Origin of the sequence: Vibrio fluminensis (genome assembly GCF_015278125.1) — a bacterium.
Taxonomy (GTDB): Bacteria; Pseudomonadota; Gammaproteobacteria; order Enterobacterales; family Vibrionaceae; genus Vibrio; species Vibrio fluminensis.
Genome location: NZ_JADILO010000001.1, coordinates 288,357 through 346,027 on the forward strand (window position 1 = coordinate 288,357; position 57,671 = coordinate 346,027).

Below are 57,671 nucleotides of genomic sequence, written 5' to 3' on the forward strand. Positions count from 1 at the left end.
TATGTTTGTCGACCCAATCGTGGTCATTTTGGTGCTTACGCCTATCTTTGCCCCTGCAATTGAAGCGACTAACCTCGATCCGGTGCATGTTGGGATTATTATCACCCTGCAGGTGGCGATAGGGTCAGCTACCCCACCCTTTGGTTGTGACATCTTTACCGCGATTGCCATTTTTAAAAAGCCTTACTGGGAGGTGATCCGCGGCACTGGTCCATTTATCGCGATCTTGTTGCTTTCGGCAGCGCTGTTGGTTTTCTTCCCGCAAATTGCCCTATTCTTGCGCGATATCGCTTTTGATTAACTGGCAGCCTTAGGAGATAACATGTTTAAAAGAATATTGGTTGCAGTCGATGGTTCTTTTTCTGCGCTCAATGCGTTAGATAAAGCAATTGAGCTACAACGCCTAACAGGCTGCGAACTGTTTTTACTGAGCGTATACAAACACCATAGCTTATTCGAAAGCTCTCTTTCGATGGTACGTCCTGATGATTTACAGATCCCCGACCAAGCGCTGAGTGAGTACGCAAAATGCATTGTTGAGCAAGCAAAACAACATGCGAAAGACCAAGGCGTTGAGCAAATACGTGGCTTCGTCAAAGGTGGCAGACCTTCGCAAACCATCATTAAGTTCAGCAAAGAGAAAGAAGTAGATTTGATAGTTATGGGAGCAAGCGGTACCCACACTGGTAAAGATGGTATGTTTTTAGGCAGTGTTTCCCACCGAGTTGCCGGACACGCTTCATGCCCTACGATGGTCGTTTAAAATAAAGATACATTACCTACTCAAAAAAGAGAGCTACCCAACACTGACATAAAGGTAGCTCTCAAGCACAATGCTATTGGCTTAAAATTTATTGGAGCAGTAGAAATAACTTATATTCGCTTATTCGTTAACACGTCCGCGTAATACGTACTTTTGTACTTTACCCGTCGATGTTTTTGGTAATGCGGTAAAGATAAACTTCTTCGGTACTTTAAAATGCGCCATCTGGCTGCGACAAAACTCAATCAGCTCATCTTGAGTCAAGTCGATATCATTTTTAGTTTTGACAAACGCACAAGGTACTTCGCCCCACTTTTCATCCGCCATTGCGATTACCGCAACCTCTTCGATATCTTGGTGACGATACAAGACATCTTCGATCTCAATACTCGAGATATTTTCACCACCTGAAATGATGATATCTTTAGAGCGGTCTTTGATTTCAATGTAGTTGTTTTGGTGCCATACCGCTAAGTCACCGGTATGGAACCAACCTTCTGCTAATGCTTCATCGGATGTACTTGGGTTTTTCAAATAACCTTTCATCACGATGTTACCGCGCAAGAAGATCTCACCCATCTCTTGACCATTTTTCGCTACGGGCTCCATGGTGATCGGGTTGGCAACCATTAACTCACCTTGCATAGGGGCACGCACCCCCTGACGGGCTTTCATACGGGCACGTTCCGTATTGTTGAGGCTATCCCAATCACGTTGCCAATCACATACTACACATGGTCCAAAGGTTTCCGTTAAGCCATAAACGTGAGTCACTTCGATGCCTAATGCTTCCATACCTTCGATAACCGAGGCCGGTGGCGCTGCGCCAGCGGTCATTGCTTTAATCTGATGGTGAATATCCGATTTTAAGTCCACATCGGCATTATTCATCATATTAAGCACTATGGGTGCGGCGCAAAAATGGGTCACTTTATTTTGTTTGATCGAATCAAAAATCGCATCAGCACGCACGTGGCGCAAACTCACACTCACACCTGCCGCCGCTGCAATCGACCAAGGGAAGCACCAGCCGTTACAGTGAAACATAGGTAAGGTCCAAAGATAAACTGGGTGTGAACCCATATCCCATGACATGATGTTACTCACCGCATTTAAGTGAGCCCCACGATGGTGGTAAACCACCCCTTTAGGATTGCCCGTTGTACCGGAGGTGTAATTTAGTGAGATCGCTTGCCACTCATCGCTTGGTGGGTAGTACGGATACTCTGGATCACCATCAAGAATAAACTCTTCATAGGTCAGTTCGCTGATCAGGCTGCCTTCGGTATACAGAGGGTCATCAATTGAGATAACCAATGGTCGATGGGCGATCATTTTTAACGCCTTCTTAACCACCTCGGTAAACTCTTTATCAACAATGACTACTTTGCTTTCCGCATGCTGGAAAATAAAGGCAATCGCATCCGCATCCAGACGGGTATTGATGGCGTTAAGCACCGCTCCAGACATCGGCACACCAAAGTGCATCTCAAACAGTTCAGGGAGATTGGGGGCAATCACAGATACCGTATCCCCTTCACCAATCCCTTGCTTTTGCAAAGCAGAAGCAAGCTTGCGACAACGAGTTTCTGTCTCTTGCCAAGTTTTATGGATATTCCCATGCACCGTGGCGGTGTAATTCGGATAAACACTCGCTGCCCTTTCTAAAAAACTTAGCGGACTGAGGCTTTCGTAGTTTGCTGGCGTTTTTTCCAAACCAATGTGATAGATATTATGTTTACTCATAGCAATTCTTCCTTAGCGCACGGCGTAAACCGGGCGAAAATATTCCTTACTTGATCAATCTTCGAGAACTTCAATCGGCTCTTCGGCTTCCATTGGCTCCGCATTTTTACGGCGGTACTCAATTAGGAAATAAAGCGCTACACCCGCCAATAACCCGTAGCCTGCGCCATAAACGGCAAGCACTACACCCATGGTGCCTGCAACGCCCATTTGAGTCGCATTACGAACTTGCTCGACACCCACAGAGATACACAGATAACCGGTGATGAGCAGCGTGATAGACAACGCGATCGGCAATACTGGTTTAAATAGCGTGATCAGAGGAAGTGCAAACAGGGCGATAAAACCAACAATCCAGAACACACCCGCGCCACTATAAATACTGTCCATCGCACTACGACCATGACGGTATCGCTCCGCGATTGTCGCCATCGCACCAGTAAATAGTGGCCCCGCCAAACCTGGGTAAGGAGCAAAGAAAGAGTGAATTAAGTTACGTAGTGCGGTGACTAAGTGAACTCGGTCAACGTTGACTTCAATTTCTTCATCTGGACGCAAATGATCAACACGGTCCAGCAGGCTTTTCCCGACAATGATGTCGCCAAACGCGATAACGTAAGCAATCAAAGCAGTAGGGATCGCCATCCAAAGCATTTCCAAACTTGGTAGACCTACCGTGAATGGCAGGTAGTTAATCATCTCGCCAAATGCTGGCGTAGAGACACCAAATTGAATATCTGGCAATGGATACTCACTGACTGCCCAACCGACACCCATTGCGACCAACGTGCCCGGAACCATGCCATAACCAGCAATGACTTTTGCCCATTTATGACTATTGACGTAATCGCGAAAGTTAAGAGAGAAAAGTACATAGGCGGTAACGAGAAAACCAATGATTAGCGAAATCGGCGTATTGGCTAATCGCCCACCTTCACTGATTTCACCACTCAAAGCCGCAATGCCCGCACCAATCAAAATACCGGCTTTGATGGAGTCTGGGAAAAGATCAACTAACTTACTGCCTAAACGGGTGATACCAAGGATGAAAAAGATAGCAGTAACGATCAATTGCAGCCCAACCAAAGCGCGAATCGCTTCTGGTCCTGGCTCAAAATTACCCAAAAACAGCAGTACAACCGGAATCGCGGGCGTTATCCAACCGGGGACCATAGGCACGCCTAATAGATTTGGAAGCATAAAGCCAATGCCGCACACGACAACGTAAGCCAATGCGACGTCATAGGGAAGACCGAGGTATTTTTCAAGTAACGGAATCATCGCCATCCCGACCACGAACATGATCATTCCTTGGATGGTTTCCGCCATTTCCCAGCGGTAGTGAATAAATGGCAAGCGAATCTTAAAAGGTCCAGCGGGCCAGTATGGTTGCTCTTTTCCATGAGAGCGTTTAATGACTGACATGCGTACTCCTATTTTTAGTTAGTATTACTTGTAGGTATCTTTGAGTAAGTTTTTCTATTGCAACTCAACCTTGTAATAGCAACCACGATGCCAGTGTTAATATTTTGTATAAAACAATTAAGCCTAAACATTTACAGTGAAAACAACTGCGTTTCAATTAACCGATAAATAATTGAAATAGTTAAAACAAAAGAGCACACTCCGTTTTACTTAAACCTGGTACGACCAGTGCGATAATGTTAAACAAAGGTAAATATGGACAACATTTTATCTATCGAGGGATTGCTATGAGCGCCAATCGCTCACTAACTTGAGCGGTTAGCGCTCAGAGCGCTCAAAGTATCTAGTCAGGCAAAGAAGATGGTGGGTAGGCATACCAGTCGCCGAGCATCCGCGTGGCAGGGAAAAAGCCGTCAACTTGTTGGGTTGTACCAATCGCTTGATACTGCATTATTTTGTGTGTCACAGGGTCAATATACGACTGAAAACCTTGAGGGTCTTCGGGCAGAGAAACTTTCAGACCGGGCAATGCTTGATGCAAACCAACTAAACTTTTTCGATCAGCCTGATACCAAGCCGCTTCTAGTACTTTCATTACCGTGTAAGCATCTTGGGCAATAAAGGTGGGAAAGCGTTTGGTTCGCTGGAAAAATGCCTCAATATAAGCTCGATTCTGCTTGGTATCAGGCCAGTTCACATGTGAGCGCCCAGATAAAACGACGCCTTCGGGTAAAATATCGCCCAGCCGCGAAAGGACAAAATAACCACCGCCGGTATCAAAATTAACGAAGTGAGTGTTATCAAGCAGTCCTGAGCGCGCGGCTTGCTCTAAAAAACTGACTAAATCGCGTGTCCAATGCCCACTGATCAACACATCGGGTGGGTCTGCCAATAACGCTTCAATGTATAACCGGTAGTCGGTCTCCCCTAGCAGGCTGTAGAACTCATCTTTAATTTGATACTCAACATTATAAGCGTTAAGACTGGTCATCATCGTCTGCCAAATCTGATGGCCATATTCGTAATCTGGACCAATATAAGAAACGGTCTGCCACTCCAATGTTGGCTTCACATCACGCAGATAGCGCGCACCCGCGTCACTCGACTGAGAAGCATCATTGTTCAAGTGAAAATACCAAGCATGGCGCTCATCTTCGGTTAATCTTGCAGAGCTATGTCCGGCTCCCAAAAACAAGATTTGGTGCTGCTTGGCAAGTTGTGAAACCTCTAAAGCAATATTGGAGTTCACCACTCCACACAACACATCGACCTCTTGGTTGACAAAGCCCGTGGCGATTTCACGTGAGCGAAACTGCTTACCCATAGTATCGGCTACATACACCCTCATCTTTGGCGAGTCAGGTAACGCATGGATCTCTTCCAGTGCCATAGCCAACGCCACTACAGCGTCGTTTCCCCACAGCGCAGAAGGCCCCGTTAAAGGGTACATACACCCTACTTCGAAATCCGCTTGTTGCTTACTCACACCCAGTATGATTTGACTGTGAGCCATTGTGCTCACCAGTAAGCCAACGACCAATAGTGTAAGAGAAGTCAATCGCTTACTCATGCTTCGATTCCTAGTTTCTGCAAGCGCCGTTTAAGTGCATGACGGGAAATATTAAGCAGCTTTGCAGCATTGCCCTTGTGTCCGTCACTTTGCTCTAAAGCATTCAGAATCACTTGTTTCTCTTCATCAGCTAGACGAGATGAGATAGCTTCTAAACGTTCGTCATGACAGGGCTCATTATGAACGCCTGCACCTTGGGATAATCCCGCTGTTAAAACTGGCTGCGATGATGCCAACTCGCCAAACTCAACGGGTAATTTATCCGTGTCTATCGATACTCCGCTATACAAAACCGACAAGCGCTCTACAAGGTTTTTTAACTCTCGAATATTACCCGGCCAAGAGTAATCAATAAGTCGTTGCAGCGTTGCGGGCTGGAAACCAATCGGCGCACTCTTACCCGCATATTGCTTGGCAAAATGCGCCAATAGCAAAGGAATGTCATCCGCTCTTTGGGCGAGCGATGGCAAGGTTAATGGCATAACATTGAGGCGATAGTACAAATCGGCACGAAAGCTCCCCTCTTCCACTGCGGTCGCTAAATCACGATTAGTCGCGGTGATGACTCTGACATTCGCTTGTTTCTCCTTCGTCGAGCCTACGGGGCGATACCGTTGGCTCTCAAGAAATGAGAGCAGTTTCGCTTGTAAAGCTATGGTTAATTCACCCACTTCATCCAAAAACAGAGTGCCCCCATCTGCACTGTCAATTAACCCCGAACGTGAGGTATTCGCCCCAGTAAACGCGCCTTTCTCTACACCAAATAGCTCCGACTCAAGCAAACTTTCTGGCAATGCTGCACAGTTCACCTCAACGAATGCCTTATCCGCGAGTTCACTCTGGCGATGCAATTCATTTGCCGCTGCGGTTTTACCCGTCCCAGAATCACCAAGCAGTAACACGGTTCGCGCTTGGCTTCTGGCCACTAATGCAAGATCACTGACTAACTTAGCCATAATCGATGTTTGTCCTATCAAACCTTGTTTGGTCGGCTCTGGTCGAGAGAGATAAGGACTCAACTGTGTTTTCAGTTCGGTCACATCAAAGGGTTTGGTGATAAAATCCTTCGCCCCTTGTTTGACGGCTTCAACGGCCGTTTTAATATCCCCATGCGCTGACATCATAAATACCGCACTATCGGGCAGCATCGTATTGAGCCTTTGCAGAGGCTTAAGATCTTCACAATCTGGTAATCGTAAATCGAGCAAAATTGCACTCGGCCGTAGCGCATTCGCTTTACTCAAACCCTCTTGCGCATTGTGTGCGATTTCGACGTGAAACTCTGGGTCACGTAACGCTATTTGCAGTGAACGAGTTAGCGCGACTTCATCGTCAATGATCAATAACGTGGGTTTTATTTCAGCAAGAGAATGATCAGCTGTTTGATTCACAAAAAGACTCCCTATCAAACCTCAATATTGCCTGAGTGCCCATCCCGGGCTGGCTGTAGAATTCCAAAACGGCGTGGTTCATCTCCGCAAGACGCTGTGAAACCGAGAGACCTAAACCTGTTCCGGTGGTTTTTGTTGTATAAAATGGCTGGCTAATCGTCGCGATTTGCTGCTCTGACATACCACAACCTTGGTCAGTGACCACTAAAGAGATACTGTGGTTTGTCACTACAATGCTTAATTCAATCTCACTGCCAGACTCAGATGCCTCTAGCGCGTTAATCAGCAAGTTCATCACTATCTGTTGCAGTTGATTTTCATCCGCTTCGACAGAGGCCTGATTTTGCAAACAAGCGTCATCTAGCTTAACCATCACCCCACGCTCTTTTGCCATTGGGGCAATTAACGAAGATAGCCGTTGAATCAAATTCGCCAATTGCACTTGTTTCGTTTCTGGATCCGGTGGGCGAGCATAATTGAGCAAACTGGAAATCAATTGATTGATACGATCAATCTCACCCACCATCAAACTCTGTAGCTCTCGGTCTTCTTCTTTGCCCTGTGATAAAGTTTGCACGCACACTTTAATCGTTGCCAAGGGATTACGAATTTCGTGGGCAATACCAGTTGCAAATTCACCCCATACCGCTTTGCGCTCTGCTTCCCCCCGAGCCAGCATTAACGAGTCTAAGTGAGTAGTCATACGATTGAATGCGCCAGCCAGTAGAGAGATCTCATCATTGCCAGAAACTGGAATTTTCACCGCCCAGTTGCCTGCTGATACGGCATTGGCAACGTCGATCAAAGGGACGACCCGACGCCGCACTCTTTTAACTAAGAAATAAAAAAAGGTTGTCACTAAAGAGAGCACCAACACCGCCATTAGCAATACCAGCAAACGTTCATGCTCTCTCGCGAGCAGCGGTTCGCTGTGCGTAAAGCTAACCAGTTGCCAATCGGCTACTATCGCTTCTGCTTCTCCAATGACCGTTGGTTTATCAACCACTCTGGCCAACGCATCAAAGCAAGATTCATTGGTGCTAGAAAATGGACAAAGCATGGTGTCATCATAATCACCAACGGACAGATAATAGGTTAAGCTGGCAAGACGTAACTGAAAGGCCAGATAGCCAACCAACTGCTGGCGGTTACCTGATGCATAGACAGGCTGCGCCATTAAGTACCAAGCCGACTTCCCTGGCGTAGCCACTTGTGGACCGATTAAATAAGCGGAAGCAAACGTCTGCTTACTCAAGGCGGAAATATCAAACTCACCACGTCCCCAATAGGGATAACCGCTGGCGCTTTGCCCAGGCAGCGCATTAATTAATTGCCAATTAGAATCGAAAAACAGCGCCCCATAGATTTCCGGTCGATCAATATCAAAATGAATCAGACTTAATGTGGTTGAGGAGTGGTAAGAGCGCTCTGTTGGTTGGAATAACCCTGTGATTTCAGGTAGTTCAGACAGTGCTTCTAAGGCATGCAGATGCTGACGACTGTAGTGATAAATACTGTTTTTGACCTGCAAAAGATCTTGCTGTGATCGCTCTCTTGCCATTTCCGCGACTAACCCGGCGGTTAATCGATCATACACCACTATCGTAATTAATAATGGTAGGCTCGCCACCAAGAGCGATAAGAGAAAAAAGCGTCTAACGAGGCTATTTTTCCAAAACCGGATCGATTGTCTACTGGTGTAAGCCATAGCGCCGCCTAGCAAGCTTAAGTTAGGGTTCTCTCCTGCTTAATTATTATTTGATAAATGTTCTATGCAGGTTCATGGTTTACATTAGCATATTGTAAACATACCGTTAACAAGACTTATGTCGAACATCTAACTGGGTCACTCGTCACGTCGTCTGCCTAAATAAACAACTAAGTGAATTGCGAAATGAATGGTCGTATATTGAAAAAGCAGTGTATTCTCAAACCGTTATTCTCGAAGTCACAAAGGAACACTCCATGGCAAACCCTGAATACCAAGAAAAGCTCGATAACCTCGATAAGTTAAGTGTTTGCCTTTATCGAACCGGGATCAGTTTGTTTGCTATCGCACTGTTCGCAATGGCAGTGGCTTTGACAGGCGTAATTCAACATGCCGATTTATGGTCAGGCATACTCGTATTGACCTGTATCGCGACGGCTCTCTCCGCCGCAAACCTTCACGTTTACAACAAAATGGTGCGCACCATCATTGTATGGTCGGCATGGATTGGCATTATTTTAATGCTGAGTGATGGGCAGCAAAGCCGTGTATGGCTATCTCTTGGCTTTCTGTTTATTACGTTCTCTGGCATTGCACTCAAAGAGTCATTTTGTTTTAAAGTGGTTGGATTAAAACTCGTCCCGCTGTTACTTGCCAGTACGGTACTACTGCTTTGGCTAAACTTAGCCTTGTATGCGGCACTCGTAATGATTGTTGCTAGTTTAATTATTGGTTATTTGTCATATCAAAAATGGCGCATGCCACTGCACTTCGATATCGGCATTAAAGCTAATTACGAAGTGTAATACCAATCAGCATAAGTCTTTGATCATTCTTGCTGATTAAAATCGCTGATAACGTTGTTGCAGATTTTGCAATTAGAATAACTAGTTAGCTACAATCTGCGCCTAGTTCTAAGCGATTTTCCTTGCGCAATTTTCTGACCACTTTCTTATCCTGATTGGTATAATTGCATCTTTCTACAAGCACTAAATAGCAAAAAGCCCACTAAAAAGTGGGCTTTGAATTCTGAGTATATCAGTATAATCTTACAGCGCGATAAATAGACCCGCTAGTGCTGCACTCATCATGTTTGCCAGTGTCGCGGCAGTAACTGCGCGTACACCCAGTTTCGCTACGTCATGGCGACGTTCTGGCGCCATAGCACCAATCGAACCTAGTTGGATTGCGATAGAACCGATGTTAGCAAAACCACACAGAGCAAAAGTGATGATGATTTGGCTGTGAGCAGATAGCGTCTCTTTCACTGCAACGAAATCTAGGAATGCCACGAACTCGTTCAGTACCGTCTTTTGACCGATAAGTGCTGCAGCCGCGAATACTTCATCCATTGGGATACCAGCAAATAGCGCTAACGGTGCAAATAGGTAACCGAAAATGGTTTGCAGAGTTAGGTTTTGCACGCCAACAAGTTCACCTACCATTTCAAAACCAGCGTTCACCATAGCAATCACACTGACAAACGCGATCAACATCGTACCCACCGCAACAGCAACACGCACGCCGTTCATTGCACCTGAAGCAAGCGCATCAATAATGTTACTATCGGTGCTCTTTTCTAGCTCAATTTCATCTTGTGCTGCTGAAGCTTCACGTTCCGGAACCATCATTTTAGCCATTAGTAAACCGCCTGGAGCCGCCATGAAGCTTGCTGCAATTAGGTATTTTAGTTCTACACCTAGAGCGGCATAACCACCAAGTACCGAACCCGCTACTGATGCCATACCACCCACGATAACCGCGAACAGTTCCGAGCGAGTCATCTTAGCTAAGAAAGGACGGACAATAAGCGATGCTTCGCTCATTGATAGGAAAATGTTACTTGTTGCAGCCAATGACTCTACTTTTGATGTACCCAGCGCGCGAGCAATCGCACCACCAATCACTAAGATTAGTTTTTGCATGATACCTAGGTAGTAAAGTAGAGAAATAATCGCAGAAAGGAAGATAATCAGAGGAAGAACGCGAATTGCGAAAATAAAGCTGCCAGTTGCTAGCTCACCAAACACAAAGCCAATGCCTTCGTCAGCGAATGCCAGAATGCCCGATACACCATTACTGATTGAGCCAAGTAGAGATTGACCAAGAGGGAAATAAAGAACCAGTGCGGCAAAACCTGCCTGAAGTGCGAATGCGCCTAAAACAGTACGCCAATTGATGTTTTTGCGACTTTCTGAAAGTGCGAATGCGCACGCTAAAATCGCGAAAATGCCAGCCAAGCTGTAGATGATTTGCATTTTGTTACCTTGCTATGTATCTGTGCTAAATATCTGTATTAAGGCGGAACCAAAAATCAGACGCGCACACGCGCAGGTAACATCGAAAACATGTTATCTTGCCCGGTGGCGGATTTATGGCCCGTAAACGCTCACAGTTACGCTGGGCCCTGTTCCTTGGGGCAAGTTTCCATTTTTCAGCTGATTGAAAGCCGACCAGGTAAACGTTTTCGTTCCCAGTCGAGCGCGGAGTATAGTGACTCGATTTCTCTGTGACAATGATCACTTTTGTTAAATTTATCACTTGGAGAATCGTTTAGTCAAAAAACAACCAATTATTCTAAATAATGCATGCAAACTTAATGTTTGATTTTGATCGCTGGCTCTAACCGAATATCAGACCGTATACTAGTAGCACATTAATCCTGCTTATTTTGCACACAAAAGCGGATTTACCTGACATTATGGAGAAACCGGAATGTCCTCATTATCACTTTCTCGCTTTACAACATTTAGCCTTCTGACACTGCTCTCTGTTTCGGCTCATGCCGCAACATCTTTACCTCTTTCTCCTGAGCAGATTGCGCACCCTTACCCAACTGAGCAAGTCACTGAACTCAGCTCAGCCAAGCAACTGATCACTAATTTTGAGCACAACCATTATCAACTCGATCAAGTCGCGACAAGCAATAAACTGCCAAGCTATTTCATCGAAAACTTACCTAAAGACTTAAATACCCTCTCGGTTGAACAGAAAACGTCAGGGTTTATTCGTCTGCTGCTACCAACCATTAAAGCCGTTAACGATCAAATCCTTGAAGTGCGCTCTGAGATAAAACAGTTAGCGCAAAAGCCTCGTACCCACAGGACAGCACAGGAGCAAGCTTGGCTTAAACAACTCATGATCTCCTATGATGTGAAATCCAACGATATCCATGATCTTCTACTGCACGTTGATATCATTCCGGTGGGTATGGTGCTGGCTCAAGGTATTGATGAAAGTGGTTGGGGAACCAGCCATTTTGCGGTTCAAGGCAACAGTTTGTACGGTGAACATCTCCCTGCCCATGGCGGTAAATACCTCACCACACCAGGTGGTCATGTCAAAGTTGCTGCGTTTGATAATCTTTATGCTGGTACCGCAAGTTATATGCACAACCTGAACACCACGCGCGCATACCAAGAGTTGTGGCACATGCGCCAAAACCTTCGCATGCAAAATAACCTTAATGGTTATGAGTTAGTCGCTGCGCTTGCCCATTACTCAACCCGCGGTGAAGCCTATGTCGACAACTTGCGTTCGCTGATTAAACGCCATCACTTAGACAGTTTCGACCATGTAACACTAGAGACGGCTAACTCAGAAATCATCCGCTTTCGCCATTAATGATTTCATCTCTCTAAAACAATCACCACCGCCCTAGGCGGTAGTTTAGAGCTGACAATAAAATAAGGGGCGTATCTCAAATAGATACGCCCCTTTTAAATTAAACAGGATAAAAGCCAGTGACTTTTACTACGCTATTTCTACTTGTAACACCTCAATACGAACCGCGGCTACTTTGAACTCAGGGATCTTAGCGTGCGGATCGGTTGCCGTGGTCGTCAAACGGTTAACTGGCGACTCAACAAAGTGGAATGGAATAAATACAACCCCTTGCTGAATACGCTTAGTCACGAATGCATCAATCTCTATCGAGCCACGGCGCGTTGAGACTCGTAGACGCTGACCATTACCAATACCCATAGCTTCGGCATCGTGAACGCTAATCATCGCCCTAGGCCCAGCCAAATTGTCTAACCCTTTGGTTTTACGTGTCATCGTACCGGTATGGAACTGCTCAAGTATGCGACCAGTCGTTAATACCAGAGGATACTCTTCGTCAGGCAACTCTGCTGCATAACGGAACGGTACGCCCACCATCTGCCCTTTACCCCGAGTAAACTGCGTTTGGTGCATAATACGTGTGCCATGTGGGTTATTTTTACAACTTGGCCACTGCACACCGTTTGGCGTGATACTTTCCCATTGAAGACCCGCGTATTGTGGTGTTACACGCGCTATCTCACTGGTGATGTCAGCCACACTTTGATAGTGCCAATCAGAGCCCATCGCATTGGCGATTTCTTGAATGATCCACCAATCCTCTTTTGCCTCACCCGGCGCTTTTAACGCTGCATTAACCCGTTGAACTCGACGCTCAGTATTCGTGAAGTGTCCTGATTTTTCAGCAAATGAATAAGCTGGCAATACCACATCCGCATACTGCGCCGTTTCCGTCAGGAAGATATCCTGCACCACTAAGAAATCTAACGCTTCCAAACCTTCAATGACGTGCTGCTGGTTAGGATCGCTCAGAACTGGGTTTTCCCCCATGACATACAATCCGCGCACTTCTCTATGGCAAGCGGCGTGAATAATTTCCGTCAAGGTTAAACCCGGTTCAATTGGCAGATCTGGCGCGTCCCACTCAATGGCAAACTTTTGGCGTACCATCGGGTTATACACTTTCTGATAACCTGGATAGCTATTTGGTAGCGCACCCATATCACATGCCCCTTGCACATTCGATTGACCACGCAGTGGGTTAATACCACCGCCTTCAATACCAATGTTGCCGCACAGCAGCTGTAAGTTCGCGATCGAGCGAACATTATCATGCCCCGTGGTGTGCTGAGTGATACCCATCGAGTAGTAAACGGCAGTACGTTTAGCGGTACCAATGGTACGTGCCATCGCGAAGATATCGCTCGCACTGACCCCGGTGACCAGTTCTACTTTATCCAACGCATAAGCCGGTGACATTACCTCTTGCAAGAAGGTATCGAAGCCATCAACGCGCTCTTCAATATACTCTTCGTCATACCAGCCATTTTTGATGATTTGTTGCATCACACCGTTTAGCAGCATCACATCTGTACCCGGACGATGCGCAAGATACAGCTCTGCATGATCAACCATATCAATGCGTTTCGGGTCTGCCACGATCAAACGGGCGCCGTGATGACGTATTGCTTGCTTAATATGTGAAGCAATAATCGGGTGTGCCGAGGTCGTGTCTGAACCGATGATAAAAATCACATCCGAGTGCTGGATACTTGGAATATCATTGGTCATTGCCCCACTGCCTAACGACGCTTCTAAGCCAGTCACCGTCGATGCGTGACAAAGGCGCGCACAGTGATCAACGTTATTAGTGCCAAGCTCTCGGCGAATGAATTTTTGGAAGGCGTAGTTATCTTCATTGGTGGTTTTAGCCGATGAAAAACCCGCCAGTGCATTGCTGCCAAAGTCCTGCTTAATCGCAGTGAACTTTTTGGCGATCAGCGTAATCGCTTCTTGCCAACTTGCTGGCTGCAACACGCCATCTTTACGAATCAGCGGCGTGGTTAAGCGCCCTTCATCACCGATAAAGTCAAAACCAAAACGACCTTTCACGCACAGCATGCCTTGGTTAACCGGTGAGTTAGCTCCCGTTACATATTGAATGCGGTTTTTCGCTTCATCAACATGCATGGTCAACTTACAACCCACACCACAATAGGTACAAATGGTATCCACTTTCTTTAAGTGCTCTACTCGCCCTTGAGAGCGGTCTCGCTTATCAACCATTGCTCCGGTCGGACAAGCTTGCACACATGCACCGCACTGCACGCAGTTAGAGTCACCCATCAACAATTTGCCATCACAGCTCTTGCCGAAATGAGGGCGATCATCAGGACGCAACGCCGGTCGACCATTTTGGTCATGCACAAAATTGAGAATGCCATGGACTGCTTGCTCGCTACAGGCTTGAATACATTGACCGCAACTAATACAGCGGTTGGCATCAAACTCAATAAACTCTGAACTGCGGTCGACGCTGAACTTATGGCGAGGATCTTTTGCTCGCAGATTAAGCCAGTCATGATGAGACTGAACATTGAGCGAATAATCAAACTTTTGCTCAGCTTGGTACTCAGTCGAATAATCTCGCAGATCACAACTGGTATTCGCTTGGCAGCCACACTCTAAGCAACGCGCCGCTTCTTTGATTGCCTCATCATTATCAAATCCGAGTTCCACTTCCGCGAAGCTTTGCTCGCGTTGCGCAGGCGTAAGCTCTGGCATAATGGTGCGCGCGACTTTTTGTAAAGTTTCAAAATGAACCGGATCCACTTGTTTCAGCGCAGGCTCTTTGCGTGAGTTGAATGCCGGTTTTGGCATATCAGCCATATCACCATTTAAAAACAGATCGATCGCTTTTGCTGCAACTCGCCCATCGCCTACCGCTTCAACGGCAGTCGCCGGTCCACGGCGAAAATCGCCAATACTGAAAATATTGCCGGTGCCTGTATGCATGGTGAGCGGGTTCGATTCCGATGTATTCCAACGCGTTAGTGGCAGAGTCAGCTCATCGTTTTCTAAGAAACTTAAATCTGGCTTTTGTGATACAGCAGCAATCACCGTATCAAACTCTTCGGTGAAAAACTCGCCCGTTGCCTTTGGACTGCGACGCCCTGAAGCATCGGGAGCGCCCAGCGCCATTCGCTCTAGGCGAACAGATTGCACGCGACCACTTTCATCGGCGATATTTTCTACAGGGTTGGTTAAGAATAAAAATTTAACCCCTTCATGCTCTGCTTCAACAATCTCATAGTCTTCTGCTGGCATCTCTTCGCGAGTACGGCGGTAGATGATTGTGGTATCAGCGCCGGCGCGTCGAGCAGTGCGCGCGCAATCTATCGCGGTATTACCGCCACCGATAACCGCCACTTTTTCACCGGTAGTGTAAGTGCGCTCAGTAACATAGTCTTTGAGATAATCAACACCCAAATAGCAACCAGCTAAATCACTGCCGGTATAATTCATCTCAACCGCCAGTGAAGCGCCAACGGCGAGACAAACGGCATCGTACTGCTCGCTCAGTTGGGAAAGCGTAAAATCGTTTCCAAGCTTTTGCCCGGTTTTTATCTGCATGCCGTTACGACACATCAGCTCGATTTCTTTGTCGAGGATAGCTTTCGGTAAACGATATTCAGGAATGCCATAACGAAGCCAGCCGCCCGCTTTAGGCATCGCTTCAAATACCGTGACATCATAACCTTCATTCGATAGATAATAACCAGCGGTTAAGCCACCCGGTCCACTACCGACAATCGCAATCGACAGATCCTTGTTTGGTTTTTTCTCAGGGACATACGCCTCTTGCGCAGCAAGATCCGCGTCAGCAGCGTGACGTTTTAGCTGACGGATCGCTATCGAGTCATCAACTAAAGAACGGCGACATTCGCTTTCACAAAACGCAGGGCAAACTCGACCAATAGAGAGTGGCATCGGTAACGTGCGTTTAATCACTTCAATCGCTTTTTGATGATCATTCTGTGCAATGAAGTACAAATAAGATTGGATATCCACACCCGCTGGACAAGCAGTTTTACACGGCGCTTCACAATCCGCATAGTGGTCTTGCATGATGCGATTGAGCGCTTTTCTCCGATGTTCTGTTAGTTGTTCAGATTGGGTGATCACATTGAGACCAGAGTAGACTTTGGTTTCACACGCACGCACAGTGCCGCCACTTTCTACTTCAACCACACACAGATCACAGGGCACTTTTTGGTTTGATTTATTTAGCCCACATAGAGATGGAATCTCTACTCCACACACTTTGGCCGCTTCCAGAAGCGTCGCGCCTTCCTCTACAAAGCGATACTTGCCATTAATTACGATTTCAATCATAGGGTACCTGCAGCGAAGCCTAAATAGCCTTACAAAAGTTAAGGATACCCTCTAGCTTATAAAATTCGTACTACAAATCTCACACTAACTTAATTTCCATTTCATCAAAACTAACCATTTTGTCCATATTGTTCGCATAAAAATCCACAAACTATTGATAATTTAGACATTTAAAAAGCTTAAACAAGAACTAGACCATTAACTTAGGTGCTGGTCTTATCAGTTCCCTCTATTACTGAGGTAGGCCAATAACGAACAGTTGTTACACAATTCAACGCTAATCTAACCGTCATTCCTTAATAACATCATCCATACTTGATCGTAAAACAACTCAATACGTAGGTAACTGTATGATTAAAAAGCTTGGTTACTTTGGACTGGTGCCCTTCTTGGTACTGCCACTTTTACTGCTAACACCAAACTTAGTGACACCGTCACTTACTGTAAAGCTATTTACCGCATACAGCGTCTGTATCGCTGCGTTTATGGCGGGTACACTGTGGGGACGAGAGGTTGATAAGCCGTGTGCTAAACCTTACATGCTGATGGTTTCTAATGGTATTGTGCTTTGCACCATTGCTTTTGCACTGATAGCGGAAGTTAAGATTGTCGGTGCTATTCTTGGATTAATGCTGACCCATTTAATGAACTTCATTAGCGAACGTAAACGACGTAACCAACGCTATTATCATTTACGTAAAGTGCTGACCATTGTCGTCATAGCGTGTCACGCTTTAATGATTTTATTGCTTTCTTGGAGTGTAAGCGTTGAATAATATTGCTGTATTTTATGATGCGAGCTGCCCACTGTGTGTCAGGGAGATGACTGCCCTAAGTAAACACCTCACCAAGCGTATCACTTTTGTGAATGTGCTCGATAGCGATCTGATGTCAAGTTATCCAGAGATTTCCATTGCCGAAAGCAAACGGGTTTTGCACGTGCTTGATGAGAACGGCACATTAAGACTTGGTGTAGACGCTAATGTGTATCTTTGGGAGCTTACAGGAACCAAACGCTACCTAACACTACTGAGACTCCCTATCATCCGCAACGTCGCCAATGTTGGCTACTGGTTATTTGCTCGAAATCGCTACCGATTGTCACGTTTACTGACTGGAAAATCTAAATGCGAGCAGTGTGAGCTCTAGATATTTTCGTCAGTTAGCTCACCAATCGAAAATAATTCTGTCATCAGGTTGTCCAATCCCTTGATATACTTTCGCTACTAACAAATGAATCATGGACGAGTTATGAGAAAGGTTTTCCATTTATTAGCATTATCCTTGTGTTTAAGTCTATCAGCCCTCTCGGTGCACGCATCAGAACGCGCTCAAGTGGGGTGGGAAAAGATCCAGCAAGGTGCAATGATCGTCGATGTGAGAACACCACAAGAGTTTTCCGCCGGTCATTTAGATAATGCAGTGAATTTCCCTTTGTCTGAACTAGACAAACATTTCTCAAACATCGATAAAGATCAACCTATCGTCGTATACTGTCGTAGTGGTCACCGCTCTGGTATTGCTTACGATTACTTAGTGGAGCAAGGCTTTACTCAAGTACATAACGGTGGTGGCTTAGTAGAAATGCAGTCCGCCAAATAGCCAAATCTGAATGCAAAAAATCGCCCTCGATGGGCGATTTTTCTATTTAAAACCTTGATGCAATGCGCTTTTGCGCCAGCTCGACTAGTTCTTTTCTTTACCGTAAACTCGTACGCCTGCTTTTGAGCCTTCTGAGTTACCGTAAACATCAATACTCTTCACACAGCGACGCTTACCGAAATAACGCCAATCGCTCTTTTCATCTTTATCAAAGCCACGGTAGAAGTTAAACGTTTTGCTTTCACCATTTTGGAACTTTACTACCGCTTTACGCAGGTCAAGCTCCTTTTCAGCTTTAACCTGAATCGCATTGGTGTAACGACAAACCAATAGCGGAATCTTCGCAGCATGCTTGCCATGCTCAAGTAAAATTGTACGACCTAAAGTAAATTTGTCGTCTGCATGTACGTTCGCGCTAAGTAATAGTGAACCTAACAGCGCACCAAGGATTAAAGATTTCTTCGCCATTCTAACTCAATCAATAATTGTTAAATCGGCGCGCATTCTATGGTTTCGTTGCTAAAGGTGTTAGTTCTTTTTTGTCCAAGTGAGTAAATTTAGCAAGCCGCTGACAGTAACCTTGCAAAGCATCAGCTGCTGCTATGAAATGATCAAAATAACTTGCCTAGTTTTTACTTGATTAAATTCAATTAATTAGGGCGTGTTTATCTTTCGAGATGATTTTAATATCAGTTTGTGGATTCTTCATACAAGATAAAGGCTTCGAAGTGCAGATAGCCTAGACTAGAAGCCGATAACACAGTAAAAGAAGCCAAGTATGCATTGGCCTGAAACAAAATTTAACCACGCAAGATAAACACGCCCTCAAAAGACACGAATTCTATTGGCCAGCGAGTACTTTCGCAGCCTGACGCATTAATGCAGGGGCTTTGCTTTCACCAAAGCCCGAGTGATAAGGGTTGGTTGAAAACGCTACACCAACAAAATCTCGATCAGGGTCAATATAGATAAATTGACCAAGATTACCACTTTTTGCCATTGCACCATCACTAAATACATAGTCGAATTGGTAGGCGTGATAGTCTGCTTTTTCATTGAACGCATGCATCGAACTCGCCTGTTTGGCGGAGCCTTCAAATGCCTTAGGGTTTCCTTTTACACGGATATGGTCAATCAGTGCCGGGCTAATCACAGGCTTGTCGGCTACAGCCTGCCAACTCGGAGTAAATAGTGCTCCCCATCTTGCCATGTCCTCTAACGTTGAAGAGACTAAACCCAGCGCAATCGCACTACCTTCCGGGGTGAGATTAAATAGCATCGGCTGACGCGCATTAACGTGCGACCATACTCGCTCTTCGAATACTTTCGTCCAAGTCGTTCCTTCTATATTTTCTACTATTTGTGTCAATAGCATTGTATTCATTGAAGCATAACGAAATCTTTCTCCAGCCTTTTCTCCTTCAATTTTTTGCGTATCGCGAGCAACATCCATCCAACTATCTTGCGATTGAGTATCGTGGTTCTCTGAACCTATAGCTGAAGCAAAAAATCGTACTACTGGCGAATTAGGCTTCATAATTGACTGAGCGGTTTCTTCATTAGCTAGGCCAGTCGTATGATTGAGAAGATCCATTACGGTTACACTATCCCAAACGGTATTTCGTAACTGAGGAATATAATCCGTGACACTCACTGCCTCACTAATTTTACCCTCTTCCACAAGCATAGCGACGACCACACCGACCATCGTTTTAGAAGAAGAAGCCCAAATATGGCGATCTGTTGGCTTCATTCCTGGATAGGCTTGATAAACGATCTTACCTTTATGGAGTAACAGAAAACCTTGGGTGCGAAATTGAGGATCGGTGAGGTATTCTTGCATTGTGATCTCACCTCTTGCTGAGGTTTTAACCAGCATGTTATCCAAGCGATTGTCTATCTCTTTCACTAATGGTTTATACGTGTGACTCGGTGAAGCCAAAGCAGTTTGCATAAACTCATTCATATGCATATTGTAGTAAAGAGAATGATCACCCCCCATCTGCCAATGGAAGTTATTAAAGTTCTGACGAGCTTCGGCAATGAATTCATTGCTATAAGGCAACTTTGCTGCCTCTATTGGCAAAGTAACAAGAGCACCATCGACTTTCAGTGCCTTCGATACAAGGTTTTCATCATTTGCTATCGATGCATTGCTCATAACAACACAGCCAGCAATCAGTACAGTTGAGTATAAATTCATAAATAATCTCCTCGATTGTTTGAGGAAAATTATAGTGATAGGCTTATGATTAAATTAGGTCATTTCGCGCCAAAAATTCGAGAGTAAAAATGGACAAAATTCATCTATCTAGTTCTAACAATTTGCTCCCTTTTATTAACTACTTTACTCGCTACGATCTAGATTGGCGTAAAGTCGCTCTTCAACACGCGATTCCTGAAGACATCCAAACCAACACTTATTGGCTCCCATCAGACCAATGCATCAGTTTTATTGCGTCCATGGTACAGCTGAGCAAACGCAAAATAGGAATCGAAGTTGGTCATTTAATTAACATCAAACAAATATCTCCCGAGTTGGATACCGCGTTAAGCCAATGCCATAATCTTGAGCAAGCATTGCACGAGTTGAACGACCTGATGCCAACGCTGAACAACCATGTCATGTTATGGGTTTCAAAAATCGACGATCGTTGGTTTCTCTGCCACCGGAGTGCATTTCCGCCCACCACGAGAGGTTATGAACAAGCAGAGTGGTTCCGCTCATTGGCTTTGATTTCTTTGTGCAAGACATTTCTCGGCAACCATTGGCTCCCCAAAAATATAAAGATGCGCTCACCCGCTCACCTATCTCGCCAGTTGGTGAGTTCTTTTCAACAATCAAATTTGAGTTTTGACCATGAATATGGCGCAATAGAAATTGAACTAGCTGAAGAGTTTATCGCCATAGAGATGGCTGACAATGAGCCTAAATGGCTAGAAAAAATTGAACAACTAATGGATACCTATGCCGCATTACCTCACTTAACTTTAGAGTGGTTTTGTCCACTGATTGGCACCTCAACGCGGACTTTTCAACGTAAACTCAATCAGCACCAAACCAGCTTCAAAGCGCTTCGAGACAATGCTCGATATCAACGAGCAAGGAAATGTTTAGAGAGTGGTACAACACCATTTGAAACAGCTTGGCGGTGTGGCTTCAATGATTTGTCTAACTTTAATCGAGCATTTAAGAGCTGGAGTCATGTCACTCCAGCCCAATATAAAAAAAGTAAAACCAAACGCTAACCTAAGCTGCTCGATTACGCTGATTCGGCTTATTGTAAACCACGCAGAAGTTACCGCGCTTGGTACGACACTTTGAACAGCGTTCACAATCAACTGGTTTGCGATCGGCTTCTAACCAGCGCTTAACTAGCAATGGTTCAGCCATCAAAGGACGCGACAAAGCAAAGTATTGGATATTAGTGCGCTCAGCGATCTCTTCAATCGCGCAGATATCACCTAATCCACCAACGGTAATCACTGGCACATTCACGTCTTGACTGATCACATCGCCATATTCGTGGAAATAGCCTTCAGCTTGTAGCGTGTAGCCATCAAATTGTTCGCCAATCATAGTGCTAGCATTTCCGTGAATGTTGCCGGAAATAATGATCGCATCAACACCTAACTCTTCTAGCTTCTTACATACAACGCGTGTTTCATCAAAGGTGGCGCCACCCTCAAAAAACTCGGTAGCAGTAAGCTTAACCAAGATTGGGAAATTATCACCGACAAGTTTACGCGTTGCTTGATAAATCTCGACTAAGAAACGCATGCGGTTTTCTAAGCTACCGCCATATTCGTCTTCACGCTGGTTGTAGTATGGGCTTAAGAATTGGTTGATCAAGTAAGTGTGCGCCGCATGGATTTCAACGCCATCAAAACCTGAGTCTTGCGCACGCTTGCTTGCCAATGCAAAAGCTTCAACTATGTAGTCGATTTCTGCTTTTGTCATCGCCTTACCTTGCGTTTTGGTACCGCGTTCAGGCACTTCACTTGGTGCAAAGATTACGCGTTCACCCACGTTAAACGTGGTTTTAGTGCCGCCATAAGCAAGCTGCATAACAATTTTCGAGTCGTATTGGTGCACCAGATCCGTCAATTTTTGGTATTCAGGGATAAATGAATCGTTGTACATCCCCATCATACCTGCGTTCGGCTTCTCTTCTTCAACAATGTTGGCATAACCCGTCACGATCAAGCCAACTTCACCTTGTGCCAGCTCCTCATAGATCTCATAGAGACGATCTGTCATGTGGCCATCTTCTGTAGCAAGGTTTTCCCACGTTGCGCTGCGCACAAAGCGGTTTTTTAAAGTCATGTTGCCAATACGGCTTGGGGAAAATAGGAAACTCACATCCAATCCTCTAAGTGTTTATTATTTTTATTGTCTCAATATTCGCGATTTTTCATCGCTTGAGAGCAAGAACAAAAAAGAGAACAGCCATGCATCACTGCATAGCTGTTCTCTTTTGTGCACTTTAAACCACAAAGTTTATGAGCTAATGATACGCTCTAGCGACAGCAAAACCTTAATCTAGATTAACTATTTGTAGTAAATTTAAAAAAAAGTGAGGGTTTTTACGCTTAATACTACTAAAGCCTTGCTTTCGTCGCCTCTAAACAATAACGAAATACGCACGAAAATAGCCGATATAACCCTTCCCACTAAGGTTGAGATAGCTTAATCATTGAAATAAGGGACGGAGATAAATTGATACGAGTTATTTTATAAAATAAAGGTCGAAACAATCGGCTTAAATTTATAAATTAACCCGCAAGCCTCACCCTATATAGGATTGTAAAAAAGCACATACAAATCAATTAGAAAAGCTAATGTAAAGATCAAAAAATAATTGTAATTTTATTGCAGTTTTTATTTGACGCATGTCACATTTTGAGTAATATTTACCGTGTCTTTTGAAACTTGATTACATAAGGTGGAGACTATGAACTCAGCACTACTATCAATGTTGGACACTGATAAGGCTACTCAAACAGAAACTAAAAGCACTCAACAAGTATCGACTCTAGAAGAAGTCCTAACACTTGCAGTAATGTTCGTTTCTACTTCAGCAGTAGTTCTGTTACTAAGCCTATCTTGGGTACTGTAACCAGCCTTTCACGGAATTGAAAAAGCGATACTCTCAGCAAATATTTGTGAGAGTATCGCCTTAAATCATTAGTTTATCTAACTAAAATCACTTTCTAAAGTGAACTTATTTCAGCGATCCCCTCCCAGATGGGGTTGTCTACTATCAGCCATCCCGACACGACAAACAGACAAGACGCATAAAATAGGTTCATCGCCTTTTGATATGAAGGACTGTTAGATACTTTCGCCAACAATTGCCCCATCTTGATCCAAACTAAGTGTATTGAGATATTGAGTATTGCCAGCCATAGAACTAAAACTAAGGTTCCTTGCTCACCGAATAACAAATAGGCTTGATCGGTAAAGAGTGTAAACATCAAAAAGACCATCAACCAACCTTTGCTATTCAATAACTGAATAACTAATCCATCGACAAAACCCAAAGTCTTCTGTACCGAGATCTCAGACTTAGCATCGGTTTGGATAAATTTAGCCCCCAAGTAGAGTAAGTATAACGCGCCCAGAATCTGCATAGCATTCATGACATGGGGATAATTTTCGACAAACTTACCCAACCCGAAGCCAATCACCAATGACTTCACTATAAAAACACTGTCAACTCCAGTAAGAAGCGGAATAGAGCGCTTAACACCAACTTTTGCTCCCGATGCTGCAAATACAATGTTTGCTGGGCCAGGACTAAAAACCAGTGGAAACATCACACTAAACCACAAGAAAAATAAACTCATAAGCCACCTCTCAAAATCGATGACATAAGATTATTTCAATATCTTTCGCCTCTCTTGTACAAAATTGAACCATATCTTATTTAAGGGGATCTCGGAGAGTAATTCATAGGAGTGACGCCAAAAACTCGTTTGAAATTACGCGATAAGTGGCTCTGATCATAGAAACCACATGCGAGCGAAATATCTACACAACTTTTGCCCTCAGCTAAAAGCTGTTTAGCTTTACGGGTTTTGACTAACAACATAAATTGATGAGGGGTAACACCAAACTGTGCTTTGAAACTTCTAATAATTTGAAACTTAGTCTTCCCCGTAACTTCCTCTAGTTGTTCAAGAGTCAAGTTTTCATGCCAGTTATCAATAATGTAATCCCGTGCCGTATATGCACCGAACATATCAATGGCCCGACTACTATCAATGGATTTCAGCGTGCTATGGTGAGTAAACAATCTATCTAAAGCACTCGCCAATAGCGATTGCTTGGTAAGGTCAAAACTCGTCAATTCAAGGCTTAAATGCAATTGATGTAGTTGATTAAACAAAAGCGGGTCATCAATAACAGGTCTTGTAACGATCGGATCTAACGAAACATCATGGTCAGAAAATTGCTTCGCCAGCATTTCAAGATCAAAATAGAACATCCGATATCGCCAGCCTGTAGAAGTGGCTGCAAATCCAGTATGAATTTCTGAAGGATTTATCGCAACAATCTGATTTTCAGGGATAACCACATTATTGCCTCGGTAGTATAGCCCCTCGGCCCCTGCTTCAATTAAACCGATTGCCAGTTCATCATGCCAGTGCTTTGAAAACTCAAATGTAGTGTAACTTGCAGAGAGTAACTCAATACCCGGCAAGGAGTCATTGGTCCAAATCGTCGATTTTTCCATCCGCGCTCCGTATCAAAAATCAGACGCTAGTTAAATCAGTCTAACGATAGAAAGTAGTGATAAGTCCCCAATTCTCTCTGATAACCAAGTGACTCATACAGCTTTTGAGCATTGAGATTATCTTCCGCCGTTTCTAAAGCTAAACCTTTGACCTTATCGCACTCAGCTAATTCTCTGGCGGCATTCATCAATCGTTTTGCAACCCCAAGACCTCGGGCCGTTGGAATGACATAAAGATCATTTAAAATCCATGTTCTTGCGGCCGATACTGAAGAAAATCCACGAAAAAGCTGCGTAAAACCTACTGCATTATTATCCGCGTCAATCGCTAGAAAGATTATTGATTCATTATTAGATAATCGCTCTTGAAGAAAATCACGAGCTTTCTCTACATCACTAGTTTGCGAATAGAAAACACGGTAAGCGTCAAATAACGGTACGATACTCTCAAGGTCGTTAATAGTGGCGGTTATTACTTTCATATTTAAATCCATTTATCTGAGTTGGCCTCACAGCCCAACTTTCTTAATTACTAAGCTTTCTTAGTTACCATGTTGAGAGAGTTTGGTTCTAACGCTAAATTTCCACGACAGAATAAGTATGCCAATGCTTCATTACTCCCAGAGACGTTGACGCTCGTTCGTCTCGCTCAAAAAATCGGACAATTTCGAAGTTATCAAATAACACGAGATTGCATCCACTTGCATCATAGTTAATGATCCTTACTTATGTGTTTAGTTCCATTACCTCACGTAAGTTTGCAACCCTAACATAAGCACTGAACACATCTCTTTACTCTTGACGAAAAATAGAAATTGGTCGCATCAATAGAACGTATCGAACAAACTAGTGGCTTGAAGTATTAGAAAACAGATTGATCACCACCACTCCGCTCACAATCAATACCATCCCAATCACAGCCGCTAAATCCAGTTTCTGCTTAAACACAACTGCAGCGACTAAGGAGATCAGTACCACACCTAAACCGGACCAAATTGCATAAGCAATACCAACCGGAATCGTACGCAGCACCAAAGAAAGAAAATAGAAAGCGACGCTATAGCCAATCACGACGACAACACTTGGCACCAATTGAGTAAAGCCTTGGGAAGATTTTAACGCTCCGGTAGCGATAACTTCAGCGACAATAGCAATCGTCAAATAAATGTATCCCATCATTCAACCTCAATAGTGATAAACGGCTTAACTTAACGTTAAAGGCCGATGTCAGGCAAGTATGCTACCCACGAGCATAATGACGCCAGCAGAAACCAACTTAGTAAATAACACCACCCAGATGCAGTCGCCAAAACTGGCGTTAGCGGCTTTACTCAGTAAGTAGATAAAGAGAACTAAGCCACCAACCCAACCAACAACAGGGATTAGTGACACCAATGAAACAATCACAGCGATTATCAATAATGCTCGAAACTCTACCGAGACAAATGAAAGCCGAGAGGCGATAAACATACAGCAAGTAGTGGTAAACACATCCGTGGCAAAGATGAGAGCTTCCAAACCCATAGCGACCTCAACAACATTATAGATTTACGCAAACCCTACTCACTTTTTGCCATGGTGTCAGTGAGCTTTGATTGAATTTTAGACTGGCAGAGAAATCGACCTCGATAAAACATGCACCACGCGAGCGAGATCGTTAACACGCTTTACACGCAACATATTGCTTTATCATTCGCTAATGATACGTATAATCCCCTGCTCTTTTATTCCACACTCAAACAAGAGTTAAACATGTCAAAACTGTTTTTTAAGGGTCGCATTGACGCTCGACAAAGCCACGTAATTTCTGGTTACAACGTAAACCGCGATGTGAAACCTGGCAGTGAAGAAGCCCCTATCTCTGTTACTGTTGCTAGCGAAGCTCGCAAGACAGAGATTGAAGCAATTGTTGAACAGCACGCTCTATTTGCCAACATCGTGGTTGATGCCAGTAAAGAAGAAAATACCATTGAATTGGACACAGTAATCAACAAGCCGACTACGACTGTTTTTGAAAAAACACCAAACAGAAACGATCCATGTAGCTGTGGTAGTGGCAAGAAATACAAGAAGTGCTGCGCTTAAATAAGCAATAGTGGGTGATTAGTTCACCCACTTATCTTTCCTCAGCGATGACGCTAAAATGCCTTTTCCACCCAAGATTCAATGCTGATGGCATCATGACGCCACGACTCAATCACGCAGTCAATCAATTCACCGTGACGATCATAATTCACACGCTCAACTACAATTGCTGGAGTGCCTACAGTCGCTCTCAATGCTTGTGCCGGTTCACCCAATAAAGACGTGGTCGCGATTCGAAAACTCGACTTATGGTAACTCACTGCGAAAGCGTCACGATAAACATCGCTCAGAGGTTGGCTAAGATCATTCTTCAACAAATTAGGGAAACGCTCTGAACGGATGTATTTCGTCACATACGCCACTGGACGGTCTTCTAAATAACGTACCTGTTCGACACGATAAACATCAGTAAAAGGGGCTAAGTTGAGCAGACGAGTGGCAACCTTGTCGGCTAAAATACCTTTGGCTACTATCAACTCGGTTTTGGCAACTCGATTCTGTGCTTGCGCCATATCAGAAAAATTGGGCGCTTGAGTGAGATCGTAGCGCAATGGTAGCGGTGAGATAAACCAACCACGGCGGTCTTCACGATAAATTCGACCTTCGGCTTCAAGCAGCGACAACGCTTCACGCAAAGTAACACGAGTCGTATCAAATGATTCAGCAAGCTTACGCTCTGCAGGCAACTTTTGCCTTGGCGACAACATACCCGCTTCTATTTGCTCTACTATCGAATCTTTAATCTTTACGTATTGCACTCGATGCCCTTTTCTATTTCCATCGCTCTTTGCTTTAACGCATATTACCTGAGAAAAATTCGCTAATACATTGAAAAATAGAAAAGAGAGCATTCGCTCTCTTTGAACTAATTCAGACTTGGATGATCTCAACTTTTAGCGGCTACCCGGTTCGCGCTTTCTGTATTCATAGCGCACATCAAGTACAGGTTGGTAAGCCACTTTACCATCACCACGTAAAAACTCATCAACCGTGACTCTCGTATCAGTAATGGAGAATGAGTTGCGGTCTACATAATCAAACGCTGACGAAAACTCGTTGCGCAGTTCTCGTGATGACTTATTGCGATAGTCATTGATCATATTTAAACCTGCGTCATAAGCCGCTTGTTTAGAATGGACAACATCGCCCTCAATAGTGGTGACTTTGCTTTGCCAATGGTAACCACCAGCAAATACACTTGATGCTGCGGTAAGCGCTAGTAGACCTGCAATAGTTGTTAAGCTTTTCATATCTCTTCCCTTCCTAGTGATTTAACTTAATGCATTAGGATATGGCTGACTGCTTGCTCTTATCCTTGCTCAAAACTCGTGTCTAACAAGTTTGTTGCCGATAGAGACCTTGCCAGTTTGTAAGGAATTTCATCGTATTCTATGAATTAAATCTAACTCTTTTCGGAACTTTTTTTGGAGAGAAAATTGCTTAAACTCATCGCCATTGCAAGCCACTGTTTAATCTAATTGATTCTCGAGCAATAGCCATGAAAGAGTTTGGCCGACCAAATATGAGCTTAAGGTTTTTATATTGAACCGTTCTTAATAAGATCTCATTGCGATATAGATCGGTGAACTAGACTGAGACTAAATAGAATCTTCTGCTTGTCGAGGTCGAAGACAACACATCACTTTTCCTTTTACGATACGAATCCTTTTTCCACTTAAAACTGTCGTTTTTTTTAAGCTTTGTCACTATTAATTGGCTTCAATGCACAATATTTCATCCGTTCATCACTCTTTGATAATTTACTGATTAGTAACACTTTAGTACCAGTAAATATACAACTAAACTAATAAAGATATTCGCTTGCTATCGTGTCAGGGAGACAATAATAATGCAGTCAATTCTACGTCGGTTCCCACTCTACGTTATCGTGAGCTTTGCTGTGGCAATACCTGTTGTTATCGCCATCGCTCTTGCCGCTCTCGATATTTTTGCCCTCAACAACAAATCACAAGCCACAATCAAAGACGAACAACTGGTTAATCTCGTGATTCATTATGACGATCTCGCTCATAACTTAGCGGTTGAACGGGGATTAACTGCCGGAGTACTTGGAAGTAAAGGTAATCGAGAAATCGTCGACAATCTAAGAAATCAAAGAGCCAAGGTCGATGCAGCAATTAACCAGCTAGAACAATTCAAATCGCAAGCCATTGATAGCCAATTGACGGGCTCGCTACTAAAAGATATCAACTCACAGCTGGCTAAGCTCAATGAAGTTCGCCAAGGGGTCGATAAACTCAAGCCACAAATCGCACCGTTTGGTTACTACTCAAACCTCAATCAACTCATCATCGACAATATTGATTTGTTGATCAGCGAAACTCGTAGCCATGAGCTGAGTGCATTAGGTAAATCTCTCATTTCTGTTGTCGTGATGAAAGAGCGTGCCGGACAAGTTCGCGGCGCGTTAAACGGTGTCTTCGCAAAAGGCAGCGCGACTCCCGTTGTCTATAACGACATCAAAGGCTATATCCAATCCGGTGAATACGCACTACGTAGCGCTAAAATCATCATGCCTGTCGAATTTGCTAGCCAACTCGATCGACTGCAAAGCAACCGTGCTTGGTTAGATGTAGAACAAGTACAACAGCAATTTCTAGCACAGAGTCGCTCGCTTGATGCCATTCAGGGACCCAAAGCCACTGAGTGGTTTCCAATGGCGACCCAACGAATTGGTTTGCTCAATCAGCTTCGTAATGCAATTCAAGCAAACATGCAATCCTATGCCTCTAACGTGTCAGCCCAATCCATTTTCGATCGTAACTTACTCGCTGGGATAACCATTGTTAGCACGCTAATTATCGCATTTGTCTTGCTATCAATCGTCTCGGGACTTAGAAATCGCGTGGGTAACATTAAACGCTCACTTAACGCCATGTCGGATCAAAATGACTTAACGTGCCAATTAAAAGTAAGTGGCAACGATGAGATCTCCTCCATAGCCAAAAACACCAACAAACTTATCGGCAACCTAAAGCACCTATTGCTCGATGTCACCAAAACCAATAATCACAATACCGAGCGTTTGGTTCGTATCGTGAAATCTTCAAAGCAGTTAGAGCAAAGCAGCCACTCTACGATTGCCAAATGTGACAACATCGCCACTGCGATGACTCAACTGGCACAATCCAGTGTGGGTATTGCTGAATCGGCAGAACGAGCAATGGACGACACGACAGCCATGAATAACCAAGTTCATGAATGCCAACAACAGAGTGCACGTTCATTTAAATCGGTAGAAAGCCTCATTGATCAAATCAATGCAACCGAGCAGTGCATGGCTGAACTGGCTGCTGACACCCAAAGCATTGGGCAAATTGTCGAGACGATCAATGGCGTCTCAGAGCAAACCAACCTACTCGCACTCAACGCTGCGATTGAGGCAGCAAGAGCTGGTGAGCATGGACGTGGCTTCGCTGTCGTGTCGTCAGAAGTTCGCGATTTAGCGCAGCGCAGCCAAGAAGCCACTGAAAACATCGAGAAACTATTAGCCAAGATCAGTGAGAAAACCCGCTTCTCGGTTGAAAGTATGGCGAGCAGTAAAAAAGCCAGTGATGCCACTTTCGAGTCAGTAAAACACGTTAACGAGAGCGTCGCTATGCTTGAAACCAGCATTGAGCACGTCAATAGCCATATTAGTTCAATTGCCCAATCAACGATTGAACAGTCAAAAGCGTGTGAAGCGATTGATAAGGACGTCGATATTCTTAACGAGATTGCTCACCAAACCAGCAGCCAAGCGGATGATCTCAACCATATCGTTAATGGTTACCAAGCCGAAGCGGATGAACTTAAAGAGCAACTAGATCGCTTCAAACTCAGTTAATTTGTGTTAATAGGCTAGACTTGGATAAAAAAAGCCCGATATCAAACTAGGATTATCGGGCTTTTTGGGGATACTAGAATCCAGACTCAATTAGGTCATCAATAAACACTGAGTGAACGCATCACCTTGTTGCGACTCACCACCAATCAAAGCCAAACCGTATGGTGTTGTCAGAGCCACACCATACGCAGCGCCTTGAGGTAATTTGCCTGCTAATTGCCATTCACAGCCATCAAAACACCATAAATTGTCAGTGAATGTCTTGGTCAAACCTTGGTGACTGTAGTATTGCTCTGAGCGGTAGTTATTTTGACTGCCAACAAAATATGCCCCACCCGCTACAACCCATAAATCACCAATCTCACCGCAAAATGCGCCTGCAAGTCCTTCGTGAGAAGGGTCCGCTTCAAAGATAGAAGGCAGATAACCACTTTCAACCAATTTGCCGTCACTGAATTGAAACTGTTTGGTCTGCAAACTACGTAGCCCAGGCTTCACTTCACCTTCGACCAGTACTAAGCCTTGTTCTGAGCGAAATACACCGGCACCACAGTTCGCTTGGAACGGGTTTGCCGCCACTCGGCTCCACTGTTTCGTCACACAATCAAAGCGGTAAATTTGGTCATTCCATTGATAGGCTTCAATCGGACGTGACATAAATTCAACCAAGGTTGCTTGTTTTAGCTCGGGCTGCTGCGCTAACTCCGGAGAGCTCAACTGAGCCATCAATCCATCAAATTGGCTCTTGTTATAGCCACCGACAAAGTAAAGGCTTCCTTCGCTAGCCAAACCGGCTGCCCCAAGCAAACCCACTGGGATTTGCTCGGTAACTAAACTCCAGCTATCTTGCTCGCAATCATAGTAATAGCCATCATCTAAGACCGTGGTATAGCCGAGTTCTTCGGTTGTCCCTGCGCCAGAAAACACATAGCAGCCACCATCAACAGGTACACATACTGAGTCATTACGCGCCACACCAGGAAAAGCGGCTTTTTCTTGCCAAACCTTCTGATCGTCGAGATCAAGCATCCACCATTGATTGCCTAGACTTCCTAGACCGACATAGATGGTTTGATGATGAGAAAATCCCACACCGTTCTTTAACCCCACAGGCAAAGAAGGCAACGGTGAAAACTGCATTTTCATGTTTAATCCTGTTGTTCGATTTGTTTGCCGTTCCATGTCAGCATCGCGACTTTGGTACTTGCTGATTTATCGGCTTTCTCGCCACCAACTATCAACACACCTTGAGGAACGGTGAACGAAAGTCCATATGCAACGCCTTCTGCAAGGTCGTTACCCTGCTTCCACGCACCATCTTTAAATACATAAGTTTCAGCATTAAAGGCTTTCGCTAAACCGTTATGAGCAAACATATTGCCGTGGTCAAAAGCTTGTTTAGCACCATGGAAGTTTGCACCACCAGCGACCAGCACTGCACCGTTACTCATCCCTGCAAATGCCCCCGCGACACCTTCTTGCAATGGTTGAGATTCAGGCGTTGGTAATGGATGCTCGCTTATCCATGGTTGTGCTTGACCAAATTGATAAGTTTTCACTTCAGCAGTGCGTAACCCTGGCTTAATTTCACCGCTAATCAGCAGTGCATTTTGTTTATCGGTGACTAACGCCGCGCCGCAATTAGGTAGATAAGGAGATGAACCTAAATCTTGCCATTGATTAGTGCTTGGATTAAAGCTCAATACTTGTCTATTCCATTGGTAATCAACCGGTTTTAGCCCCATGTAATCATCAACAATTTTCTGCCATTTTTCAGGCTGTGCTTTTTGATCTGTGGTTAAAATGTCAGATAAATACTTGTCGAAAAGAGGTTTGTTATAACCGCCAAAGAACACCACTTGTTGATTATCTGGAGAATAAGAAGCCGCACCTAACAAACCAACAGGCGCTGTGGTTTGCATTTGCGACCAGCTGTTATTCTGTGAATCGAAGCGATAAACGGTATCGAAAATGACCGGTGATTTTGCTTTGGCATCCGCTTTACCCGAGCCACCAAAGATATAGATATCCTCACCAATCACTGACGCTGTCGCGCCATCTCGAGCAGGACCAGTAAATTGGGCTTGTTTTTGCCAACCCTTTTCAAGGTTGTCCAAATCCAACATATAAAAGTCCTGACCAAGTGAGCCTAAACCAACATAAATCTTGGAGTCGACTTGCGCGCCAACGCCATTTTTTACGCCTTGCGGTAAGTCAGGCCAAGCTTGATTTGCAGATACAGAGAAGGCAGCAAGCAAAGGTGCCGTCAACAGTACAGGGTACAACGTTTTGAGGTAACAGTTCATGTTCATTATTTCCTTATTAAACATGGAGATTGGTCTCTATCGGACTTTATCTTCCACAAAATAAAACAAAAATATTTTCCACTACCACATCTAAATAAAAATATTTCCTTTATACAAATTGCAAAATAAAGCCCGCACATTGCAGGCTCATAAAATAAACCACTTATTTCAGTAACGGCATTACCACCTGTGCGGTATCCAATACTGACTCTGAGTACTCTGGGTAACTCTCAATCAAGTTGTTCACTAGCACATCAACCAATAGCAATGCACCCACTTTTGATGCAAACGCCCCCCCGGTTAATGGACCTTCTGGTCTCGCTGCCACCAACATCTCTGAGCAGATAGTGCTAAGTGGACTGTGGCTAATGTTGGTTAACGCAATCACGGGAATATCGCGATCATGAGCTTGCGTCACCGCATGGATCACTTCACGAGTTGATCCCGAACTTGAAATCGCAAACCACAAATCGCCCTGTTCACTACGCACCGCATTCATAGCGGCTAAGTGAGTGTCTTCAAACATGGTCACTTTCTTACCAATTCGCAGTAAACGATAAGCCAAGTAACGACCAACAATACTAGAAGCGCCAACACCAACACAGTTAATGAACTTGGCTTCATGCACACGTTCACTGATCTTCGCTAAGGATTTACGATCAATCAGTTTCGCGGTATCTAGCAGACCTGCTGCGGCATTTTGTGCCGACACATCACAAATATCTCCTTCGATATCCTGTGCGCTTCGAGCCTGAGTTTGAGAAAGCTCAACCGCCAAAGCCATACGAAAGTCTGAATAACCTTTGTAACCCATGTCGCGGCATAAGCGAACCACGGTCGCTTCACTGGTCGCGGTATTACGCGCCAAGTCAGTAATAGTTTGATACTGAACCTCATTGGCGTTTTCTGAAATGTATTCCGCTACCACTCGCAATTTCTTGCTTAACGGCTCGATATTCGAACGTAGTCGAACTAGTAAATTTTTAGGTGAGCCCATACGTTGCCTCATGTCGACATCATCATTTTTGCTGCGGCAAAAATATCAAAAACGGCGTATTATTGACACTGTTGACCAGCAAAACGCCTTACAATTCATGTTACTTGAAGTAAATATCGTCTATTACGCGAGCGAGTAGACCTTTTTGCTGATTCGATAGCGGCAAAAATGGCTCGCGGCAATGTCCGCAATCTACACCTTTCTCGTGCATTAGGAATTTAATCGACTGATACACGCCGTGTTTTAACAGCTCCGCGGTAACGCTATTCACTTTACGTTGCAGCGCCATCGCCGTTTCAGTGTCACCACCTTGCATCGCGTCGAACATCGCGACATAGTCAGCCGACATTAGGTTATAGGTGCTACCGATACCGCCACTTGCCCCCATCTGCAAGCCATTCACCAACATGGTATCTTCACCGTGGAAAATCACGCTGTCGGCAAAGCGTTGACGCAGTTGCTCGATAAAGAACATATCGCTGGTGGTATGTTTTAGCCCAATCACATTCGGCAGCTCTGATAACTCAAATAGCTCTTGATGAGTAAAATTCACCCCTGTCGTACCTGGGATGTTATACAAGAGCAGCGGCACTAACGAATACTCTGCAATACTACGATAAAAATGCCCTACTTCAGCTTTACTAAAGCCGTAGTAAAATGGTGGCGTGGCAGAAATCACGCTGTACTCGGCAGCAACCGCACTGTCGATTAACTGCTTTACCTCAAACAGAGAGATAGCCCCAACATGGGCAATAAGCGGCACTCTACCGCGATTGATTTTAGCAATCTCGCCCAGTAACCATTGGCGCTCTTTTATTGACATCATAAAACATTCAGAAGAGCTACCACCGACATAAAATCCGTGTACGCCTTGACGTATATGATGTTCAAACATTGCTTCTAAACAACTAAAATCAATCTCACCATTTAATTTAAATGGTGTCATTAACGGCAGGTAAATCCCTTGCATATCGCACTCCAGCGTTCGATTCTCAGGCTAGTTGATATCTAAAACCCGCAACAAAGAGTCTTGCCCTTTGTTGCGGCTTAGACGGATTACATGTTGATCCGATTACATATTGAGAAAACCTGCATCACGCATTTTCGCAACAACATCTGCTTTTTGTGCTTCAGTTAGAGAGCGAATCGGTGTGCGTGGGTTACCCGCGTCGATACCGTGCAGTTGCATTGCTGCTTTGCCAGCCGCCACACCGCCGTATTCCACCAGTACGCGAATAATCGCAATAACATTATCCATTAGCGACGTAACCGTTGCTTGGTCGCCTTTGTTAAACGCTTCAATGATTTTTAGGTAAAGTGGCGCTGCGTAGTTGTATGTACTGCCCACCGCACCTACCGCGCCTACCGCAAGACCAGCAGGTAAGAACTCATCCACGCCAAATGGTACGTCAAACTTACCACCACAAGCGCGCACCGCACGTTGGTATTCGTAAAGATCTGAGTTGTTGAATTTCGCACCGGTTAGGTTTGGAATGCGCTGTTCACCTTTGATCAGGAACTGCTCTAGGTCTAGGTTTACGCCAGACATGCCTGAGTGGTAGTAGTAGAAACCTTTTGAAGGTGCTGCGGCGGCAATTTGTGCGCAGTATTCAACTAGGTCATCAACACTTCCAGGTTTAAAGAAGCAAGGGCCAATCGCAGACGTCGCAAGAATATCTAGCGTTTCTGCATGTTGAGTAAGGTCGATTGAGTCCGCAATACTCAATGCGCCAGTGTGAAGCACGATGTCTAGCTTACCATCCGCCGCTTTAACCCAACGCTCTGCAATTGCTTTACGCTCTTCAACTGAACAGTGGATGCCTTCGCCTGTGGTGCCACAAACATAAGCACCAGTCACGCCCTGTGCAATTAGCAGTTCAGCAATTTGATCGATCGCGGCAAAGTTAACTTTGTTGTTTACATCAAACGGAGTATGTGGAGCAGCAATCAAACCAGTCAATTTGTTCATTTTTACATCCTACTTAATCGGAGCCACCGCAGTGGCTCACTTGTTGTTTTAATCTAAATTTTATTGTCCGTAACCAAGGAATAGCTCAGGTAAGAACAGAGTGAACTGAGGGAAAATCGCCACTAGCGCAAGTACGATAAACAGTGGCACTAGTAGTGGAATTACACCGCGAGTCAGCACGTGGAAAGGAATGTCACCAACCCTTGCCACCACGAACAGCGCCATGCCCATAGGCGGAGTCAAGATACCAATCATCAGGTTCAAGATAGCCATTACGCCAAAGTGAACAGGGTCAATACCAACCGACACAGCCACTGGCACTAGGAATGGGACAAGCAGTAATAACAGCGCTAGTGATTCAATAAAGGTACCTAGGAACAACAGCAGTAAGTTGATCAAAAGTAGCAGTACTAGTGGGTTGTCACTGATGCTTAGGAAGAAATCAGCCAGCATTTGCGGCAACTGTTCGCGAGCAACAATCCAACCAAATACGGTCACACCCATTACCATTAGTGCTACAACAGCGGTGTTGTTAACGGTCTCTTTTAAGATCTCAACAAAACCGGCTAGCGTTAGCTGTTTGTAAACCACAGTGCCTAAGAACAGAGCGTACAGTGACGATACTGCAGCCGCTTCAGTCGGAGTAAACTTGCCCGAGAAAATACCGCCGATGATGATGATTGGCGTCAGTAGTGACAAGAAAGCTTCTTTAAACGCAAGGAGACGTTCACGACCGCTCGCTTTTGGCAGCACCATGTAGCCGCGTTTTTTACAGATGAAGTAACTCATGATCATCAAAGCAAGACAGCAAAGAATACCTGGTACTGCACCAGCTAAGAATAGTGCGCCGATCGACGTGCCTGATACCACACCGTAAATAACCAGAGGAACTGACGGTGGTACAAGTGGACCAATGATACAAGACGCTGCAGTAAGACCGCCTGAGAAGTCGTCATCGTATTTCGCATCACGCATTGATTTGATTTCAAGCTGACCAAGACCGCCCGCATCTGCCAACGCAGAACCAGACATGCCCGAAAACAGCAAACTAGCCATGATGTTTACGTGACCCAAACTACCGGTAATGTGCCCCACCATCGCTTTAGCAAAGTTAAAGATACGTTCTGTAATACCCGCACTATTCATTAAGTGACCGGTTAAAACGAAGAATGGTACAGATAACAAGGTAAAGTTATCGACACCGGTGATCATTTGTTGCGCAGCAAAGTTAATGCCCGTACTACCCGTTAGAAGAAGAAACAGCAGCGCGACGAAAATTAGGGAAAATCCCACTGGCATACCTGCAAACAGCAGACCTAGCCAACCAAAAATAGAAGTTGCCATAATTTACTACCTCTCAGCCATCTGCGAATCAGATGCCACTAACTCTTTATCGCTATTGGAAAATTGCTTAGCAATACCCACCATTTTCTGAACTTGACGGAACACCATGAAACAGCCACCAATTGGTAATGCGTAGGTTTGCCACTTACTAGAAATGCCGAGTGTAATCAGTTCAAAAAACGCGGTACGTTGAACGTGCTGATAACCAAGATAAATAATGGCGAAAATCGATAGAAGAACAGCAAACTCAAGCGAAAGAATTAAAGCAATACGTGCTTTTTCAGGTAACTTGTCAGAGAAAAACGTAATGTTGACGTGAGCACCGCGTTTGATTGCCATTGAACAGCCAATCATACACATGTACATAAATAGAACCCTTGCGAGCTCCTCACTCCATAATGATGGTGAGTTGAGAAACCAACGGGTAAAAATTTGCCATGTAAGAACCGCTAACAAAGAAGCCATTAGCGGTACGGTGATGATCTCTTCTATATTATCGATAATCTTGCGTAACATTTTGAGCTCCATGGCTGGCCGCAAGTGGCCAGCCTAGATATTGATACTTAAAATCGAGCCTTATTAGGCTCAGGATGCTTACATTGCTGCAAGTTTCTTCACTACAGGTTCGCCTAGTTTCTCTTCAAACTCAGTGTATAGCGGCTGCATCGCTTCACGGAATGGCGCTAGGTCTGGGTAAGTTACGGTTACACCTTCAGCTTCGAAGAATTCAATTAGCTCTGCTTCTTGTTTCTTAACGAATGACGTGTGCGATTCACCCGCTTTCGCTACCGCTTTGTTAACGATTTCACGTTGCTCTTCGCTTAGACCTTGCCAAGTCGTTTCAGAGATGATCACCATTTGGTCATTTACGATGTGGTTAGTCATCGCCAAGTTCGCCTGAACTTCATAGAACTTCATGGTTTTGATCGCTGGCAATGGGTTTTCTTGACCGTCTACCGCATTGGTTTGTAGCGCTAGGTAAACTTCAGAGAACGCCATTGGTGTTGGTGACGCGCCAGACAGACGAGCAAAGTTCAAGTTTGCTTTTGCATTTGGTACACGCAGTTTCAGACCTTTAAAGTCTTCGATGCTGTTTAGAGGACGGTTAGAAGAAGTTTCACGAGTACCGTTGTACCAAGTATCAAGCGCACGCCAGTTAAACTTGGTTAGCATCTCTTCACGTACACCTTTACCAAAGTCTGAGTTAAAAATGGTTTGTAGGTGTTCAAAATCGCGCGCTACGTAAGGAAGCATGACAGCTTCTGCACGTGGAATCCAAAGACCCATGCGGCCAAACTCTGCATAAGTAATATCTAGGTCACCCATTGATAGTTGTTGCAGCATTGCACGGTCATCACCGAGTTGTGCACTTGGGTAGATCGCAACTTTCATCTCACCGTTACTAAGTTCTTCAATGGTGTCTGCCAATAGTTTTGCAGAGTTGTATTCCACTGAGCCTACTGATGGTTGCATACCCATTTTCAACGTAGTCGCAGCCTGAGCGGATACTGATAGTCCTAAAGCAAGCATAGCGAAGGTAATCTTGTTCATGGCTTTCATAGTGTTCCCTTTTTGTTGTTCTCTACCTAGTTTCACGGATTTCAAAAAAATTTTTATTTTGTTTGAAAATTATTTTCGTTATGAATTATTATGGTGGTGAAGATTATTTTCAAACCAACTTTTTTTGAAATGTGATCGCGGACAAAAATTCGCCAGAGATATGATTTCTACCTGCTTACTCTACGAATTGTGTAAGGCATAAAACTGCCCTCACTCCGCTATAGAAAGTCTTTTTTGAGAGGCCAAGCGTGAGAACAAATAATTTAAATATCAAACAGTTAAAAGAGTCACTCCACGGTCAAACGGTAGTGTCAATCCAGCCTGTTCCAGATAGCCCATTAGAGAAAACTGAGTTTATCGTGGCGATGGCACAAGCAGCAGAGCAAGCAGGTGCAAAAGCGTTGCGTATCGAAGGTGTCGATAACGTAAAAGCGGTGTCTCAGGCGGTAAATATACCAATTATCGCCATTGTGAAACGTGATTTAACGGACAGTCCTGTGCGCATTACCCCTTATCTTTGTGACGTTGCTTCCTTAGCCGAAGCTGGCGCAACCATCATCGCCTTTGATGCAACAAATCGCCCTCGCCCAGAAAGCCGTGATGCGATAGCACAAGCGATTCAGGCGACAGGTTGTTTCGCTATGGCCGATTGTTCAAACTTTGAAGATGGTTTGTGGGCCAATGAAGTTGGCGTTGAAATCATTGGCTCCACTCTGTCTGGATACGTTGGCGGTGAAGAGCCGACTGAGCCAGATTTGCAACTGGTCGAACAGTTTTCTAAAGCGGGTTTCTTTACTATGGCCGAAGGACGCTACAACACACCGGAACTTGCCGCACAAGCCATTGCTCACGGTGCAACCGCAGTGACTGTTGGCTCAGCATTGACTCGACTTGAAGTCATGATCGGTTGGTTTAACGCACAAACTCAAAAGGCAGGAGCACACTAATGGCAACATTGGCGATTGATATCGGCGGTACAAAAATCGCAATCGGGTTGGTAAAGAACGATGCTATTGTCGAGCGTCGCCAATTCCCAACACCAATCGTGCAACAAGCAGAGCACTTTGCTGGCACGATATTGGAACACGCAACTGACTGGATTGGTCAATTCAGCCGCATCGGTATTTCCACCACAGGCTTAGTCACAGAGCAAGGGATCTCAGCAATCAACCCAGATACCCTTGCCTTTCCAGCACCTTTCCCGCTGGCTCAAGCACTAGAAACATTAACCAAATTGCCGGTAGCCATGCTTAATGATGCTCAAGCTGCGGCCTGGTATGAATACACTCAACTCGATAACGACGCCAAGAATATGGCATTTATCACCGTGTCGACGGGTGTTGGCGGTGGGATCATTATCGATAGTCAGTTACACAGTGGCGCAACAGGTTTGGCAGGTCATGTCGGACATTTTTCCATTGACCCCAATGGTCCTCATTGCGGTTGTGGCCAGATTGGCTGCGTCGAGGCGATTGCCTCTGGCACTGCTATCAAACGTTTCAGTGATGCGCAATTCACCCCGAACATCAGTAATATTGAACTGTTTAGCCTAGCGCAAAGCAACCCTATTGCCGATGCAATCATTGAACAAAGCGCCAAAGCGATTGCGACTCTTTGCTGCAATTTGAAGGCTACGCTTGATTTAGATATTGTAGTGCTAGGCGGTGGGGTTGGATTAGCCAACACCTACCTCGAGCGCGTACAACAACACATTATTGCTCGCCCTAAAGCTTTTCAAGTAACAGTCATGCCCGCTAAAGGTGACTATGATGCTTGTCTGTTGGGCGCGGCATTTCAGTTCAACAAGGAAGAAATATGGTAATGAAAGCCATCTCAGCTCCACGAATATTCGATGGAGACAATTATCACCAAGATGCTGCGCTGGTGTGGGAAGGTGAGCGTATCCATGCCATTATGCCAATTAACGAACTGCCGGCGGATATCGATCACCAGCATTATGCGGGTAGTTTAATCGCGCCCGGTTTTATCGATATTCAAGTCAATGGTGGCGGCGATGTGATGCTCAATAACAACATCACACCAGCGGCTATGGACACGATTTGCAAGGCGCACCGAACCCACGGTACAGCTTACCTATTGCCAACGTTAATTAGTTCGACACCAAGTGAAATCGCGCAGGCACTGACCGCTGCAGAAATCGCCGTTGAGCAACGTATCCCCGGAGTACTTGGGGTGCATATCGAAGGTCCGTGGATCAATACCGCTAAGAAAGGCGCGCACAATGCTGAGCTGTTCTATTCACCGACTATTACCGACCTTGAAAACTTTCCTTGGCCAAACAATGCCAAAGTGCTCGTCACAGCAGCGACTGAAAAAATGTCTCTTGAAGCGCTTAATTACCTACAACAGAAAGATGTGATTGTCTCTTGCGGGCACAGTAATGCCACAGCCAATGAACTTAGCGATGAAAAGCTTTCACAGGTGAACGGTTTTACCCATTTGTTTAATGCCATGTCTCCTTTCGAAGGGCGTGAACCTGGTGTAGTGGGCACTGCTCTCAATAGTGACCACGCTTGGTGCTCGATCATCACAGATGGGATACATGTGCATCCGCAAAGCTTTTTACTCGCACACAAAGCCAAACCGCAAGGCAAACTGCTGATTATCACCGATGCAATGGCGACCGTTGGCAGCAAAACCAATCGTTTCGAGCTAGACGGGCAAATCATCGAAGTTATCGATAACAAACTGGTTAATGCTGAAGGGAGTCTCGCTGGGGCACATATTGGTATGGACGAGTCTGTTGCCAATGTGATTGAGTGGGGTATTGCAGAGCAAGAGGCACTTAGAATGGCTTCAACTTACCCCGCGCAAGCAATGAAGTCCTCTGACTTAGGTAAACTGCAAGCAGGTTATCGCGCGGCAGCAACTGTATTAGACAGCCATTATCGCTCCGAGGCAGTACTGGTCGATGGTCAGTTAATGTAACGACTTTTAAACTGAAAATACCGCCTCAAACTAGAGGCGGTATTTAATCAACGGCTAAATTTTCCAATCTCCCCCGAGTGATTTATACACGCCAACCGTGGTTTGCGCGGTTTGCAATTGAGCCGCAAGTTGCCTATCGAGCATCATGCGATGTTGTCTTTGCGCATCCAATACTGTGAGGTGATCCACTAGCCCCGCCTTGTAGAGCGATTTCGCTTTATTAAGCGCTATCTGAGATGCCGATACCGCCTCATCAATCTGCTGCTGATTCTCTTGACTGCGCCCGTAAGCAAACAACATTGAGTCCACTTCGGTAATCGCGCCATTCACCGCGTGCTGGTAGCCCAACATCGCACTCTCTAAACGCGCATCGTTGATCTCAACTAACGCCTCACCTCGACCACCATCATAGACATTCCAACTCATGCCAACCGAGCCAGCCCAGCCAAATGAATCACTGCTAAAAAGATCATCAAAGCTGCTCGCCGATACGCCCGGCGCGCCGGTTAAGAAAAACTTGGGATAACGATTGGCGACTGACGCAGCAAGTTCTGAGTTAATTGCGGCAATTTCACGCTCGGCAATACGGATATCAGGGCGTCGTTGCAATAACTCAGAAGGCAATCCGGTTGGAATCCCCCCTTCTATACTAGGAATCGATACCCTTGTTTTTGCATCGCTAGGGGCCAAACTATTTACGCCCAAACGCTGATCAATGCGACTCAACGGCTCTCCTAACAAAGTCGCCAGTCTTTGCTTGTGTACCTGCTGGGCAATTTCAAGTTGTGGCAGCAAAGATTGTGTTGCCGCTAACATCGCTCGTGCTTGCGCCAGATCTAAGTCTGAACCATAGCCACTGGCGACCACTTTCTGAACTAAATCTAACGTCTTACGCTGATCGGCGATATTCTCTTTCAACAAGTCAGTGCGCGCCTGCGCGCCGCGATATTGAATATAGTTGTGAACTAAGTCAGCAGTTACCAGTGTATTGAGCCCACTTTGATAGATTTCAGCTTGTTCGACCCGAATTTCAGCCGCTTGGGCTTGGTGCTCAATGCGACCAAACAAGTCCATCTCCCACATGACCGATGCCCCAACAAAGGCGCCATCATGCTGGTTGTCGAGCATCACCGCACTGCCCATCTGTGGCGGTAAGTCCGCGACGCTGTCACCAATGGGATTAAGTGCCGGCCCCATGAGCGAGTCATTTTTACTCAGTTGATAGTTGTAATACCCCGCACCGATATTGACCGTCGGAACCTTAAATGATTCCACCACGGATTGATAACTGCGCGCCATATTGATGCGCTCAGCGGCGATCTTTAACGGAATATTTTGCTGTTGTAGATCCTTAACCAAGCGATTCAAAGTTTGATCGTCAAACTGCAACCACCAATGATCGTTGTCGATCTGACTCGCATCTGCGCTGTAGAGATAACTTTTTGCCAGTGTCACTGTTGGTACTTGATAATCCGGACCGACGGCACAGCCAGAGAGAGCCACAGCCAAGGCTAATGGAGCAAGTTTTAACGCGTATTTAAGCGGTTGGTGTTTCATTGATATCTCCATAAACTACACTGGCTTTGAGTCTGTTCCAGCCACAGAGACTGGCGTATCGAGCGTTTGCGCAGCAGGCAAAGTCTCTTGGTATGCTAAGCGATACAGCGCAGGCATGATAAATAACGAAAGCACTGTTGCCGCGGCAAGACCACCGATAATGGTTGCTGCCATTTGATCAAACAGCAAATCGCTTAACAACGGAATCATCCCCAGCGCAGTGGTTAACGCACCCATCGAAATCGCCATGGTACGGTTGATAGTGGCTTCTTTAATCGCATCGGATAACTGACGACCATTACGACGCTCAAGCTCAATTTGGTCCATCAATACAATGCCATTTTTAATGATCATCCCCATCAGCGTTATCGCACCAATCAGCGCCATAAAACCAAACGGTTTGTTAAATAACAGCAGTGCAAATGTCGCCCCAGTTGCCGCTAACGGAATCGTGGCTAGAATAATGGCTGGCTGCTTAAAGCCATTGAACATTGCGACTAAAATGATCACCATAATCAACAGCGCTTTAGGCAGTTGCTGCAAGATATCTGACACCGCTTTATGCTCGTCGTAGTACTCTCCGCCCCACTCCATGCTGTAACCCGGCGGTAATTCAATCGCTTCGATATCCGCTTTGATTGCGTTGCGCACTTTCGCAGGAGTACTTGATCGGGAAACGCCAGCTTGAGCAGTAATGGTTTTCACTCGGTCGCGACGCCAAATCATGCTCTCCTCTGCGCGCAATTCAAAACCATCGACCACTTGCCCTAGTGGCACCGAATGAAGCCCAAGTAACGATTTGACCGGAATCGATTCCAGCGACGCCATGGTTTGCTCAGTGCTGCGCAACTGAATCGGAATCAACTCATCATTGAGTTTCATCTGGCCTAACGGCATACCATCAGAGGCTCGCTTCATGGCAAAAGCAATATCAGCCCGGTTAATACCGGCGCGTCTTGCTCGTTCTTGGTTGATAATAGGCTCTAACAACTTGCTTTGTTGACGCCAATCGTCACGAACATATTTTGCATCCGGATGGCTTGCCATAATGGTTTTAGCCTGTTCAGCCAATTGATGTAGCACCGCTTGATCAGGACCAGAAAAACGCGCTTCGACCGAATACTTATCCGTAGTGGCAAGTTTCAGCGAACGAAAACGTGGACGCGCATCAGGGAATTGCTGTTTAACCCACTTATCGCCTCGTTCCACCAAGGCAGAAATGGCGTGGTAATCGGTGGTATTGACCAAGATCTGTCCGTAGGCTGGGTCTAACGGCTCTGGTTCTACCGTCACCGAAAACCTCGGTACACTGGCACCGACACTACTTGCAATACTCGTCACTTCCGGCTGTTCAAGTAACCACTGCTCGATTTTTTTCATATCAGCTGAGGTTTGCTCTATCTTGGCTCCATTGGGTAACCAATAATCGAAAAATACAATGGGACGGTCGGACTGAGGAATGAAGTTAACCGACACATAAGGAACCAATACGGCAGTCACAACCACTAAAGGGATGAGCGTTGTCAGTGCTTTTTTGGGATTATCGACCGTCCAACCAACCAGTTGTTTGTAGCGGGAAACTTTACTCTCATCTTTACCCTTACTTGGCTTAATAAACAGCCAGCACATTAATAAGGTAAAAGTCATTGCCACCAGCCAAGACAACAGCAATGAAGACGCGATAATGGAGAATACTGAAGCTGAAAACTCAGCCGCATCAGTCTTGGAGAACAACACTGGACTTGCCCCCATAATCGCAATAACCGTTGCGCCAAATAGTGGCAGTGCTGTTTCTTTTACCGACTCCATCGCCGCTTGCGTGCGCTCAATGCCTTTATTGAGCTTGGCAATCATCATATCGGTGATCACAATCGCGTTATCCACCAACATGCCCAGTGCGAGAATAAAGGTACCCAAGGAAACTCGGTGTAAGTCAATCTGATTGATATTCATGAATATCAACGTCAGTAAAATGGTCAGTAGTAAACTGCCACCCACGATAGCGGCACTTTTAAAGCCCATGAAGATAAGTAAGACGACAAAAACAATCGCGACACTTTCGAGCAGGTTGCCGACAAAATTGTCGATTGACTTCTGCACTTCGTCCGGTTGATACGCGACGGTAGCGATCTCAACCCCTAGCGGTAAGCTGGCTTGATAGTCATCAATGATCGCACGAATGGTATCCCCCAGAGAAACCACATTAATGCCATTGACTGGGCTCACCGCTAATGTCACCGAAGGCTCACCGTTATAGCGATTTTCAGTCAACGCTGGCGTTTGGTAACCCATGCGAATATCCGCCACATCGCCTAAACGGACCAGTCCAGTGCCAAGCTCACTGACACCGCCTTTGATCACCAAATTGCGAATATCGTCTAACGACTGAAACTGGCTACCTTGATGTACGCGAATGCGCTCGCTTCCCGCATCAAACTTACCCGCCTCATACGACATATTTTGTGTGCTGAGTTGATTCCATACTTGTGCAAAGGAAACGCCATATTGTGCTAGGCGTTCGTCAGGCATATCGATATAAACAGTACGCGGTTGTACGCCGTGCAGTTCCACCTTCTTGATACCATCAACGGTTTTGATACGTCGTTGCAGCTCCTCAGCATAACGGCGTAACTCTTCGGGTTTGGCATCTTGACTGTGAATAGCAAACAGCATCCCATACACTTCTGAGAACTCATCTTGCACTATGCTGATCTGCGCCGTGCTTGGGAGCTGCAATTTGACATCATTCACCTTACGTCGCAGTAAATCCCACTGTTGAGGCAGATGCTCCGAATTTAGGCTCTCTTTGAGATCGACAAACACCATCGACATACCCGGTCTCGAAAGAGAACGTAAGCGATTCAGCTCGCCCATTTCTTGCAACTTGGTTTCGATGGTATCTGTTACTTGCAGTTCGACTTCTTCAGCGGAAGCGCCCGGATAGAGTGTGACCACCACCGCCGTTTTAACGGTAAAGCTTGGGTCTTCAAGCTTGCCTAGATCAAAGTAGGAGTAGATCCCTGCAATGATGCTCAGGGCAGTAAAAAAGAGCAAAAACGTTCTTTGACGAATTGCAAATTCAGCCAACTTAATCATGGTTCACCTTTATAACTCGCGAATAACGATATCGTCGGCGCGTTGCCCATTCGACAAATACTGACTACCACTCACGACCACGTAATCATCAACATTCAACTCGCCTTTAATACAAGCTTGATAGGCATCGAGCGAAGAAAGCTCAACCGGCAGCCCCACGACGCGGCTGTCGCGAACTAAGTTGACGTGCATCTGCTCCTTACTTCCCACCAAAGCAGAATAAGGGACACAGTAGCTGTGCTGGCGGTTACCGATATGAGTCGAAATTGACACTGATTTACCCGGGAAGAGTTGTGCACTGCCTTTTTCAATGCGATAAGTCACGGTGTAAGTTTGCTTGATTAGGTGAGGCAGCGGCGCGATTTCCGTCACGTAGGCATTGAGAACATGTTCCGATTGATACCAGGATACCGAGCCAATTTGCCCAACCTCAAACGCTTCAATTAAGGTTTCAGGCACATCGACTTCAACTTCAAGTTGCCTATTGTCTTGCAGTGTCGCGACTGCAATGCCCGGCAATACCTGCTCATGCGGCTCAAAGTCCACTCGACCAATTACGCCATCAAACGGCGCTTTCAACTCAGTGTATGCCAGAGTATCTTGGGCGCGTTGAATGTTCTTTTCGACCACTTTAATCGCCGAGAGGCTGCGCTCATAGCCACTGATCGCTCGGTCAAGATTCACAGAGGCGATAGCATCATCTTGTGTTGCCTGTTTAACGCGTTTCAGTTCTGCTTTTGCCAATTTATGCGCAGATTGCGCTTCAAGCATCTTAGCCTCTAGCTCTTCCAGCACGACCTGATAATCATGTGGATCTAAACGAGCGATAATTTGCCCTTTAGCCACCTTTTGTCCCTTAGTCACCAGTATTTGTTCAATGGTACCCGGAACGCGAAAGGCTAAAGCGGCTTGTTCTTGTGCGGTCACCAAGCCATTAAAGTGTTTAGCGGTTTGTCCTTGAGCGTCGCTTAACTGAATAACTTGTAACTTAGTTTGTGTGACCGGTTTTGTTTGCGCGATTTGAGCTTGATTGCAACCAGATAACCCCAGTGCAACGCTGCAAGCTAATGTGAGAGTGCTGATTCGATTCATGATAAATTGCTCCATGTTGATGGCGCTATTCTATTATTGAACAGTGTTCAAATAAGCCATCAACCGCAAGACTGAATGTCATGAAAAACGAGACAATTAGGAGAGTTTTGGAATCTCTTGGATCAAATACTGTATCAGTTCGCGACTGGCATAATTGAGGGTTCGTGGCTGAGGATAAAGCAGATAACCGTGTTCAGTTTTGGCGCTAACTTCTGGTAAAATACGGCAAAGTTCGCCATTTTCTAGCTCTTTCGCGACTAATATTTTAGGTAAAAAAGCAATGCCACGTCCTGAAAGTGTGGCATCTTTAAGAAAAGCGATACTGTTCGAAACCAAAGGCGAATTAACTTTCACCTTACCCTCAACAAATTGCCAGAGATCATCAATCTCACCACTCGGCCAGCGAAAACATAACGCGGTATGCTCAATTAACTGGTGCACATCTTCTGGCCAACGTTTTAACTGAAGATATTTTGGTGATGCGACTAAACAGCGATCTAACGGTAATATCTGGCGAGCAATCAAGTCTGAATCAATCAGCTCCCCACCGTGAAATGCGATATCGAGCCCCTGCTGGTACATATCAATAAAGCCATTTTGGATAACTCGTACATCCAATTCGACTTCGGGATGAAGATCTAAAAACGTAAACAAAATCGGCTGCAGCAGCTCATGAGTCTCAGACAAAATACCGAGTTTTATTTTGCCTTTGATCAGCGTATCGGCTTGGGTAATCGCTTGATTGGCGTTGTCGAACAACGCTAAAGCTTGAAGAATCTCTTGGTAGTAAATTTCACCATGATTGGTGAGGGATAGGCTTCGAGTCGTGCGATGAAACAGTGAGGTGTGGAGTTGTGTTTCTAACTCATTAATTCGACGACTCACATTCGCGCGGGGAACATCAAGAGCGTTGGCTGCCGCAGTAAAACTGCCCAACTCCACCACTTTGACAAATAGTTTTAGATCTTCAATTTTCACACGCGTATCCCTATCGGTCTCGATAGGGCATATTGTAGAGAATCTAGTCTGTGGTACTAGCTGATTTCGTCACTAAAGGTCAAATTTTTGAAATAATACTCTTTATCCCTAGCCGAAATGTCTCTTAGCACTCGGCATGGGTTGCCCACTGCAACAACATTCGCAGGAATATCTTTGGTCACCACACTACCAGCACCAATGACACTATTTTCACCCACCGTTACGCCAGGCAGTACCACGACATTGGCACCGATCCAAACATTATCTTCAATTGTAATTGGAATATTGAACTGTGCGACGTTGCGTCGCCTGTCAGGATCGACTGGATGACCTGCGGTAGTCAGAACCACGTTGGGGCCAAACATCACGTGGTTACCAATGGTGATTGTCGTATCATCCACTAAGGTCAGGTTGAAGTTCGCGTAAAAATTGTCGCCGATATAAGTGTGTCTACCCCAGTTCGCTCGCAATGGTGGTTCGATATAACACGCTTTGCCCACGCTGCCTAATAAAGTGCGTAAAAGCTCATCTCGCTGTGCAAACTGACTTGGTCGACAGTGATTAAAATCATAAAGTGTTTCTAGACATGCTTGCTGCTCAGCAATCAGGGATTGGTCATCACAATAGTACACTTGACTGGTGTGCATTTTATCGCGAACACTCATATCCTTACCTCGTCATTCAATAATCACAGTAGTGCGTTAAATCAATGTACCGAGTTGTGTACCCGATATCACGGTCTGCCTATCGATCTTATATAAACAGTGCCGTTGCAATTCATGACCATCTGGTAATTTAGGGTGGTCGAAATCAAGCCGCGTATTTATCATACCGAGACGTTTCATCACCATTTGAGAAGGGATATTACTGAGAGCAGTAAAGGAATAGACCTCTTCCACTCCGAGGACGAAAAATGCATAGCGCAGTGCTTGATCAGCTGCTTCGGTTGCGTAGCCTTTGTGCCAATATCTTTCGTTTATTCGCCAGCCAATCTCCATGAGCGGCGCGCCTGGAATACCACTTTCGCCATCGAGCGTATTTAAGCCAACAAAACCAATAAACTCACCGGTATTTTTCAACTCTACAGCCCAAAAACCCCAACCATTAATATCAATCAATGCGCGACATCTATCCGCAAGTTGATCGCTGTCGCTTTCATTAAGGGTACTAGGGAAATACTTCATCACGTCAGGATTAGCGCACATGCGAGCAAAATAAGGGTAATCCTTATCTTCCCATTGCCGAAGTATTAATCTTTTGGTCTCTAACATGATGCCTCGTGATTTCACCTGCCGTGACATTCGTCAATTCGATACAAGCGAATTGAAAGTTCAACGCATGGCATAATAGTACCAGTTTTAGCAACTCAATATTTACCCTAATATTAGATTTGAACCGAGAAATTGCTCACTAGATAATACGCTTTTTATTAAGAGTATGTCCTTAATATCTCAAGCCGCGATTTTTAGTGAGATTAATCTGCTTTACAAGCAAGACAATGACTTAAAGATGAAAAGTGCTAGCATCGGGTAAGGCTTAGATACCCACCCATCGAAAAGAACGCTGCAAAAAATCGACGGCTTCTTTTTCGATTATCCTGCCATGAGCGAGAATAATACGTTCTGGCTGCCAAGCAATTATCGTCGCGATATGCTTTCTCGCTAACGGTTTATTCAACATGAATGTTAATCGCCAATCTAACGGCATCTTCCCTTCCGGCGCTAAAATGCCAATCGCTTTAGCGATATTACGCTGCAATGGTTTAAAGTGCTGCGGATCGAAGTTTTCAATTAAATCCGTCACGATCAAGGTTTGGCTTTTTCTATGCCAGAAAACACTCTCTTCCATTACCGAAGAACCGGTAAAAAGCAAATGTTCGATTTCGTCTTGCCACGGAAATAAAGCCGATTGCGCCAAACAGTTTTCAAACTTTAGGTCTTGACGTTTATTTACGACTTGCGCAGTACCGTATGTCAAAGCTTGAGGATAAGCATCTTGCCACTGCTTGATAAATAAGTGATGTAAACTATTCGGGGCAATAAGGTAACGAACATTACCGAGAGATTCAACTTGCTGTTGGACTTCCTCATTTAGCTCTATCGGGCTATGAACCCACAAGTCACCACTCACAAGACGAATCACCGTCATACGTGTTGAAAAAGGAAAACTGAGAAAAGAGACATTCCCGCCATCAAATATCCATATGTTCGGTTGAACCTCAATCATTTTGCTCTCCTTTTCATTATGCAATCACAACTACTATACCCAAGTAACCTCAAGTAAAACTAAAACAAACACACATTAAGCGAGTTTCCACTGATATTTTTGCGCCAACCCCTCTAAACGCAGTAGTTCTTGCTCAAACAAGCGTTGCAACCATAGGAGTAAATCCGTCGCAATGTCACTTTGTTGAGGAAGATAAGCAAAATATTGCCAAGGACTATTACGCACAGGCGCATTTTGGGGAGTGCGTAAAAACCCTCGCTCAAGCTCTGGTAGTACCAAGAGTAAATCTGTCACGGTTGCCCCATGCCCTGCCAAGCTCGCGCTAATAGCAAGGTCAAGACTAATGAACGAGGTGTCTCGGCTTGGTTTCACTGCTATATCTTCATCTTGTGACAACCATGCTCGCCAATCTAAATGATCATCCGTAGCGTGCAGCCTCGGCATTTCTAGCACTTCCTTGATACTCTTGAATGTTTGAACATCACTTGGGGCATAGATGGGCGCCATATATTCATCGCGAAGAAATGTTGCTTTAGGATGACCTCGATATAACTCTGGTTGCCGCGTATTTATTATGGCTACATCGCTATTCTCATGGGAGAGATCCCAATCTCCCTCAATCAAAGGAATAATCACTATCTCATAGTCAGGGTAACGTTCATTTAACTCTCGAACTCGTGGGATCAAAATACGCGTAGCAAAACTGATGGCACTTTTAATCACCAAACGTTTTTTCTCTGGCAGTGACCACTTCTCTAACAATGCTTGTAACTCTATGTAGTTACTGCGCAACACTTCAAATAACGCCTTGCCCCGCTCTGTCAACTCAATCGAGCGATGTTTACGAACGATCAATTGCGAGTTTATTTCTTCTTCAAGCGTTTTGATCTGACGACTCACGGCACTTTGCGTCACATTAAGCTCGTGGGCTGCGAGTGTAAAACTGAGCAAACGAGCAACCGATTCAAACACTTTCAGGCTGTTGTGACTAAATGGAAGTTGAGGATAAGGTTTCATAACACCTCTCGCATGAGTTGAAGTCATGCCATGATGACATATTTATCATTTGATAGAGAAGTCATTTAAGCGTTTAATTAGGCTAATCTTTATTCTTACTTTTAATACAACGACTTCGCCACTTATGAGAAAAATTCTCTCTTTAGCATTCCCTCTTATCATCTCTCAACTTATTGCTATGTCATTGGTTTTAACCGACGTTTGGATGATGTCGCGCATAAGTATTGAAGCATTAGCGGCAGGTGGTTTAGGCGCCGCCATTTTCAGTTTTATTTTTATTATCGCTAGCAGCACCATAGGTTGCGTCGCTAACTTGGTCGCCATTGCCTATGGGCAACGAGTGGCTAGGCCTGAGTTCGGCAACCAACAAATCCGCTTTGCGATTAAGGGCGCTGTACTACTTGCAGTCATTCTCTCAGCACTATTAGTTACGAGCTTTTCATTTGCGCCACATTTATTGCGTTTAGCCCAGCAACCTGACATTGTCATCGCCCCAGCAATGGAGTACGTCAATGCACTCAAGTGGACCATGTTGCCATCACTCTTTCTTTTGATTCTACGTGGTTTAACCAGCGCATTTGGTAACGTGCGTTCTATTCTAGTCATGTCAATTGCCAATATATTTCTGAACATACCAATCAGTTACCTTTTAGCGTTTAGCTTTAATTTTGGTTTAAGTGGTCTCGGAGCAGGTACTGCACTTTCCTCACTGATCGTCTCTATTGGTTATGGGTATTGGGTATTTAACCGTGCTGAGTTTGCTGAATTTGCTCCATGGAAAAATCGCCACGAGTATTCGCTATCACTAACTAAACCTTTACTCGCTATGGGCTTACCAATCGGCTTAGCTGCATTACTAGAACACGGCTTGATTTATGGTGGAACACTCATGGCTGGCACCGTAGGCGTCGCAGCACTCGCTCTGCACCAGATTTTACTACAGTGTTTAAGCTTTACTTGGAACATTAACTTTGGCTTCTCACAAGCCGCGGCTATTTTAGTTGGACAGGACTTTGGCGCTGAAAACTATTCCGGCATCAAGCAGACCGCGATTCGTAGCTTTGGTATCACCACAGTGATTAGTATCGTGCTCTCGGGTGGCTTCATTTTATGGCCTGAGTTTATCGCTACCATTTTCCACCTTGATACACAGTTAACTGAACTATTGACCTCTGTAATCTGGGTGGTTGCTCTTGCTTTTGTGGTTGATGCTTGGCAACTTCTCGCGATTAACCTACTGCGTGGTATGAAAATTGTGATGGTGCCAACTGTAATGACCGCAATTGGCTATTGGGTATTTGGCATTCCTGCTGCTTGGTTGTTAATGAAAACCCATCAGCTAGGTGGCATCTGGGCTGGCATCGGCATCGGTTTAGCGGTAACAGGCGTACTACTGTTAGTACAACTGATGATTTCAATACGAAAACAAAACAACAACGCTTTCTGTCTAAACTAACTACCTTGCGAGCCTTCATGGCTCGCTTTTTTTGCTTCATAATGGCAAGACTTCCGAACGCTGATATTTCCCAATGAACAACACTGACATTGAATTTGAACACTTGATGCTTGAAATAAATGCCCAACGTTGGCACATGGTCGAGCGCTTTCTATTTAGCTATTTTTGCATGCGAGAGAATTATTTATCAAAGTCTGGCACGCCAGACTGGCAAAAAGCTCGCGAAAATTGCCCTCGATCTATCACAATAAAAAGCATCAAACATGCAGAGCTTGAGCCACTAGTGCCCTTAGCGGCGATTGTTGGTGAACTAAAACGTTATGAACGAGATGGAGAACTTTCAAAGCAAGCAGTAAAGAGAATTATTAATAGCTTGCTGCACTATGTGGTGATATCCAAGCAAGAGAAGAATGAGCTTAAAAACGGAGCACTACAAGAATCAATGCCAAAGGAATGGTATCAATCTACTGATAGAGATCCGTATGCTCGCTTAAAAACGGTCCATATCACCATATTACAGCCGTAAGCCATTTATTGATCACGACGAAAGTGAATTTTGGCCGCTATGTTGAAAGTTTCCGCTGGCCGACTTGGATCATTAAATAGGTCAAGAGCTATTTGACATAGCGTCATAGCGATGGACTCACTATCTTGCTCAATCGAGTCTATCTTAACCGGCAAGCAATCCAATATTGCATAGTTGTCAAAGGTTCCCAATCGAATCGTATCATTGAGTAATTGGTGCTCAGTGAGATAACGCAGCACCCCCTCCAATAACGAATAAGAAGCGGCAAACAATGCTTGTGGCGGTCGCCCTAATCGAGCCATTGCTTCTGCCATTGAGTCATAACCCGACTGAGGTTGGTAATCTCGGTTAAATACCATCGCCTCATTAAAAGTGACACCGACTTGCTCTAGCCCTGCTTGGTAACCTTCTAAGCGCTCTTGGCTTGGAGAAAGTAACCTCTGACCACCAATATAGACGCACTCATCAACACCTTGAATCATACGAGCCACCAGCTGTTTAGTCGCAGAATAAGCATCAGTTTTAACGTTAATAAACTGGCTATTGTGAAATGTACGATCAAAGAAAATAACGGGCGTCGATTTTTTAATAGAGTAATAAAACTCTTCACTTGGCATTGCTGACGCCACTAACAACATATCAACCTGGCGCTCCAGCAATCCTTGCACGACCTGTTTTTCCAATTCTTGCTCATCATTTGAGGAGGCAATCAATAGCTGATAACCATTTTCCCTTAGCAACTTCTCTAATGCTTTCGCTATGTTGGCAAAGCCCATATTGGCAAGATCAGGGATCACCAAACCCATGGTATAGGTCTTTTTTGATTTGAGTGCGCGCGCGTAAACGCTTGGCTTGTAATTATGCTGTCTAGCAATGCGCTGCACTTTCTCAACCGTCTCTTGGTTAATGCGATGTTTTTCTGCATGCCCGTTAAGCACAAAACTCACGGTAGATTTAGATACCCCAGCGAGTGCTGCGATATCGGCAAGTTTCAGTTTTTTCTGACTCATTCTAGATCCATATGAGTGTAGTTAAGGTTGCGCACTGAGGATGCTAATGCTACCTGCTTAACGCATTGCTGTCAGTCATATTAAAATTTTCCCAAACGACTCGATGATCGTTAAAGATCGCTTTCGATCACACTTTTAAGCAAATTTCATTGCTGACTCAACAAGGTGATTGATCTGCTAAACCGTTTTAGCAATCATATCAGCAAAGTGAAATTTAACCAATTTAAGGTACAAAACATGAGCAAAGTATGGCTAACTGGCGACGCGGTTGTTGACCTGATTCCGGATACAGAATCCACCTATCTGAAATGCCCTGGTGGCGCGCCAGCTAACGTTGCAGTAGCGATCGCTCGCCTTGGTGGTAATGCGGCTTTCTTTGGCCGCGTTGGTCAAGATCCACTAGGTCGTTTTATGAAACACACTCTCAATGCGGAAAAAGTAAATACCGACGCCATGCTGCTTGATGACGCACATCGCACATCCACTGTCATTGTCGACTTAGATGACTCCGGCGAGCGCAGCTTCACTTTTATGGTAAAACCAAGTGCTGACCAATTCTTAGAGCTTGCTGACGTGCCAAACTTTGCTCAAGGTGAATGGCTACACGTATGTTCTATCGCTCTTGCGAATGAGCCAAGCCGCAGTACAACACTTGAAGCAATGCGCTTAATTAAACAAGCAGGTGGTTTTGTTAGCTTCGATCCAAACCTACGTGAAGAAGTGTGGGCAAATCCTGAAGAGCTGATCCCTGTCGCTCGCCAAGCGATCGCTTTAGCGGATGTAGTTAAGTTTTCCGACGATGAACTGATGCATCTCACTCAAACCTCTTCTTTAGAACAAGGTTTAACTGCGCTAAACGAGTTTAACAATACGCTTGTGCTTGTGACTCAAGGCGCGAAAGGTGCACTAGTAATCTTTGATGGCAAGCAAGAGCTAATTTCGGGTCAAGCAGTGAAGCCAGTAGATACTACCGGTGCAGGCGACGCTTTTGTCGGAGGCTTGCTAGCAAAGCTAGCTCAACACTTAGAATGGCAAAATGAAGATGTTATTCGCCAAGCAGTAAGTTGGGCAAATGGCTGCGGTGCACTAGCTACAACGCAAAAAGGTGCCATGACCGCCCTTCCAACGGAAATACAACTGATGGAATATATCAACTAGGGCGAAAAAATAGTTAAAAAAAATCCCAATCATCCAGTATTGAGATTGGGATTTCTTATTTTCAAGGGCTGTAAATCAGCTCATCATTGTTTGACTAATATCGCAATGCCGATTTCGTCCATATCGCCAATAGCATCATTGGTGATACCCGCATTAAAAACACCGACAGAGCCCGTATCATTGAAATACCCAATCAATTCGTACGTATCGCCATCTACATTCGCTTTTATTGTTACTTGGTGGGTATCAGATATCAGCGTCTCTAATACCGAAACGCTCTCATCAATTGGCGAATTATCTAACTTATCAAATGCGCCTAGCCCACTGACTGACATTGATTCTGATCGATAGTTAATCGTCGCATTGTCTTGATCGACCCATGAAATTGATGCGTCCTGCCCATTTTTCGCCAATTTGATCTTAGTTCGGTCATAAAACTCATTGTGCAAAAAGAGCAATCTATATGAGCTGTTGTTTAACGTTGGTGAAGAGTCTGACAATTTAACGGCTAAACCCAATTTATTCCCTAACATCGCCTCATTGACTGCGGCATACTCCATAAGAGCAATAAAACGGCTATCATCACTAACAAAGCCCTTCATATCCGGCCCACCTATTGCTGAACCAACTCCCGCAATATCTATGGTGCCATTAGCTGAAACACTAAATTCTAAGCTCTGAGGAAAGTTGCCATAAATCTCGCTCTCTTCGTTATCTTGGTTCCCATAGCGAGTATTGTGATTGCCATTTGTTTCTTGCCCCCAGTGAACATAATTAGAACCATTAAACGTAATCACTTGTCTCGACGATGTGATTTCTGCTGTACCATTGTTAAGCAATCCGACATCGATTTCGACTAGGCCATACTCACCATCGAGATCCGACAATGTCATCGCTGTCGGCATTTTTGCTAGTGCACTTAACTCATAACTGAAGCCATACCCAGACATACTTCCATAATCAATGGCGTTATTATTGAGCTGATAGTTCTTTGCATCTTTAATACCGGCAGAAAAATAGAGTTCAGAGTCTGGTACTTTATTGTAGGTAATGGTTCTTGGTGCTGTTTCCCAACCTAACTCATTACGTATTTCAACCTGCGTACCCCAATTGATGCTAAACGACCCGCTTGCTAGAGGTGTTTCATACAGTAATGTCGAGTTGTTATCACTGACCGCGCCAACCGGCAAGCTATATTCATTTAAATTTGCGGTATCTTGTCCAACTAACATTCCCCAAACAAGACTTTTGTTCGAAAAGCGCCATTGGTTGTTGCCCGCTTGGGGCACAGTTAAGTCAATATTCTCTCGGTACAACTCCGAATAGTAACCAAACTCACTGTTACTCGTTTGATCTTGTAGACCAAGCCCGAACGACATCGCACGGTGAGTTGAAAGTATTTCACCAGTGGTATATTCGCTAAGATGTTGTTCGACATAAGGACCAACCGTACTTTCAATCTGATCAAGAATAAGGGAAACACTACCTGCATTAGTGAAATTCGTCGCGTTAACAACCTCTAAGAGCTGAAGGATATATGCCAAAGAAAACAATGACAAATCACCACCGTGTGCGAGAGTTTTTTGTGTCACAT

At 44.9% G+C, this 57,671-nt stretch carries 52 protein-coding genes and 1 pseudogene (2 of these 53 cut by a window edge); 17 read left to right on the forward strand and 36 right to left on the reverse strand.

The window, feature by feature from the left end:
- Positions 1-301, forward strand: the 3' end of a protein-coding gene (locus IRQ95_RS01290) for a TRAP transporter large permease (RefSeq protein WP_194435207.1). The gene continues 983 nt to the left of window position 1, outside the view; the window shows 301 of its 1,284 coding nt (coding positions 984-1,284); its start codon lies beyond the left edge, outside the window; its stop codon occupies positions 299-301.
- Between the two features lie 21 nt (positions 302-322).
- On the forward strand, positions 323-763 hold the full coding sequence (locus IRQ95_RS01295) for a universal stress protein (protein ID WP_194435208.1): 441 nt from the start codon (positions 323-325) through the stop codon (positions 761-763).
- Between the two features lie 120 nt (positions 764-883).
- Here IRQ95_RS01295 and IRQ95_RS01300 read toward each other — a convergent pair whose 3' ends face one another.
- The 5 genes from IRQ95_RS01300 to IRQ95_RS01320 all read right to left on the reverse strand — a co-directional run bounded on the left by IRQ95_RS01300 (position 884) and on the right by IRQ95_RS01320 (position 8,456).
- Positions 884-2,509 (reverse strand): acyl-CoA synthetase, encoded by a 1,626-nt coding sequence (locus IRQ95_RS01300; protein ID WP_194435209.1) that lies wholly within the window; start codon positions 2,507-2,509, stop codon positions 884-886.
- 54 nt (positions 2,510-2,563) lie between these two features.
- Entirely contained in the window at positions 2,564-3,934 is a 1,371-nt protein-coding gene (locus IRQ95_RS01305; protein WP_194435210.1) for a permease family protein, read from the reverse strand.
- A 343-nt stretch (positions 3,935-4,277) separates the two neighbouring features.
- Entirely contained in the window at positions 4,278-5,504 is a 1,227-nt protein-coding gene (locus IRQ95_RS01310; RefSeq protein ID WP_194435211.1) for an ABC transporter substrate-binding protein, read from the reverse strand.
- On the reverse strand, positions 5,501-6,895 hold the full coding sequence (locus IRQ95_RS01315; RefSeq protein ID WP_348541570.1) for a sigma-54-dependent transcriptional regulator: 1,395 nt from the start codon (positions 6,893-6,895) through the stop codon (positions 5,501-5,503). Before IRQ95_RS01315 ends, IRQ95_RS01310 begins: the two co-directional genes overlap by 4 nt.
- Complete coding sequence (locus tag IRQ95_RS01320; RefSeq protein ID WP_194435212.1) at positions 6,879-8,456, reverse strand: sensor histidine kinase; 1,578 nt, start codon at positions 8,454-8,456, stop codon at positions 6,879-6,881. The genes IRQ95_RS01315 and IRQ95_RS01320 overlap by 17 nt, the downstream gene beginning before the upstream one ends.
- Positions 8,457-8,860: 404 nt before the next feature.
- Between IRQ95_RS01320 and IRQ95_RS01325 the strand changes: the two genes are divergently transcribed.
- Complete coding sequence (locus IRQ95_RS01325; RefSeq protein ID WP_194435213.1) at positions 8,861-9,409, forward strand: DUF2301 domain-containing membrane protein; 549 nt, start codon at positions 8,861-8,863, stop codon at positions 9,407-9,409.
- Between the two features lie 243 nt (positions 9,410-9,652).
- Here the strand turns inward: IRQ95_RS01325 and IRQ95_RS01330 are convergent, their stop codons facing one another.
- Positions 9,653-10,861, reverse strand: a complete 1,209-nt coding sequence (locus IRQ95_RS01330; RefSeq protein ID WP_075649868.1) for a NupC/NupG family nucleoside CNT transporter — start codon at positions 10,859-10,861, stop codon at positions 9,653-9,655.
- 457 nt (positions 10,862-11,318) lie between these two features.
- Between IRQ95_RS01330 and IRQ95_RS01335 the strand changes: the two genes are divergently transcribed.
- Positions 11,319-12,227 carry a glucosaminidase domain-containing protein gene (locus tag IRQ95_RS01335; RefSeq protein ID WP_194435214.1) on the forward strand — a complete coding sequence of 303 codons (909 nt, stop codon included), beginning with the start codon at positions 11,319-11,321 and terminating at the stop codon, positions 12,225-12,227.
- Positions 12,228-12,356: 129 nt separating this feature from the next.
- Here IRQ95_RS01335 and fdhF read toward each other — a convergent pair whose 3' ends face one another.
- Positions 12,357-16,562 (reverse strand): formate dehydrogenase subunit alpha, encoded by a 4,206-nt coding sequence (gene fdhF, locus IRQ95_RS01340; RefSeq protein ID WP_194435215.1) that lies wholly within the window; start codon positions 16,560-16,562, stop codon positions 12,357-12,359.
- Positions 16,563-16,912: 350 nt separating this feature from the next.
- On the opposite strand from fdhF, the gene IRQ95_RS01345 reads away from it, so the two are divergent.
- The 3 genes from IRQ95_RS01345 to IRQ95_RS01355 all read left to right on the forward strand — a co-directional run bounded on the left by IRQ95_RS01345 (position 16,913) and on the right by IRQ95_RS01355 (position 18,164).
- Positions 16,913-17,338 carry a DUF3429 family protein gene (locus tag IRQ95_RS01345; RefSeq protein WP_194435216.1) on the forward strand — a complete coding sequence of 142 codons (426 nt, stop codon included), beginning with the start codon at positions 16,913-16,915 and terminating at the stop codon, positions 17,336-17,338.
- A complete protein-coding gene (locus IRQ95_RS01350) occupies positions 17,331-17,711 on the forward strand; it encodes a thiol-disulfide oxidoreductase DCC family protein (RefSeq protein WP_228481050.1) in 381 nt (126 codons plus the stop codon). Before IRQ95_RS01345 ends, IRQ95_RS01350 begins: the two co-directional genes overlap by 8 nt.
- A gap of 102 nt (positions 17,712-17,813) precedes the next feature.
- Entirely contained in the window at positions 17,814-18,164 is a 351-nt protein-coding gene (locus IRQ95_RS01355) for a rhodanese-like domain-containing protein (protein ID WP_194435218.1), read from the forward strand.
- An 84-nt stretch (positions 18,165-18,248) separates the two neighbouring features.
- Here the strand turns inward: IRQ95_RS01355 and IRQ95_RS01360 are convergent, their stop codons facing one another.
- Complete coding sequence (locus IRQ95_RS01360) at positions 18,249-18,632, reverse strand: DUF2541 family protein (protein ID WP_194435219.1); 384 nt, start codon at positions 18,630-18,632, stop codon at positions 18,249-18,251.
- Positions 18,633-19,005: 373 nt separating this feature from the next.
- A complete protein-coding gene (locus IRQ95_RS01365) occupies positions 19,006-20,367 on the reverse strand; it encodes a serine hydrolase domain-containing protein (protein ID WP_194435220.1) in 1,362 nt (453 codons plus the stop codon).
- Between the two features lie 89 nt (positions 20,368-20,456).
- On the opposite strand from IRQ95_RS01365, the gene IRQ95_RS01370 reads away from it, so the two are divergent.
- Positions 20,457-21,413, forward strand: coding sequence for a helix-turn-helix domain-containing protein (locus tag IRQ95_RS01370; protein ID WP_194435221.1), 957 nt, complete (start codon positions 20,457-20,459; stop codon positions 21,411-21,413).
- Between the two features lies 1 nt (position 21,414).
- On the opposite strand, the gene IRQ95_RS01375 is transcribed toward IRQ95_RS01370, so the two are convergent.
- Positions 21,415-22,527, reverse strand: a complete 1,113-nt coding sequence (locus tag IRQ95_RS01375) for an oxidoreductase (RefSeq protein WP_194435222.1) — start codon at positions 22,525-22,527, stop codon at positions 21,415-21,417.
- A gap of 592 nt (positions 22,528-23,119) precedes the next feature.
- Between IRQ95_RS01375 and IRQ95_RS01380 the strand changes: the two genes are divergently transcribed.
- Entirely contained in the window at positions 23,120-23,284 is a 165-nt protein-coding gene (locus IRQ95_RS01380; protein ID WP_194435223.1) for a hypothetical protein, read from the forward strand.
- Between the two features lie 94 nt (positions 23,285-23,378).
- On the opposite strand, the gene IRQ95_RS01385 is transcribed toward IRQ95_RS01380, so the two are convergent.
- From IRQ95_RS01385 to IRQ95_RS01405, 6 genes and pseudogenes are all read right to left on the reverse strand, one after another.
- Entirely contained in the window at positions 23,379-24,014 is a 636-nt protein-coding gene (locus IRQ95_RS01385) for a LysE family translocator (RefSeq protein ID WP_194435224.1), read from the reverse strand.
- A gap of 80 nt (positions 24,015-24,094) precedes the next feature.
- Entirely contained in the window at positions 24,095-24,904 is an 810-nt protein-coding gene (locus IRQ95_RS01390; protein ID WP_194435225.1) for an AraC family transcriptional regulator, read from the reverse strand.
- Between the two features lie 35 nt (positions 24,905-24,939).
- Positions 24,940-25,386 (reverse strand): GNAT family N-acetyltransferase, encoded by a 447-nt coding sequence (locus IRQ95_RS01395; protein ID WP_194435226.1) that lies wholly within the window; start codon positions 25,384-25,386, stop codon positions 24,940-24,942.
- A gap of 94 nt (positions 25,387-25,480) precedes the next feature.
- Positions 25,481-25,594 (reverse strand): annotated as a pseudogene (locus tag IRQ95_RS22160) (SAM-dependent methyltransferase); the annotation flags it as partial.
- Positions 25,595-25,750: 156 nt separating this feature from the next.
- A complete protein-coding gene (locus tag IRQ95_RS01400) occupies positions 25,751-26,083 on the reverse strand; it encodes a DMT family transporter (protein ID WP_194435227.1) in 333 nt (110 codons plus the stop codon).
- A gap of 48 nt (positions 26,084-26,131) precedes the next feature.
- Entirely contained in the window at positions 26,132-26,428 is a 297-nt protein-coding gene (locus IRQ95_RS01405; protein WP_194435228.1) for a hypothetical protein, read from the reverse strand.
- A gap of 228 nt (positions 26,429-26,656) precedes the next feature.
- Here IRQ95_RS01405 and IRQ95_RS01410 point away from each other — a divergent pair, with 228 nt between their 5' ends.
- Complete coding sequence (locus IRQ95_RS01410) at positions 26,657-26,989, forward strand: PBPRA1643 family SWIM/SEC-C metal-binding motif protein (RefSeq protein ID WP_194435229.1); 333 nt, start codon at positions 26,657-26,659, stop codon at positions 26,987-26,989.
- Positions 26,990-27,042: 53 nt separating this feature from the next.
- Here IRQ95_RS01410 and phnR read toward each other — a convergent pair whose 3' ends face one another.
- A complete protein-coding gene (phnR, locus tag IRQ95_RS01415; protein ID WP_194435230.1) occupies positions 27,043-27,747 on the reverse strand; it encodes a phosphonate utilization transcriptional regulator PhnR in 705 nt (234 codons plus the stop codon).
- A gap of 135 nt (positions 27,748-27,882) precedes the next feature.
- Complete coding sequence (locus IRQ95_RS01420; RefSeq protein WP_075649881.1) at positions 27,883-28,239, reverse strand: DUF3316 domain-containing protein; 357 nt, start codon at positions 28,237-28,239, stop codon at positions 27,883-27,885.
- A 599-nt stretch (positions 28,240-28,838) separates the two neighbouring features.
- Between IRQ95_RS01420 and IRQ95_RS01425 the strand changes: the two genes are divergently transcribed.
- Positions 28,839-30,836, forward strand: a complete 1,998-nt coding sequence (locus IRQ95_RS01425) for a methyl-accepting chemotaxis protein (protein WP_194435231.1) — start codon at positions 28,839-28,841, stop codon at positions 30,834-30,836.
- Between the two features lie 90 nt (positions 30,837-30,926).
- On the opposite strand, the gene IRQ95_RS01430 is transcribed toward IRQ95_RS01425, so the two are convergent.
- The 8 genes from IRQ95_RS01430 to IRQ95_RS01465 form a co-directional block, all read right to left on the reverse strand.
- Positions 30,927-31,982: a YjhT family mutarotase gene (locus tag IRQ95_RS01430; RefSeq protein WP_194435232.1), complete on the reverse strand. Its 1,056-nt coding sequence runs from the start codon at positions 31,980-31,982 to the stop codon at positions 30,927-30,929.
- A 2-nt stretch (positions 31,983-31,984) separates the two neighbouring features.
- On the reverse strand, positions 31,985-33,142 hold the full coding sequence (locus tag IRQ95_RS01435; protein ID WP_431358043.1) for an N-acetylneuraminate epimerase: 1,158 nt from the start codon (positions 33,140-33,142) through the stop codon (positions 31,985-31,987).
- A 163-nt stretch (positions 33,143-33,305) separates the two neighbouring features.
- Positions 33,306-34,139 carry a MurR/RpiR family transcriptional regulator gene (locus tag IRQ95_RS01440; RefSeq protein ID WP_194435234.1) on the reverse strand — a complete coding sequence of 278 codons (834 nt, stop codon included), beginning with the start codon at positions 34,137-34,139 and terminating at the stop codon, positions 33,306-33,308.
- A 100-nt stretch (positions 34,140-34,239) separates the two neighbouring features.
- Entirely contained in the window at positions 34,240-35,109 is an 870-nt protein-coding gene (locus IRQ95_RS01445; protein ID WP_194435235.1) for an N-acetylneuraminate lyase, read from the reverse strand.
- Between the two features lie 102 nt (positions 35,110-35,211).
- Positions 35,212-36,108: a dihydrodipicolinate synthase family protein gene (locus IRQ95_RS01450; RefSeq protein ID WP_194435236.1), complete on the reverse strand. Its 897-nt coding sequence runs from the start codon at positions 36,106-36,108 to the stop codon at positions 35,212-35,214.
- 60 nt (positions 36,109-36,168) lie between these two features.
- Positions 36,169-37,452, reverse strand: a complete 1,284-nt coding sequence (locus IRQ95_RS01455; RefSeq protein WP_194435237.1) for a TRAP transporter large permease — start codon at positions 37,450-37,452, stop codon at positions 36,169-36,171.
- Between the two features lie 6 nt (positions 37,453-37,458).
- On the reverse strand, positions 37,459-37,980 hold the full coding sequence (locus IRQ95_RS01460; RefSeq protein ID WP_123783843.1) for a TRAP transporter small permease: 522 nt from the start codon (positions 37,978-37,980) through the stop codon (positions 37,459-37,461).
- Between the two features lie 66 nt (positions 37,981-38,046).
- Positions 38,047-39,012 (reverse strand): sialic acid TRAP transporter substrate-binding protein SiaP, encoded by a 966-nt coding sequence (locus IRQ95_RS01465; protein ID WP_194435238.1) that lies wholly within the window; start codon positions 39,010-39,012, stop codon positions 38,047-38,049.
- A 248-nt stretch (positions 39,013-39,260) separates the two neighbouring features.
- Here IRQ95_RS01465 and IRQ95_RS01470 point away from each other — a divergent pair, with 248 nt between their 5' ends.
- From IRQ95_RS01470 to nagA, 3 genes are read left to right on the forward strand one after another with little or no spacing between them, the layout of a single operon-like run.
- On the forward strand, positions 39,261-39,959 hold the full coding sequence (locus IRQ95_RS01470) for a putative N-acetylmannosamine-6-phosphate 2-epimerase (protein ID WP_194435239.1): 699 nt from the start codon (positions 39,261-39,263) through the stop codon (positions 39,957-39,959).
- A complete protein-coding gene (locus IRQ95_RS01475) occupies positions 39,959-40,834 on the forward strand; it encodes an N-acetylmannosamine kinase (RefSeq protein WP_194435240.1) in 876 nt (291 codons plus the stop codon). The genes IRQ95_RS01470 and IRQ95_RS01475 overlap by 1 nt, the downstream gene beginning before the upstream one ends.
- The gene (nagA, locus tag IRQ95_RS01480) at positions 40,828-41,961 is read left to right on the forward strand and encodes an N-acetylglucosamine-6-phosphate deacetylase (RefSeq protein ID WP_194435241.1); all 1,134 of its coding nucleotides are present in this window, start codon (positions 40,828-40,830) and stop codon (positions 41,959-41,961) included. The genes IRQ95_RS01475 and nagA overlap by 7 nt, the downstream gene beginning before the upstream one ends.
- 54 nt (positions 41,962-42,015) lie before the next feature.
- Here the strand turns inward: nagA and IRQ95_RS01485 are convergent, their stop codons facing one another.
- From IRQ95_RS01485 to IRQ95_RS01520, 8 genes are all read right to left on the reverse strand, one after another.
- Positions 42,016-43,518, reverse strand: a complete 1,503-nt coding sequence (locus IRQ95_RS01485) for an efflux transporter outer membrane subunit (RefSeq protein ID WP_194435242.1) — start codon at positions 43,516-43,518, stop codon at positions 42,016-42,018.
- A gap of 15 nt (positions 43,519-43,533) precedes the next feature.
- Positions 43,534-46,614, reverse strand: coding sequence for an efflux RND transporter permease subunit (locus IRQ95_RS01490; RefSeq protein ID WP_194435243.1), 3,081 nt, complete (start codon positions 46,612-46,614; stop codon positions 43,534-43,536).
- Positions 46,615-46,623: 9 nt separating this feature from the next.
- A complete protein-coding gene (locus IRQ95_RS01495; protein ID WP_194435244.1) occupies positions 46,624-47,706 on the reverse strand; it encodes an efflux RND transporter periplasmic adaptor subunit in 1,083 nt (360 codons plus the stop codon).
- A gap of 96 nt (positions 47,707-47,802) precedes the next feature.
- Positions 47,803-48,684 carry a LysR substrate-binding domain-containing protein gene (locus IRQ95_RS01500; RefSeq protein WP_194435245.1) on the reverse strand — a complete coding sequence of 294 codons (882 nt, stop codon included), beginning with the start codon at positions 48,682-48,684 and terminating at the stop codon, positions 47,803-47,805.
- A gap of 56 nt (positions 48,685-48,740) precedes the next feature.
- Positions 48,741-49,349, reverse strand: coding sequence for a sugar O-acetyltransferase (locus tag IRQ95_RS01505; protein ID WP_194435246.1), 609 nt, complete (start codon positions 49,347-49,349; stop codon positions 48,741-48,743).
- A 36-nt stretch (positions 49,350-49,385) separates the two neighbouring features.
- On the reverse strand, positions 49,386-49,955 hold the full coding sequence (locus IRQ95_RS01510) for a GNAT family N-acetyltransferase (RefSeq protein WP_194435247.1): 570 nt from the start codon (positions 49,953-49,955) through the stop codon (positions 49,386-49,388).
- A 265-nt stretch (positions 49,956-50,220) separates the two neighbouring features.
- Entirely contained in the window at positions 50,221-50,910 is a 690-nt protein-coding gene (locus IRQ95_RS01515; protein ID WP_194435248.1) for a DUF4336 domain-containing protein, read from the reverse strand.
- A gap of 75 nt (positions 50,911-50,985) precedes the next feature.
- Positions 50,986-51,927, reverse strand: a complete 942-nt coding sequence (locus IRQ95_RS01520) for a LysR family transcriptional regulator (protein WP_194435249.1) — start codon at positions 51,925-51,927, stop codon at positions 50,986-50,988.
- A gap of 124 nt (positions 51,928-52,051) precedes the next feature.
- Between IRQ95_RS01520 and IRQ95_RS01525 the strand changes: the two genes are divergently transcribed.
- Positions 52,052-53,383, forward strand: a complete 1,332-nt coding sequence (locus tag IRQ95_RS01525; RefSeq protein WP_194435250.1) for an MATE family efflux transporter — start codon at positions 52,052-52,054, stop codon at positions 53,381-53,383.
- A 106-nt stretch (positions 53,384-53,489) separates the two neighbouring features.
- Positions 53,490-53,909 (forward strand): hypothetical protein, encoded by a 420-nt coding sequence (locus IRQ95_RS01530; RefSeq protein ID WP_228481056.1) that lies wholly within the window; start codon positions 53,490-53,492, stop codon positions 53,907-53,909.
- Positions 53,910-53,914: 5 nt separating this feature from the next.
- Here the strand turns inward: IRQ95_RS01530 and IRQ95_RS01535 are convergent, their stop codons facing one another.
- Positions 53,915-54,919 (reverse strand): LacI family DNA-binding transcriptional regulator, encoded by a 1,005-nt coding sequence (locus IRQ95_RS01535; RefSeq protein ID WP_194435252.1) that lies wholly within the window; start codon positions 54,917-54,919, stop codon positions 53,915-53,917.
- Positions 54,920-55,156: 237 nt separating this feature from the next.
- Between IRQ95_RS01535 and cscK the strand changes: the two genes are divergently transcribed.
- On the forward strand, positions 55,157-56,077 hold the full coding sequence (cscK, locus tag IRQ95_RS01540; protein WP_194435253.1) for a fructokinase: 921 nt from the start codon (positions 55,157-55,159) through the stop codon (positions 56,075-56,077).
- 83 nt (positions 56,078-56,160) lie between these two features.
- Here cscK and IRQ95_RS01545 read toward each other — a convergent pair whose 3' ends face one another.
- Positions 56,161-57,671 carry the 3' portion of a hypothetical protein gene (locus IRQ95_RS01545; protein WP_194435254.1) on the reverse strand. It continues 457 nt past the right edge of the window, so the window shows 1,511 of its 1,968 coding nt (coding positions 458-1,968); the start codon falls outside the window, past its right edge; it ends in the stop codon at positions 56,161-56,163.

Bases quoted from the DNA above. Each gene is read 5' to 3' on its own strand.
- IRQ95_RS01295 (WP_194435208.1), top strand. From the start codon at position 323: ATGTTTAAAAGAATATTGGTTGCAGTCGATGGTTCTTTTTCTGCGCTC.
- IRQ95_RS01300 (WP_194435209.1), bottom strand. From the start codon at position 2,509: ATGAGTAAACATAATATCTATCACATTGGTTTGGAAAAAACGCCAGCA.
- IRQ95_RS01305 (WP_194435210.1), bottom strand. From the start codon at position 3,934: ATGTCAGTCATTAAACGCTCTCATGGAAAAGAGCAACCATACTGGCCC.
- IRQ95_RS01310 (WP_194435211.1), bottom strand. From the start codon at position 5,504: ATGAGTAAGCGATTGACTTCTCTTACACTATTGGTCGTTGGCTTACTG.
- IRQ95_RS01320 (WP_194435212.1), bottom strand. From the start codon at position 8,456: ATGGCAAGAGAGCGATCACAGCAAGATCTTTTGCAGGTCAAAAACAGT.
- IRQ95_RS01325 (WP_194435213.1), top strand. From the start codon at position 8,861: ATGGCAAACCCTGAATACCAAGAAAAGCTCGATAACCTCGATAAGTTA.
- IRQ95_RS01330 (WP_075649868.1), bottom strand. From the start codon at position 10,861: ATGCAAATCATCTACAGCTTGGCTGGCATTTTCGCGATTTTAGCGTGC.
- IRQ95_RS01335 (WP_194435214.1), top strand. From the start codon at position 11,319: ATGTCCTCATTATCACTTTCTCGCTTTACAACATTTAGCCTTCTGACA.
- fdhF (WP_194435215.1), bottom strand. From the start codon at position 16,562: ATGATTGAAATCGTAATTAATGGCAAGTATCGCTTTGTAGAGGAAGGC.
- IRQ95_RS01345 (WP_194435216.1), top strand. From the start codon at position 16,913: ATGATTAAAAAGCTTGGTTACTTTGGACTGGTGCCCTTCTTGGTACTG.
- IRQ95_RS01355 (WP_194435218.1), top strand. From the start codon at position 17,814: ATGAGAAAGGTTTTCCATTTATTAGCATTATCCTTGTGTTTAAGTCTA.
- IRQ95_RS01360 (WP_194435219.1), bottom strand. From the start codon at position 18,632: ATGGCGAAGAAATCTTTAATCCTTGGTGCGCTGTTAGGTTCACTATTA.
- IRQ95_RS01365 (WP_194435220.1), bottom strand. From the start codon at position 20,367: ATGAATTTATACTCAACTGTACTGATTGCTGGCTGTGTTGTTATGAGC.
- IRQ95_RS01370 (WP_194435221.1), top strand. From the start codon at position 20,457: ATGGACAAAATTCATCTATCTAGTTCTAACAATTTGCTCCCTTTTATT.
- IRQ95_RS01380 (WP_194435223.1), top strand. From the start codon at position 23,120: ATGAACTCAGCACTACTATCAATGTTGGACACTGATAAGGCTACTCAA.
- IRQ95_RS01385 (WP_194435224.1), bottom strand. From the start codon at position 24,014: ATGAGTTTATTTTTCTTGTGGTTTAGTGTGATGTTTCCACTGGTTTTT.
- IRQ95_RS01390 (WP_194435225.1), bottom strand. From the start codon at position 24,904: ATGGAAAAATCGACGATTTGGACCAATGACTCCTTGCCGGGTATTGAG.
- IRQ95_RS01395 (WP_194435226.1), bottom strand. From the start codon at position 25,386: ATGAAAGTAATAACCGCCACTATTAACGACCTTGAGAGTATCGTACCG.
- IRQ95_RS01400 (WP_194435227.1), bottom strand. From the start codon at position 26,083: ATGATGGGATACATTTATTTGACGATTGCTATTGTCGCTGAAGTTATC.
- IRQ95_RS01405 (WP_194435228.1), bottom strand. From the start codon at position 26,428: ATGGGTTTGGAAGCTCTCATCTTTGCCACGGATGTGTTTACCACTACT.
- IRQ95_RS01410 (WP_194435229.1), top strand. From the start codon at position 26,657: ATGTCAAAACTGTTTTTTAAGGGTCGCATTGACGCTCGACAAAGCCAC.
- IRQ95_RS01420 (WP_075649881.1), bottom strand. From the start codon at position 28,239: ATGAAAAGCTTAACAACTATTGCAGGTCTACTAGCGCTTACCGCAGCA.
- IRQ95_RS01425 (WP_194435231.1), top strand. From the start codon at position 28,839: ATGCAGTCAATTCTACGTCGGTTCCCACTCTACGTTATCGTGAGCTTT.
- IRQ95_RS01430 (WP_194435232.1), bottom strand. From the start codon at position 31,982: ATGAAAATGCAGTTTTCACCGTTGCCTTCTTTGCCTGTGGGGTTAAAG.
- IRQ95_RS01435 (WP_431358043.1), bottom strand. From the start codon at position 33,142: ATGAACTGTTACCTCAAAACGTTGTACCCTGTACTGTTGACGGCACCT.
- IRQ95_RS01440 (WP_194435234.1), bottom strand. From the start codon at position 34,139: ATGGGCTCACCTAAAAATTTACTAGTTCGACTACGTTCGAATATCGAG.
- IRQ95_RS01445 (WP_194435235.1), bottom strand. From the start codon at position 35,109: ATGCAAGGGATTTACCTGCCGTTAATGACACCATTTAAATTAAATGGT.
- IRQ95_RS01450 (WP_194435236.1), bottom strand. From the start codon at position 36,108: ATGAACAAATTGACTGGTTTGATTGCTGCTCCACATACTCCGTTTGAT.
- IRQ95_RS01455 (WP_194435237.1), bottom strand. From the start codon at position 37,452: ATGGCAACTTCTATTTTTGGTTGGCTAGGTCTGCTGTTTGCAGGTATG.
- IRQ95_RS01460 (WP_123783843.1), bottom strand. From the start codon at position 37,980: ATGGAGCTCAAAATGTTACGCAAGATTATCGATAATATAGAAGAGATC.
- IRQ95_RS01465 (WP_194435238.1), bottom strand. From the start codon at position 39,012: ATGAAAGCCATGAACAAGATTACCTTCGCTATGCTTGCTTTAGGACTA.
- IRQ95_RS01475 (WP_194435240.1), top strand. From the start codon at position 39,959: ATGGCAACATTGGCGATTGATATCGGCGGTACAAAAATCGCAATCGGG.
- nagA (WP_194435241.1), top strand. From the start codon at position 40,828: ATGGTAATGAAAGCCATCTCAGCTCCACGAATATTCGATGGAGACAAT.
- IRQ95_RS01485 (WP_194435242.1), bottom strand. From the start codon at position 43,518: ATGAAACACCAACCGCTTAAATACGCGTTAAAACTTGCTCCATTAGCC.
- IRQ95_RS01490 (WP_194435243.1), bottom strand. From the start codon at position 46,614: ATGATTAAGTTGGCTGAATTTGCAATTCGTCAAAGAACGTTTTTGCTC.
- IRQ95_RS01495 (WP_194435244.1), bottom strand. From the start codon at position 47,706: ATGAATCGAATCAGCACTCTCACATTAGCTTGCAGCGTTGCACTGGGG.
- IRQ95_RS01505 (WP_194435246.1), bottom strand. From the start codon at position 49,349: ATGAGTGTTCGCGATAAAATGCACACCAGTCAAGTGTACTATTGTGAT.
- IRQ95_RS01510 (WP_194435247.1), bottom strand. From the start codon at position 49,955: ATGTTAGAGACCAAAAGATTAATACTTCGGCAATGGGAAGATAAGGAT.
- IRQ95_RS01515 (WP_194435248.1), bottom strand. From the start codon at position 50,910: ATGATTGAGGTTCAACCGAACATATGGATATTTGATGGCGGGAATGTC.
- IRQ95_RS01520 (WP_194435249.1), bottom strand. From the start codon at position 51,927: ATGAAACCTTATCCTCAACTTCCATTTAGTCACAACAGCCTGAAAGTG.
- IRQ95_RS01525 (WP_194435250.1), top strand. From the start codon at position 52,052: ATGAGAAAAATTCTCTCTTTAGCATTCCCTCTTATCATCTCTCAACTT.
- IRQ95_RS01530 (WP_228481056.1), top strand. From the start codon at position 53,490: ATGCTTGAAATAAATGCCCAACGTTGGCACATGGTCGAGCGCTTTCTA.
- IRQ95_RS01535 (WP_194435252.1), bottom strand. From the start codon at position 54,919: ATGAGTCAGAAAAAACTGAAACTTGCCGATATCGCAGCACTCGCTGGG.
- cscK (WP_194435253.1), top strand. From the start codon at position 55,157: ATGAGCAAAGTATGGCTAACTGGCGACGCGGTTGTTGACCTGATTCCG.